Source organism: Pseudomonas sp. UTLPPB19802 (genome assembly GCF_059730225.1).
In genome coordinates this window covers 623,019-665,000 of sequence record NZ_AP048545.1, presented here as the reverse complement: position 1 = coordinate 665,000, position 41,982 = coordinate 623,019, and the positions used below count along the sequence as shown (strand labels likewise).

Annotated in this window: 28 protein-coding genes and 3 rRNA genes (2 of these 31 running past the window's edge); 19 read left to right on the top strand and 12 right to left on the bottom strand. The window is 63.4% G+C overall.

All coding sequences use genetic code 11. The features are described from left to right. The 3 genes from AC6I6U_RS02920 to rrf (AC6I6U_RS02910) all read left to right on the top strand — a co-directional run. Positions 1–2,391: ribosomal RNA gene (locus AC6I6U_RS02920) — 23S ribosomal RNA — on the top strand (it extends 500 nt beyond the left edge of the window). A gap of 149 nt (positions 2,392–2,540) precedes the next feature. Then, positions 2,541–2,656, top strand: a 5S ribosomal RNA gene (rrf, locus tag AC6I6U_RS02915). Positions 2,657–2,767: 111 nt separating this feature from the next. Next, a 5S ribosomal RNA gene (gene rrf / locus AC6I6U_RS02910) occupies positions 2,768–2,883 on the top strand. Between the two features lie 64 nt (positions 2,884–2,947). Here rrf (AC6I6U_RS02910) and AC6I6U_RS02905 read toward each other — a convergent pair. The 4 genes from AC6I6U_RS02905 to AC6I6U_RS02890 form a co-directional block, all read right to left on the bottom strand. Next, complete coding sequence (locus AC6I6U_RS02905) at positions 2,948–4,126, bottom strand: PepSY-associated TM helix domain-containing protein (protein WP_497880573.1); 1,179 nt, start codon at positions 4,124–4,126, stop codon at positions 2,948–2,950. Between the two features lie 71 nt (positions 4,127–4,197). Then, positions 4,198–6,684, bottom strand: a complete 2,487-nt coding sequence (locus AC6I6U_RS02900) for a TonB-dependent siderophore receptor (RefSeq protein WP_497880572.1) — start codon at positions 6,682–6,684, stop codon at positions 4,198–4,200. A 92-nt stretch (positions 6,685–6,776) separates the two neighbouring features. Then, a complete protein-coding gene (locus AC6I6U_RS02895; protein WP_497880571.1) occupies positions 6,777–7,778 on the bottom strand; it encodes a FecR domain-containing protein in 1,002 nt (333 codons plus the stop codon). A gap of 4 nt (positions 7,779–7,782) precedes the next feature. Continuing rightward, positions 7,783–8,283, bottom strand: coding sequence for a sigma-70 family RNA polymerase sigma factor (locus tag AC6I6U_RS02890; RefSeq protein WP_497880570.1), 501 nt, complete (start codon positions 8,281–8,283; stop codon positions 7,783–7,785). Positions 8,284–8,552: 269 nt separating this feature from the next. Here AC6I6U_RS02890 and AC6I6U_RS02885 point away from each other — a divergent pair, with 269 nt between their 5' ends. Further along, entirely contained in the window at positions 8,553–10,433 is a 1,881-nt protein-coding gene (locus tag AC6I6U_RS02885) for a methyl-accepting chemotaxis protein (RefSeq protein WP_497880569.1), read from the top strand. 50 nt (positions 10,434–10,483) lie between these two features. On the opposite strand, the gene AC6I6U_RS02880 is transcribed toward AC6I6U_RS02885, so the two are convergent. The 4 genes from AC6I6U_RS02880 to AC6I6U_RS02865 all read right to left on the bottom strand — a co-directional run bounded on the left by AC6I6U_RS02880 (position 10,484) and on the right by AC6I6U_RS02865 (position 16,192). Beyond that, complete coding sequence (locus AC6I6U_RS02880; protein WP_497880568.1) at positions 10,484–10,951, bottom strand: SRPBCC family protein; 468 nt, start codon at positions 10,949–10,951, stop codon at positions 10,484–10,486. 26 nt (positions 10,952–10,977) lie between these two features. Then, on the bottom strand, positions 10,978–14,385 hold the full coding sequence (locus AC6I6U_RS02875) for an amino acid adenylation domain-containing protein (protein ID WP_497880567.1): 3,408 nt from the start codon (positions 14,383–14,385) through the stop codon (positions 10,978–10,980). Continuing rightward, a complete protein-coding gene (locus AC6I6U_RS02870; protein WP_497880566.1) occupies positions 14,382–15,329 on the bottom strand; it encodes a diiron oxygenase in 948 nt (315 codons plus the stop codon). The genes AC6I6U_RS02875 and AC6I6U_RS02870 overlap by 4 nt, the downstream gene beginning before the upstream one ends. Positions 15,330–15,508: 179 nt before the next feature. Further along, positions 15,509–16,192 carry a GntR family transcriptional regulator gene (locus AC6I6U_RS02865; RefSeq protein WP_497880565.1) on the bottom strand — a complete coding sequence of 228 codons (684 nt, stop codon included), beginning with the start codon at positions 16,190–16,192 and terminating at the stop codon, positions 15,509–15,511. Positions 16,193–16,618: 426 nt separating this feature from the next. On the opposite strand from AC6I6U_RS02865, the gene AC6I6U_RS02860 reads away from it, so the two are divergent. The 4 genes from AC6I6U_RS02860 to AC6I6U_RS02845 are packed head-to-tail and all read left to right on the top strand — an operon-like array spanning position 16,619 to position 20,324. After that, positions 16,619–17,515, top strand: coding sequence for a TauD/TfdA dioxygenase family protein (locus AC6I6U_RS02860; protein WP_497880564.1), 897 nt, complete (start codon positions 16,619–16,621; stop codon positions 17,513–17,515). A 26-nt stretch (positions 17,516–17,541) separates the two neighbouring features. Beyond that, a complete protein-coding gene (locus AC6I6U_RS02855) occupies positions 17,542–18,579 on the top strand; it encodes an ABC transporter substrate-binding protein (RefSeq protein WP_497880563.1) in 1,038 nt (345 codons plus the stop codon). 5 nt (positions 18,580–18,584) lie between these two features. Continuing rightward, a complete protein-coding gene (locus AC6I6U_RS02850) occupies positions 18,585–19,439 on the top strand; it encodes an ABC transporter ATP-binding protein (RefSeq protein WP_497880562.1) in 855 nt (284 codons plus the stop codon). A gap of 18 nt (positions 19,440–19,457) precedes the next feature. Beyond that, positions 19,458–20,324 carry an ABC transporter permease gene (locus AC6I6U_RS02845; RefSeq protein WP_497880561.1) on the top strand — a complete coding sequence of 289 codons (867 nt, stop codon included), beginning with the start codon at positions 19,458–19,460 and terminating at the stop codon, positions 20,322–20,324. 109 nt (positions 20,325–20,433) lie between these two features. Here the strand turns inward: AC6I6U_RS02845 and AC6I6U_RS02840 are convergent, their stop codons facing one another. Beyond that, a complete protein-coding gene (locus tag AC6I6U_RS02840) occupies positions 20,434–21,138 on the bottom strand; it encodes a DUF3142 domain-containing protein (protein WP_497880560.1) in 705 nt (234 codons plus the stop codon). A 6-nt stretch (positions 21,139–21,144) separates the two neighbouring features. Further along, entirely contained in the window at positions 21,145–23,319 is a 2,175-nt protein-coding gene (locus tag AC6I6U_RS02835; protein ID WP_497880559.1) for a PA5441 family protein, read from the bottom strand. A 212-nt stretch (positions 23,320–23,531) separates the two neighbouring features. Between AC6I6U_RS02835 and AC6I6U_RS02830 the strand changes: the two genes are divergently transcribed. Genes AC6I6U_RS02830 through AC6I6U_RS02815 form a run of 4 tightly spaced genes read left to right on the top strand, consistent with a single transcriptional unit; the run spans position 23,532 to position 28,249 of the window. Next, on the top strand, positions 23,532–24,311 hold the full coding sequence (locus AC6I6U_RS02830) for an efflux RND transporter periplasmic adaptor subunit (protein WP_497880558.1): 780 nt from the start codon (positions 23,532–23,534) through the stop codon (positions 24,309–24,311). Further along, positions 24,308–25,630 carry an efflux RND transporter periplasmic adaptor subunit gene (locus AC6I6U_RS02825; protein WP_497880557.1) on the top strand — a complete coding sequence of 441 codons (1,323 nt, stop codon included), beginning with the start codon at positions 24,308–24,310 and terminating at the stop codon, positions 25,628–25,630. The genes AC6I6U_RS02830 and AC6I6U_RS02825 overlap by 4 nt, the downstream gene beginning before the upstream one ends. Then, positions 25,630–27,726, top strand: a complete 2,097-nt coding sequence (locus AC6I6U_RS02820; RefSeq protein ID WP_497880556.1) for an efflux RND transporter periplasmic adaptor subunit — start codon at positions 25,630–25,632, stop codon at positions 27,724–27,726. The genes AC6I6U_RS02825 and AC6I6U_RS02820 overlap by 1 nt, the downstream gene beginning before the upstream one ends. Positions 27,727–27,754: 28 nt before the next feature. Continuing rightward, the gene (locus AC6I6U_RS02815; protein WP_497880555.1) at positions 27,755–28,249 is read left to right on the top strand and encodes a GNAT family N-acetyltransferase; all 495 of its coding nucleotides are present in this window, start codon (positions 27,755–27,757) and stop codon (positions 28,247–28,249) included. On the opposite strand, the gene AC6I6U_RS02810 is transcribed toward AC6I6U_RS02815, so the two are convergent. Together AC6I6U_RS02810 and AC6I6U_RS02805 are read right to left on the bottom strand one after the other, a co-directional pair. Continuing rightward, complete coding sequence (locus AC6I6U_RS02810) at positions 28,242–28,553, bottom strand: DUF6916 family protein (protein ID WP_497880554.1); 312 nt, start codon at positions 28,551–28,553, stop codon at positions 28,242–28,244. The two genes, AC6I6U_RS02815 and AC6I6U_RS02810, sit on opposite strands and share 8 nt — an antisense overlap. Positions 28,554–28,604: 51 nt before the next feature. Further along, entirely contained in the window at positions 28,605–29,192 is a 588-nt protein-coding gene (locus AC6I6U_RS02805; protein WP_497880553.1) for a phage tail protein, read from the bottom strand. A 213-nt stretch (positions 29,193–29,405) separates the two neighbouring features. Here AC6I6U_RS02805 and AC6I6U_RS02800 point away from each other — a divergent pair, with 213 nt between their 5' ends. The 7 genes from AC6I6U_RS02800 to AC6I6U_RS02770 form a co-directional block, all read left to right on the top strand. After that, on the top strand, positions 29,406–30,995 hold the full coding sequence (locus AC6I6U_RS02800) for a glycosyltransferase family 39 protein (RefSeq protein ID WP_497880552.1): 1,590 nt from the start codon (positions 29,406–29,408) through the stop codon (positions 30,993–30,995). Between the two features lie 168 nt (positions 30,996–31,163). Beyond that, entirely contained in the window at positions 31,164–32,018 is an 855-nt protein-coding gene (locus AC6I6U_RS02795; RefSeq protein WP_497880551.1) for a sulfotransferase family protein, read from the top strand. Positions 32,019–32,140: 122 nt separating this feature from the next. Beyond that, entirely contained in the window at positions 32,141–38,137 is a 5,997-nt protein-coding gene (locus AC6I6U_RS02790; protein WP_497880550.1) for an Ig-like domain-containing protein, read from the top strand. Positions 38,138–38,212: 75 nt separating this feature from the next. Continuing rightward, a complete protein-coding gene (locus tag AC6I6U_RS02785) occupies positions 38,213–39,730 on the top strand; it encodes a TolC family protein (protein ID WP_497880549.1) in 1,518 nt (505 codons plus the stop codon). A gap of 120 nt (positions 39,731–39,850) precedes the next feature. Then, a complete protein-coding gene (locus AC6I6U_RS02780; RefSeq protein ID WP_497880548.1) occupies positions 39,851–40,597 on the top strand; it encodes an aspartyl/asparaginyl beta-hydroxylase domain-containing protein in 747 nt (248 codons plus the stop codon). Next, positions 40,585–41,532 (top strand): sulfotransferase family protein, encoded by a 948-nt coding sequence (locus tag AC6I6U_RS02775; protein WP_497880547.1) that lies wholly within the window; start codon positions 40,585–40,587, stop codon positions 41,530–41,532. Before AC6I6U_RS02780 ends, AC6I6U_RS02775 begins: the two co-directional genes overlap by 13 nt. Before the next feature lie 396 nt (positions 41,533–41,928). Then, a protein-coding gene (locus AC6I6U_RS02770; RefSeq protein ID WP_497880546.1) for a DUF2789 domain-containing protein crosses the window boundary here: on the top strand, positions 41,929–41,982 show its start. 192 nt of this gene lie beyond the right edge of the window; the window shows 54 of its 246 coding nt (coding positions 1–54); its start codon is at positions 41,929–41,931; the stop codon falls past the right edge of the window.

The window sequence follows — 41,982 nt, the reverse complement described above, 5'->3', positions numbered from 1 at the left end:
CTGAAACCGTATGCGTACAAGCAGTGGGAGCAGACTTTGTTCTGTGACTGCGTACCTTTTGTATAATGGGTCAGCGACTTATATTCAGTGGCGAGCTTAACCGAATAGGGGAGGCGTAGCGAAAGCGAGTCTTAATAGGGCGTTTAGTCGCTGGGTATAGACCCGAAACCGGGCGATCTATCCATGGGCAGGTTGAAGGTTAGGTAACACTGACTGGAGGACCGAACCGACTACCGTTGAAAAGTTAGCGGATGACCTGTGGATCGGAGTGAAAGGCTAATCAAGCTCGGAGATAGCTGGTTCTCCTCGAAAGCTATTTAGGTAGCGCCTCACGTATCACTCCAGGGGGTAGAGCACTGTTTCGGCTAGGGGGTCATCCCGACTTACCAAACCGATGCAAACTCCGAATACCTGGAAGTGCCGAGCGTGGGAGACACACGGCGGGTGCTAACGTCCGTCGTGAAAAGGGAAACAACCCAGACCGTCAGCTAAGGTCCCAAAGTCATGGTTAAGTGGGAAACGATGTGGGAAGGCTTAGACAGCTAGGAGGTTGGCTTAGAAGCAGCCACCCTTTAAAGAAAGCGTAATAGCTCACTAGTCGAGTCGGCCTGCGCGGAAGATGTAACGGGGCTCAAACCATGCACCGAAGCTACGGGTATCGCGTAAGCGATGCGGTAGAGGAGCGTTCTGTAAGCCTGTGAAGGTGAGTTGAGAAGCTTGCTGGAGGTATCAGAAGTGCGAATGCTGACATGAGTAACGACAATGGGTGTGAAAAACACCCACGCCGAAAGACCAAGGTTTCCTGCGCAACGTTAATCGACGCAGGGTTAGTCGGTCCCTAAGGCGAGGCTGAAAAGCGTAGTCGATGGAAAACAGGTTAATATTCCTGTACTTCTGGTTATTGCGATGGAGGGACGGAGAAGGCTAGGCCAGCTTGGCGTTGGTTGTCCAAGTTTAAGGTGGTAGGCTGAGATCTTAGGTAAATCCGGGATCTTAAGGCCGAGAGCTGATGACGAGTGTCCTTTAGGACGCGAAGTGGTTGATGCCATGCTTCCAAGAAAAGCTTCTAAGCTTCAGATAACCAGGAACCGTACCCCAAACCGACACAGGTGGTTAGGTAGAGAATACCAAGGCGCTTGAGAGAACTCGGGTGAAGGAACTAGGCAAAATGGCACCGTAACTTCGGGAGAAGGTGCGCCGGTGAGGGTGAAGGACTTGCTCCGTAAGCCCATGCCGGTCGAAGATACCAGGCCGCTGCGACTGTTTATTAAAAACACAGCACTCTGCAAACACGAAAGTGGACGTATAGGGTGTGACGCCTGCCCGGTGCCGGAAGGTTAATTGATGGGGTTAGCTAACGCGAAGCTCTTGATCGAAGCCCCGGTAAACGGCGGCCGTAACTATAACGGTCCTAAGGTAGCGAAATTCCTTGTCGGGTAAGTTCCGACCTGCACGAATGGCGTAACGATGGCGGCGCTGTCTCCACCCGAGACTCAGTGAAATTGAAATCGCTGTGAAGATGCAGTGTATCCGCGGCTAGACGGAAAGACCCCGTGAACCTTTACTATAGCTTTGCACTGGACTTTGAATTTGCTTGTGTAGGATAGGTGGGAGGCTTTGAAGCGTGAACGCCAGTTTGCGTGGAGCCATTCTTGAAATACCACCCTGGCAACTTTGAGGTTCTAACTCAGGTCCGTTATCCGGATCGAGGACAGTGTATGGTGGGTAGTTTGACTGGGGCGGTCTCCTCCTAAAGAGTAACGGAGGAGTACGAAGGTGCGCTCAGACCGGTCGGAAATCGGTCGCAGAGTATAAAGGCAAAAGCGCGCTTGACTGCGAGACAGACACGTCGAGCAGGTACGAAAGTAGGTCTTAGTGATCCGGTGGTTCTGTATGGAAGGGCCATCGCTCAACGGATAAAAGGTACTCCGGGGATAACAGGCTGATACCGCCCAAGAGTTCATATCGACGGCGGTGTTTGGCACCTCGATGTCGGCTCATCACATCCTGGGGCTGAAGCCGGTCCCAAGGGTATGGCTGTTCGCCATTTAAAGTGGTACGCGAGCTGGGTTTAGAACGTCGTGAGACAGTTCGGTCCCTATCTGCCGTGGACGTTTGAGATTTGAGAGGGGCTGCTCCTAGTACGAGAGGACCGGAGTGGACGAACCTCTGGTGTTCCGGTTGTCACGCCAGTGGCATTGCCGGGTAGCTATGTTCGGAAAAGATAACCGCTGAAAGCATCTAAGCGGGAAACTTGCCTCAAGATGAGATCTCACTGGAACCTTGAGTTCCCTGAAGGGCCGTCGAAGACTACGACGTTGATAGGTGGGGTGTGTAAGCGCTGTGAGGCGTTGAGCTAACCCATACTAATTGCCCGTGAGGCTTGACCATATAACACCCAAGCAATTTGCGTCGAATGAGCAGATTGCGGTGTATGAAGACGAAGTGAACCGAAAGTTTGCAACGCACAAATACCTGAATCACATACCCGAATTTGCTGGAGCGTGACCCGCAAGGGCTACGAGCTGGCTACCGAATTTCTTGACGACCATAGAGCATTGGAACCACCTGATCCCATCCCGAACTCAGAAGTGAAACGATGCATCGCCGATGGTAGTGTGGGGTTTCCCCATGTGAGAGTAGGTCATCGTCAAGATTAAATTCCAAAACCCCAATTGCGAAAGCAGTTGGGGTTTTGTTTTTCTATAGATAGAAGTTCCTCATTTTGCTGGTACGTCGCACGAGCGACGGACTGGCCACAGAATTTCTTGACGACCATAGAGCATTGGAACCACCTGATCCCATCCCGAACTCAGAAGTGAAACGATGCATCGCCGATGGTAGTGTGGGGTTTCCCCATGTGAGAGTAGGTCATCGTCAAGATTGAATTCCGAAACCCCATCTGCGCAAGCGGATGGGGTTTTGTTTTTGCGCGGCAAGCCGGCTGCTACGCACCCGCCCGTCCACGGCCCTTGCGCCGAGCTTCCAGCTTGCGCCACCAGATATAGATCCCGGTGGCCGACAATCCGGCAATCAGAAGCCCCAGCACCGCGATAATCGATTGCCCTACCACCCCAATGATCCTGCCGCCATGTATCGGTAGCTGCAGGCGATAGAAGCGCTCTCCCAACGTCCCCTGCCCGGCGATCTCCTGACCCAGCAAGCGGCCATCGGTACCATGGAAGAACAACCAGGACTTTCCATGAGCCTCGGTATCGTGCTGGCCGAATCCCGCACCATAGAAATTGTATTCAAAGCTGTAGTACAGCTCGCCGATAGCAGCTGTCAGCCCCAGGCGTTGACCTTCCTGCAAGGCCCGCTCATAGGCCTGCCGGTAGTCCAGGCGAGTCTCGCCCAACTGCTCCGCCGGCATCCTGCCACGGGCCTCGTAGACGCTCGGCTCGACCGTGGAAAACCACGAAACCACCGGCTTGAATACCTGGCTGGGCAGGTTCATCGCCACACTGCTGACGGCGATCGGCAATAACAACAGCCAGAGCCACAGTCCGCCGGCGCGGTGCAGGTCCATGTTCAATCGATACACATGCCCGCCCTTGATCGTCCAGGCCTTGGCCCACTTGCGCCAGAACGGCCGGCCCCGGGGAAAGGTCAGCCACAGGCCGAAGAAGCAGTCCACCACCCAGAACACCGCAACCAGCCCCATCAGCCATAACCCCCAGTTGCCCGGCAGCGTAAGGTTGTAGTGAAACTCCAGCAGGAAGGGGATCAGGTTCTCCCGCTGGAAACAGCACTCACCCCAATACCGCTGGCCCATGGATGCACCGCTGACCGGATCGACATAGAACACCTGGCTCTTCTCGGCAAAGGGCTTGCCGGTCGCTGGGTCCTTGCGCGGTACTGTTGCCAGCATCGCGTTGTGCCCGGGTTCCTGCGGATACTCCAGGTACCAGACCTGCAGCTTCGGATGCTCGCCTTGTAAACGCTCCACCAGGCTTGCGGGAGGCAGTCGCGGCCCTTCTGCCTGGGCCTGGTAGAACCGCGGGTTGAGCCATTCGTCCAGCTCGTGGTTGAACGCCAGGATGCTGCCGGTCAGTCCGGCCAGCAGCAAGAAAAGAGCTGTTGCCAGCCCGATATAACGATGCAGGATGACCACAATCGGTCGCATGGAAGTTTCCCCTGGAAACGACGAAGCCAGCACCCGTCCGGGTGCTGGCTTCAAGAAGACGTTGCATTGATTCAGAACTGGTAGCTGACCGTTGCGCTGACGTTGCGCTCCTCGCCCAGGTAGCAGAAGCTCAGGCTGGCACAGGAAGCCACATAGGATTCGTTGGTCAGGTTATTGGCATTGAGGCGCACATCGACGCCCTTGAGGCCGAGCTTGCCCAGGTCATAACCCATGGATGCATCGAACAGCGTGTAGGCCGGCACCTTCAGGGTGTTTTCCGCATCGGCCCAGCTGTAGCCGACGTAACGCACGCCGCCGCCCAGGCGCAGGCCGTCCAGGGCGCCACCGGCAAACCTGTAGTCGGCCCACAGCGAAGCCATGTGGCGCGGGGCCTGGGTTGGCGAATTGCCTTGGTTCTCGATCAGGTTGCTCGGGGTGCTGAGGGTGCTGACCATCGACTTGGAGTATTTGATGTCGGTGAAGGTGTAGCTGCCCAGCACCTTCAATTGCTCAGTCAGTTGCAGGTGGCCTTCAAGCTCCAGGCCCTGGGAACGTACCGCGCCGACGGCACGATAGAAGTTCTCCTGTGGCAGCTTGGAAGCCAGGTTCTCCTGGTCGATGCGGAACACCGACGCGGTGAACAGATTGTCCGTGCCCGGCGGCTGGTACTTGAGCCCCGCTTCCCACTGCGTGCCATCGGTCGGTGGCAATGGATTGCCCGCGGCGTCGGAATACGAGTTCGGGTTGAACGACTCGGAGTAGCTGATGTACGGCGCGATGCCGCTATCGAACAGATACAGCGCACCGGCCCGCCCGGTCAGCTTGGTGCGGCGGTCGCTGATTTGCGTGCCCAGCGGCCGGGCGGCCTCGGCGATGCGGTTCTCGTCGGACGTCTCGACCCAGTCCTGGCGCAGGCCCAGGGAGAAGCGCCACTTGTCCATTTCCACCAGGTCCTGCAGGTAGACGCCGGTCTGTTCCAGGCGACGCAGGTAGCTGGTCGGGCTGTAGTAGCTGATGGCCGAGTTGCCGTAGACCGGGTTGAAGGCATTGATCGGCGCCAGCGAACCCTGGCTCCAGTCCACCACGGTTTTGCGCCGTTGGTAGTCGGTGCCCATCAACACGGTATGCCGGGTTTCGCCGAGCTGGAGGTCGGCCTGCAGCATGTTATCGATGATAAAGGCATGCAGCTGTTCATTGCCGCCGGAGTAGTAGCGGTTGAGTTCGTTGCTGGTCGGGCTGGTCCAGCCATAGGCATAGACCTGGTCGAGCTTCACCTTCGAATCCAGGTAGCGGAAGTTCTGCCGGGCGGTGAAGACATCGTTGAAGCGGTGCTCGAACTGATAGCCGAACGACTGCTGGTTGCGGCTGTAGCCGTCGATGCCGGGTTCGCCTTCGAAGAAATGTTCGGAGATACGCTGGCCATTGCGCTGGTGCAAGGTGCCGTCGGCCGGCATGCCGCCGTGATAGCCGCCATCGGGATCGTTCTGCAGATAGGCCTGCAGGGTCAGCGAGGTGTCCTCGCTGAAGTCGATGCTCAGGCTCGGTGCCAGGGCGTAGCGTTTTTCCCGGGTGTGATCGAACTGGGTGTCCGACTGGTCCGTCAGGCCCGTCAGGCGATAGGCAATGTGCTTGTCATCATCGAGCGGGCCGCTGAAATCGAAACCTACCCCACGCTTGTTCTGGCTGCCCACCGTCGCCTGGATCTCGTGATAGGGCGTGAACAGCGGCTTCTTGCTGGTCAGGGCCACCAGGCCGCCTGGCGAGCTGCGGCCATAGAGCACCGAGGACGGCCCCTTGAGAATATCCACGCGTTCGAGGAAGTACGGGTCTACCTGCATGGTGCTGTAGGTACCGCTGTCGCCCATGGACTTGAGGCCGTCGAGGTAGATATTGTCCACCGAGCCGTCGTTGAAACCACGCATGGCCACGTAGTCATAGCGGTGGGTCGCGCCATAGGGGTTGGTCAGCACGCCGGGGGTGTAGCGCATCGCCTGGGCGACCGTCTGAGAGCCCTGGTCGTCCATCTGTTCGCGGGTGACCACCGAGACCGTCTGCGAGGTTTCCAGCAGCGCGGTGCTGGTCTTGGTGGCGATCTGGCTGTGGGTCGCGTTGTAGCCGTCCATGCTCCCCAGCGCGTTGCCCAGGGCGAAGCCCTTGACCTCGGTGCTCGGCAACGCCAGGGCAGCGCCCTCGGCGGTACGTTGCAGGACGTAGCTGCGACCATCCTCGCTGGTCGCCTGCAGACCGGTGCCGTCCAGCAGCCTGCGCAGCCCTTGCTCGGTGCCGTAGTCGCCCTGCAGTCCTGGCGACTGTTTGCCCTGGGTCTGTTCCGGGGTCGTCGCGAGACTGATCCCGGCCTGACGGGCGAACTGGTTGAGGACGTCGCCCAGGGACCCCGGCGCGATCTGGTACACCGTGACCGGCTCGGCGGCCATGCTCGGCAGCGGTAGGGTACTGATGCCCAGGGCGGTGGATAACAGGGTGATGCGCGCGGCCTGGCCAAGGGTGGCTCGGGCCGTGGCGGCAGGAGAGGCTGGAAGCAGGGTTCGCCGGGTCATTGCGGGTTTCCGTAAGGGTCGAGTGAGGCTGATTGAAGGGCTTACTGACTAAGCCGGACCCGAACGCAAAACCCGCCAGAAATAATTTCGAATCAGGCCTGGCGCTCCAGCGTGACCCACCAGCCGGTGCGATAACGCACCCGTACCGGCAGGGTGCGCGGCAACAGCGCCAGCAGCTTGTCGGTGTCTTCCAGGCGAAAGACTCCGGACAGGCGCAGGTCGGCGATGTCCGCCGCGCAGCCCAGGTAGCCGCGGCGATAACGCCCGACCTCATCGAGAAAGTCGGCCAGGCGCATATTGCGCGTGACGATCAGGCCATCGGCCCAGGCACCGATATCCATGTCCGGTGGCGCGATACGCTGCGCGCCCTTGGCGCTGACCCGATAGCTCTGGCCGGCCGGGACCTGGATCGTGCCCCCACTGGCCGGCGAGAGGATCAGCACATTGCCGGTGACCACGCTCAGGCGCGTGCAGCCGGGCTCTTCACGCAGCACGAACCGCGCCTCCTGGCCCTCGAACAGGCCATGGCGAGTCTCGACCCGCAACGGTCGCGACACCGGGACTGCGTGATCGGCGCCGCACGTGACCATGATCTCGCCGCGATTGAGGCTGATCAGCCGCTGCCCGGCGTTGAAGTGCAGGTCGGCGGCACTGTCGGTATCGAGTTGCAGGCGGGTGCCGTCGGGCAGGTGGAAGCTGCGGCGCTCGCCCGTGGCGGTGGCGAAATCGGCGGTCCACTGCTGCCAGGCCAGGCTATCCCTGGCCAGCCACGCGGCCGAGCCCAGCATCAACACGCCGGACAACAGCTTGAGGGCCTGGCGGCGACCCAGTTGGCGACTGCTGTTCTCCAGGGTTTCGAACGCCACCCCGGCACCGGGCACCCGGCTCAACTGGCTGCTCAGTTCCCGTTGCAGGCCATGCACCCGCTGCCAGGCCAGTTCATGGTCCTGGTGGGCCGCGCGCCAATGCCGGCATTGTTGCTGCAGGCGCGGGCTGGGCGCTTCGTTACGCAATCGCAACATCCATTGGATAGCCTGCTTGACGACCTGCGGTTGCGGCGCGGGGCGAGTGTCCAGGTTGAGCGGGCTGTCCACGGGTTCAGGCCTCATAACGCAGGAGGTAGCAGTGGTAGAGCGCTTCGGCGACATAACGCTCGACGGTACGCAGCGACAGCCCCATGCGTTCGGCAATCTGCTTGTGGGTCAGGCCTTCGCACTGGGCCAGCAGGAACGCCTTGCGCACCTTGGGCTTGAGACCTTCGAGCAGGCGCGCGATGCTTTCCAGCAATTCGAGGATCAGTGCCCGGGACTCTTCGCTGGGGGCTTCGGCTTCCGGCAGCAGGGCGAGGGTGTCGCGGTAGGCGCGTTCGATTTCCTCGCGGCGCCAGTGATCGATCACCAGCCCGCGGGCCACCGTGCGCAGGAATGCCCGGGGCGCCTTGAGTTCCAGGCGCTCGGTGCGCTGTAACAGGCGGACGAAGGTGTCCTGGGCCAGGTCGGCGGCATCGGCGGCATTGCCCAGGCGTGCACGCAACCAGCCATGCAGCCAGCCGTGATGATTGCTATAGAGGGTATGCAGCGCAGCGTCGGGAGAGGACATGAGGCCTGATGGCGCGTAAATGATAATAAGTCGCATTGTCTTGAAGCGAGATTGTTTTTGCAACCACGAATCAGCACGTGACGACGCTCTTTTCATCGGGTAATCAGGACATTTCCGATAACTCGCTAAGCTTTCCTTGCGTGGTGCCGACAAGAAGATGAATAGTGCGTGCTCCAAAGTAGGGCATCCATGGAACGCTGCCTGCGCCGCTACAAGGAATGTTGTCTCCCGTACGCACCCCCATTTCCGGCATAAAGAAGTCCTATGATATGAATCTTAAATTCAGCCATAAAATCCTTTTGGCCGCCTCCGGTGTCGTGGTTCTGGCGTTTGCGTTGTTCACTCTCTACAACGACTACCTGCAACGCAGCACCATCCGGCAGAACCTCGAATCATCGGTCGAACAATCTGGCGACCTCACCGCCAGCAGTGTGCAGAACTGGTTGAGCGGGCGCATCCTGGTGCTGGAGAACCTCGCCCAGAACATCGCTCACCAAGGTAGCAAGGCCGATTACCCCGGCCTGGTGGAGCAACCTGCATTCACCTCGAACTTCCAGTTCACCTACGTCGGCCAGACCGATGGCACCTTCACCCAGCGCCCCGACGCAAAGATGCCGGATGGCTACGACCCGCGCCAGCGCCCCTGGTACAAGGCTGCCGTCACGGCTGACAAGACCATGCTCACCCCACCTTATCTCGCCTCGGTTGGCGGGCTGGTGGTGACCATCGCCATGCCCGTGAAAAGCAACGGGCAACTGCTGGGTGTGGTGGGTGGCGACCTGAGCCTGGAAACCCTGGTGAAGATCATCAACTCGGTGGACTTCGGCGGTATCGGCCAGGCCTTCCTGGTCAGCGGGGACGGTCAGGTGATCGTCAGTCCCGACAAGGACCAGGTGATGAAGAACCTCAAGGACATCTATCCAGGTTCGGCACCGCGCATTGCCAAGGGCATCCAGGAAGTCACCCTGAACGGCCAGGAGCGCATCCTCTCGTTCACCCCGGTGGTCGGCCTGCCCTCGGCTGACTGGTACATTGGCCTGTCCATCGACAAGGACAAGGCCTATGCGCCACTGAGCAAGTTCCGCACCTCGGCGCTGATCGCGATGTTCATTGCCGTTGCCGCCATTGCGGTGCTGCTGACCCTGTTGATCCAGGTGCTGATGCGTCCGCTGACCACCATGGGCCGTGCCATGCAGGATATCGCCCAGGGCGAGGGTGACCTGACTCGCCGCCTGCACATCGTCCACAAGGACGAGTTCGGCGAACTGGCCAGCTCCTTCAACCAGTTCGTCGAGCGGATTCATGCCTCGATCGCCGAAGTGTCCTCGGCCACCCGCCAGGTGCACGACCTGTCCCAACGGGTGATGAACTCGTCGAACGCCTCGATCATCGGTTCCGACGAGCAGAGTGCGCGAACCAACAGCGTCGCTGCCGCGATCAACGAGCTGGGCGCCGCGACTCAGGAAATCGCCCGCAATGCCGCCGATGCCTCGGAACACGCCAGCGGTGCGAGCGAGCAGGCCGATGATGGCCGCCAGGTGGTGGAGCGCACCATCCAGTCGATGACCGAACTGTCGCAGAAGATCAGCCTGTCCTGCACCCAGATCGAAACCCTGAACGCCAGCACCGACAACATCGGGCACATCCTCGATGTGATCAAGGGCATCTCCCAGCAGACCAACCTGCTGGCCCTCAACGCTGCCATCGAGGCGGCCCGTGCTGGTGAAGCCGGGCGTGGTTTTGCCGTGGTGGCCGACGAAGTCCGCAACCTGGCCCACCGTACCCAGGAATCGGCGGAAGAGATCCACAAGATGATCACCTCGCTGCAGGTCGGCTCCCGCGAGGCGGTGACGACCATGAATGCCAGCCAGGTCTCCAGCGAGGAGAGCGTCGAAGTCGCCAACCAGGCCGGTGCCCGACTGGTCAGTGTGACCCAGCGCATTGGCGAGATCGATGGCATGAACCAGTCGGTCGCGGCCGCCACCGAAGAGCAGACGGCGGTGGTCGAAGCCCTCAACATGGACATCAGCCAGATCAACCTGCTGAACCAGCAGGGCGTTGCCAACCTCAACGAAACGCTGAAGGATTGCGATGCGCTGTCGCAGCAGGCGGGTCGTCTGAAACAGTTGGTCGACAGCTTCAAGATCTGATCCCTGCCGACGCGCCCGCTCCTGCGAACTCGTGGGAGCGGGCATTGCCCTCAGCTCAGCAATGTCCGCACATTACCCATCGCCTCATCGGCGAATTCCTGGATAAACCGCCGGAACCCCGGCGTATCCTCGGCGCTGGCCGCCGCCGGTTCGGCGATGATGGTCCAGGTCGCCCGACAGCGGTCCTGCGCCAACGCCTCGACGCTCATCATCGCCCATAGCTGGCCGACGCCCAGCGTGTTGTAGAGCGTGGTCCAGGTCATGCGCATCGTCTGCTCGTCACGGCTATTGAGTTGTTCGACTACTAGATGGCCATCCTTGAACGACTTCCTGCGCAACGCACCCACGCCTTCACCGATCATCTCGATATGTGAAAGCGCCGGGACAAACGCGGCAAAGCCGGCAAAGTCGCCGACCATGGCCCAGGTACTGGCGGCATCCCTGGGGATCTCGACCGTGGACACCACGGGTTGGCCTTGGGGGTTGCGGATCAGGGTATCGGGTTGCAGGGTCTTCATATCGTGCTCCAGGGGGTTGTGGTCAATCAGATGAAGCGGACCTGTCGGAGGTAATCGCAGCCTTTGCGCAGCAACGCCGCGTCCTTGTCCGGATAGGTTTCGCCCATGCGCTGCAGGGCGACCTCGGCCTGGCGGTAGTCGATCGCCGAGACATCGCCGATGTCCTCCTCGAAACCGTTGAGATAGAAGCCCAGGACTTCGAACAGCGCGTTATTGCGCTCTACCCGCTGCAGCGACTGTTGCCAGTCAGCTACGCTGACCAGCTCAAAATCATGGCCGGCCTCATGGAACGCCGCGACATAGTCGGTCCAGCTCAGCGGCCGGGGGTTATGCAGATTGAATACTCCGCCTGCATTCGGTAGGCCGCGGCTCTGCGTGGCGATGAAGCGGGCGAGGAAGTCCACGGGCATCAGGTCGAAGTTGAGCGCCAGGTCCGGCACCTGGCCCAGTTGCAGCGAGCCCTTGAGCATCAGCAGCAGGCGATTGCGCCAGGGCTGGCAGACGCCGCTGCGACTGTTGAAGGCGATATTCCCGGGACGGTGGATATTGACCCAGGCGCCCCGTTCGCGCGCCCGTTGCACAATTCGTTCGCCGACCCACTTGGACAGGTTGTAGCCGTTGCGCAGGTAGATCGGTGGCGTCGCGGCCGGCGGCTGCTCCAGTACCCGGCCCTGGTCACTGACCCGGCTGCAGGCGGACAGGCTGGAGATGAAATTGAAGACCTTCTTGCTGCGTCCCTCGCACAGCCGCAGGCATTCGAACAACGGGGCGACGTTGTCGGGTGCCAGCGCCTCGTAGTCGAGTACGTGATTGACCTGGGCGGCGTTGTGGATAAGTACACCGAACTCGCGGTCGATCCGCTCGTAGACCGCGCTGTCCAGCCCGAGGCGTGGCTGCCGGATATCCGCCGGATAAACCCGTACCCGGCCAAGGTCCAGGTGTTCCAGGCGATTTTCGCGCAATGCCTGGGCAAAGCGTTCGGCAGCCGGACCATCAGCGCTGTCGCGGACCAGGCAGGCGATCTCGCTGACACCGTTGGCCAACAATGCCTCGACGATATGCACGCCGACGAAGCTGTTGGCGCCCGTAAGCAGCACCTTGCCCAGGTCGCCGGCACGCTGGGCCGGCAGGGCCTGCCAATACAGCTCGCGTTCGGCATCGATGAGTATCTGCGGGCTCAATGCGCCATGGGCGGCCTCACCCCTGACCAGTACTGCGAGCCGGCATAGGGTCGGCTCCTCGATGAAACGGTTGATGGCGATGCCATGCCCGCAGCGGGCGCGAATCCCCAGCAGCATTTTCGACAGCAGAATCGAATGCCCGCCCAGGTTGAAGAAGCTCTCGTCGGTGGCGATGCCGTCGACCGGCAGCTCCAGTAACTCGGCCCAGAGCTCCCGTAACCAGGCTTCATCGGCGTCGGCGGGCCGCCGAAGGTCCCGATTGCCGCCCAAGGGGACTGGCAGTTCCAGAAGTGCCCGGCGGTCGACCTTGCCATTGTCGGCCGCTGGCAGCCCTTGCAGCTCGACGTAGGCGGTTGGGTGCATGTAGTCCGGCAAGGCGCGCTCGACGTGCTGCCGCAGGGCTTCGCGGCTGCTGTCGGTGCCGACCGGCGGCGCCAGGTAGGCGAGGATCTGCCGTCGACTGTCGATGACCACGGCCACCTGTCGATACAGCTGGCTATCGCGCAGGCAATGCTCGATTTCCTCCGGCTCGACCCGAAAGCCGCGGATCTTTACCTGCTGATCCCGCCGCCCGCAGAACTCGATACCCTCGGATGTCCACCTGGCCAGGTCGCCGGTACGGTAGGCGCGCAGCACCGGGCCGTCACCACGCTGCAACTCGACAAAACACTCGGCGGTCCTGCCGGGGTCGTTCAGATACCCCAGGCTCACGCCCGGACCGACGATATGCAGCTCGCCGACGGTCTGCTCGACCACCGGTTGGCCCTGTTCATCGAGAATGAACACCTGGCTGTTGGCGATCGGCCCACCCAGGCTGCGATTGCCGGTGTCGGCGCGAAACTGCCGAGCGGTGCTCAGCACGGTCGCCTCGGTGGGGCCATAGAGGTTGTGGAAGTTCGTCTGCCGCGCCAGTTGCTCGATGAGCCAGGGCTCGCAGACATCGCCACCGGTCAGCAGATGGCTCAGGCCCAGCGGCGGCTGCAGCGGCAGGATGCCAAGCAGCGTCGGTGGAATGAAGGCATGGCTGATCCGTTGGTCGCGGATCAGCAGCGCCAGTTGCGAAGGGTCGCGCCGCTGGTCTTCGCTGGCGACCACCAGCTCGGCACCCTGGATCAGGCTGGGAAAGATGTCGATCAGTGCCGCATCGAAACTCGCAATCGAGAACTGCAGGACCCGATGCCCTTCGTCGAGCCCTACGTAATCGGCATGCCAGGCGCTGAAATGGGCCAGGTTGGCCTGGCTCAGCAGGACGCCCTTGGGCTGGCCGGTGCTGCCCGAGGTGTACAGCGCCAGGCACGGCCTCTCTGCGTGCAAGGGGCGGCGGATCAATGAGGCGCCTGGTGTGGCGTCTGCGTGCGGCACGGCGGTGACATCCAGCGAGGGCCATTGCTCGCCCAGGGGATGTCGGCCATCGTGCAGCAGCAGCGTAGCCCTGGCGTCCGCCAGGATGAACTGTTGGCGGGCCAGTGGCTGGCTCGGGTCGAGGGGCAGGTAAATCGCACCGCAGCCGAGGATGGCCAACAGACTTGCATAGAACGCTGGGGTTTTTGCCAGGCACAGGCCGATCACCGGCGGCTCTTCGCGGTCTTCCAAATGGGCAAGGGTTGCCAGCAGGCAATGCTGGATCGCCAGGCTGTGGGCGTGCAACTGGCGATAACGGATGCTGCTGCCGGCGATATTCAGGGCTCGGCGATTGGCGTAACGGCGCAGGCTGTCCTCGATCCGCTGGATCACCGGCACGGCCGCCAGGGCCAGCAGGTCGGGCCGGGCAGTACGGTTGAAACCGTGTTCGAAAGCCAAGGCTTCCAGGGCCGATAGCGGCTGCTCGACGCCCGGTGGTGTCGGGGTAATCGCCGGAACCTCGAGAAAATACCCGGCGTCACGGGAAAAGCGGCTGACCAGCAGCGCGGCCCGTTCCACCAGGGCCGCGCCTGCCGCCCGCCTCAGTGCCTGGCCATTGCCGAAGCCGTCCTGGGCGACCCATTGGTGCAGGATCAGCCGCCCGTCCTGCCAGCCGCGCAATGCCAGCTCCGGCAAGTCGCTGCTGGTCGGCGGGCCGTATGCCACGCGCAAGCCCAGTCGTGGCGTACCAAGGGCCTCGACAGGCATCGGCTGGCTGCCATCCTCGATCAGCAGATCCGCCACTGGTTGTCGCTCATTATCGTGGATCCGATGACCCTGCTGCTCCAGCTCCCGGCCCAGTTCAGCCAATGCCTGGCTGAAACCGACCAGGTGGATATCGAGACGCCTCATGCCGGTCTCTCCGGCGGGAGCAGGTAGTCGCCCAAAGCCTTCTGCACGCAGGGTGAATCCAGCAGCGAGCTGTTGCGCAGGAACCGTGCGATATTGACCAAGAGCGGGTGATGGCGATTGACTGGATAGGCCAGGCTTGCGGCTTCACTCTTGAGAACCTGGCGGATCGCAGCGTCGACCGACAGTTGTTCGATCACGCTGGCGTCGAAGGCTTTCTGGATGTCGTTGGTCAGGTAGTGAGCGAGGAACACCGGCAGTATTACGGCGATCGCCTCGCGATCGGTCTCGCTGGCGCCCTGCCAATAGAACCGAACCAGGCCGGTCCAGAAACCGGCGTGGCGGCCCTCATCGAGCAGATGGTCGGCCATCAGCCCCTTGATCGAGGCCTTGACCGTATCGTCCTGGGCGAACGCCGCGACATCCTGGGTCACGGTGTTTTCCGCGATGGCTACGCAGAGCAGCTCGACGGCGCCCCTTAGATGCGCTGGTGCCATGCCCAGGGCAACGGGGATGGCGCGGCTCAGCTCGATCTCGTCGGGCATGGGCAGTGGTTGGATGCCGGTCAGGGCGATGGTCTGCTGCATGAAGTCCATCGCGACCAGGGCGTGATAATCCTCGTCCACCACCACGGTCATGGCGGCGTAGCGGCATGCCAGCGGGAAGCCGATCGGAAAGCGGCCCTTGGCGATGCGGCGGGCGGTACGGTCGACGATATCGGTCTCGAAAATCACCACGTCGTTGATGAACTTGTACAGGCTCTGGATCAGCACGAAGTCGCGCTGGTCCGGGCAGTGGGCGAGCAGGGTGCCGCTGTTGGCCAATGGTTGGCGGCTGAGGGGGTAGATCAGCCGGTCATCGTCTTCCAGCCGTCGCCGCGGACGGGTGCGGATGCTGGCGCGGTCCTCCCAGGTGTCGGCGAAGGTATCGTGGTCGAAGGTGTTCATTGGCCACCTTTGGTGGTTGATTGAGTCGGATATCGGTCAGTACCGGTATTGGTTGATGTGCTTCGTATAGCTGGGTAACAGGCGAGCGCAGTCCTCCATCGATTATTGAAAATCGAGTAGCGGGAAACCTCGTCGTCGGTGTCAGTGCGGCGTCTAAAAAAGGCCGGCTTTCAGGTTGTTCAAGTCTTGCCGAGATAACGCTGGATGACTTCGATGCCGCGCTGCAGGTGCTGGCGCAATTGCGCCATGCAGGCATCGACCTGGCCGGCACGGGCGGCTTGGAGCAGCGCCCGGTGATCGTCCTGGGAGAGTTTGCCCAGGCCCATGGCCGACAGGTTGAAGCGCAGGAAACGTTCCTCCTCCACCAGGCCCTGCTCGATCAGCGCCAGCAGCTTGTGGTTGGGCGCCTTGCAGTACAGGCTCATGTGGAACAGCCGGTTGAGCCGTCCGACCTCGGTGTAGTCGGCCTGCGCTTCCAGTTCGTCGATGTAGGCGGCGCTACGGTCCAGGTCGGCCTCGGTGAGCAGCGGTACCGACAGGCGTAGGGCTTCCGACTCCAGCAGAATGCGCAGGTTGTAGTTTTCCATGGAGGTATCGTCGATCAGCGGCGCGACCACCGCCCCCTTGTGCTGTACGACTTGCAGCAGCGACTGCGCCTCGAGTTGGCGCAACGCTTCGCGGACCGGCATGCGACTGACGCCGAACAGCGTGGCCAGTTCCTGTTGGCGCAATGCCATGCCGCAGGGCAGTCGTCCGTCGAGAATCGCGCCGCGCAAGGTCTCCTCGATCACCGCCCGGGCGAGGTGGGCGGGAATCGGGCCACTGACGAGGATGCTGCTCAAGGGGTTGATTTTTTTTGCCACGTTGGGACTCACCTGCTGCTCGATAGGCAGCTCAAATCGGGCTCGACGCACTGCCTTCCATCGTCTGGACGCTCGTCAAACCGCTGTCGACCGCGATAGTTGCAAGGTGCCATTTTCTTCCAGTAGGCCCCGCTCAACTATCAAACATTTCTCTAATCAGTGTAGGTCTCCGTCATTTTGTAAGTACGTTTTACTTTGCAACAGCAGGTTATTTTGCACAGCCCATGGGGCATGGAAGACCGACGTTGCCGGGGTCCTATAGATATTCCTAAATGATATTTAAAATATTTCCCTTATGACTATATTGTCTCCCCACTGCGTACCCACCGACCAATCGGTGCGCCGCACGAACTGAACCAACACGGGACCACCGTGAGTTTCTGATCGAGGCGCGCTATCGGGCGTGCTCTGCGTGGGAGTGAATACATGTCTTTGGTTTCTGCGGTTTCCCCGGCGCCCGTGGCGGCGTCCCAATCCTTCGAGATCCGCCCTTTCGTCGGCGCGACAGGTGCCGAAATCATCGGCCTGGACCTGCGCCAGCCGGTCAACGAGCAGGACTTCGCCCGTATCCATCGCGCGCACCTGGACCACCATGTGCTGGTGTTTCGCGATCAGCGCATCAGCCCCGAACAACAGATCGCCTTCAGCCGTCGTTTCGGCGTGTTGCAGATTCATGTACTCAAGCAATTTCTCCTGGCCGGGCACCCGGAAATCCTGATCGTTTCCAACATCGTCGAGAATGGCCAGAACATCGGCCTGGGTGATGCCGGCAAGTTCTGGCATTCGGACCTTTCCTATAAGGAACTGCCAAGCCTCGGTTCGATGCTGCATGCCCAGGAACTGCCGGCCGAAGGCGGCGACACCCTGTTCGCCGACCAGCACAAGGCCTGGGACAACCTGCCCGAAAGGCTGCGCAAGGCGGTCGAAGGCCGTTCGGCGGCGCATTCCTACACCGCGCGTTACAGCGAAACCAAATTCGAAGGCAACTGGCGCCCGACCCTGACCGCCGAACAACTGGCCCAGGTCGCCGAGGTGGTGCACCCGATCGTCCGTACCCATCCGGAGACTGGCCGCAAGGGGCTGTTCGTCAGTGAAGGCTTCACCACCCGCATCGTCGGCCTGCCGGAAGACGAAAGCCGGCAGCTCCTCAGCGAGCTGTACGCCCACAGCGTGCTCCCGGACAACGTCTACCGCCATCAGTGGCAACCCCACGACCTGGTGTTCTGGGACAACCGCTCGCTGATCCATCTGGCTGCCGGCTGCCCGAACCATTTGCGTCGCAAGCTCTACCGCACCACCATCCAGGGCGATGCCCCGTTCTGACCCGATCGCTTTCAAGGAGCATCCCCATGCCTGCACCCTTTGCGCTGCTGCCGAAACTCGGCCGCCTCACCACGACCCTCGGCCTGAGCTTGAGCCTGCTGGCCGGCAGCCTGCTGGCACCGGCCACGGCCCATGCCGAGGGCGAAATCCGTATCGCCGAACAGTTCGGCATCGTCTACCTGCTGCTCAATGTGGTTCGCGACCAGCACCTGATCGAGAAGCACGGCAAGGCCGAAGGCATCGACATCAAGGTCGACTGGACCCAACTGTCGGGTGGCTCGGCGATCAACGACGCGCTGCTCTCCGGCTCGGTGGACATCGCCGGCGCCGGCGTCGGCCCGCTGCTGACCATCTGGGACCGCACCCACGGCCGGCAGAACGTCAAGGCCGTGGCCTCGCTGGGCAACTTCCCCTACTACCTGGTGAGCAACAACCCGAAGGTCAAGACCATTGCCGACCTCACCGAGCAGGACCGCATCGCCCTGCCGGCGGTGGGTGTCTCGGTCCAGTCGCGCTACCTGCAATACGCCGCGGCCAAGCTGTGGGGCGACAAGGAATTCAATCGCCTGGACAAGTACACCGTCGCCATCCCGCACCCGGACGCCACCGCGGCACTGGTCGCCGGCGGCACCGAACTGACCGGGCACTTCTCCAACCCGCCGTTCCAGGAACAGGCGCTGGAAAATCCCAACGTCCATGTGGTGCTCAACAGCTACGACCTGTTCGGGCCGAACTCGCCGACCGTGCTGTTCGCCACCGAAAAATTCCGCAATGACAATCCCAAGACCTACAAGGCCTTCGTCGAAGCCCTGGCCGAAGCGGCCGATTTCGCCCAGAAGGACAAGGGTGCGGCGGCGGACACCTACCTGCGGGTAACCAAGGCCAAGATCGACCGGGCGGCGTTGCTGAAGATCATCGACAACCCGCAGTTCGAATTCACCGTGACGCCGAAGAACACCTACCCGCTGGCCGAGTTCCTCTATCGCGTGGGCGCCATCAAGCACAAACCCGAATCGTGGAAGGACTACTTCTTCCAGGACGCCAAGCCGCTGCAGGGGAGCTGATCGTCATGAATGCCCCCTTGCAAGGCCACGCGGCCAGCAAACCGATCGCCACGGCCCCGGCGCTGCTGGCGGTCGACCAGGTCAGCTTGGAATACCGCACTCCCGAGCGGGTGGTGCGAGCGACGCACCGGGTCAGTTTCGAAGTCGACCAGCAGGACCGTTTTGTCCTGCTCGGGCCCTCGGGTTGCGGCAAGTCGACCCTGCTCAAGGCGGCGGCCGGGTTCATCCGGCCCTGTGAGGGCGAGATCCGCCTGCAGGGCCGAGTGGTCAGCGAGCCGGGGCCGGACCGCATCGTGGTGTTCCAGGAGTTCGACCAACTGCCACCGTGGAAGACGGTCAAGCAGAACGTCATGTTCCCGCTGCTCGCCTCCGGCACCCTCAAGCGTCGGGAGGCCGAGGAACGGGCGCTGCACTACCTGGATAAGGTCGGCCTGGCGGCGTTTGCCGATGCCTATCCGCACACCTTGTCCGGCGGCATGAAGGCCCGGGTATCGATCGCCCGCGCCCTGGCCATGCAACCGAAGATCCTGCTGATGGACGAGCCCTTCGCCGCCCTCGATGCGCTGACCCGGCGCAAGATGCAGGAAGAGCTGCTGCAGCTCTGGGAGGAAGTGCGCTTCACTCTGCTGTTCGTCACCCACTCGATCGAAGAGGCGCTGGTGGTGGGCAATCGTATCCTGTTGCTTTCACCCCATCCGGGGCGGGTGCGGGCGGAGATCCACAGCCATCAGTACGACCTGCACAGCCTGGGCGGCGCAGCCTTCCAGGAATCGGCGCGGCGTATCCACCGGCTGCTGTTCGACGAAACCCCGCAGGCCGAAACCGAACTGGATTTCGCCGATATCCGCATTGCCTATTGAGCGGTTGGAGAATTCCCGATGAGTCTTTCATCCCCCGTGCGTGAAGAATATGAAGTCACCCTCGAGCCGGTACTCGAAGTGCCGCTGGAGCGCGAACTGTCCCTGGCACAACGGCTTTGGCAACAGGGTTGGCTGCGCAAGAGCCTGATCCTGGTGTTGCTGGCGCTGCTCTGGGAAGCGGTGGCCCGCTACCAGAACAACGACCTGCTGCTGCCGAGCTTTCTGCAGACCGCCAGTGCCTTTTATGACGGCCTGCTCAGTGGCGAATTGCTGGGCAAGGTGTGGATTTCCCTGGTGGTGCTGCTCAAGGGCTATGTGGTCGGTGTGGTGTTGGCCTTTGCCTTGACCACGCTGGCGGTGTCGAGCCGTTTCGGTCGCGACCTGCTCGCCACCCTGACCTCGATGTTCAACCCGCTGCCGGCCATCGCGCTGTTGCCATTGGCGCTGCTGTGGTTCGGGTTGGGGCAGAACAGCCTGATCTTCGTGCTGGTGCATTCGGTGCTGTGGGCGCTGGCGCTCAATACCTATGCCGGTTTTCTCGGGGTCTCGGAAACCCTGCGCATGGCCGGGCGCAACTACGGCCTGAAGGGCTTGCGCTTCGTGCTGTTCATCCTGATCCCGGCAGCGTTGCCGTCGATTCTCGCCGGGTTGAAGATCGGCTGGGCGTTCGCCTGGCGCACCCTGATCGCGGCGGAACTGGTGTTCGGTGCCACCAGCGGCAAGGGCGGGCTGGGCTGGTACATCTTCCAGAACCGCAACGAGCTGTACACCGACAAGGTGTTCGCCGGCTTGGCGGTGGTGATCCTGATCGGCCTGCTGGTGGAGAACCTGGTGTTCGACAGCCTGGAGCGGGTGACGGTGAAGCGTTGGGGCATGCAGCGGTAGTTTGTGTTGTCCGGGCTGGCGTCTTCGCGGGCAAGCCCGGCTCCTACAATGTCGGTCACTGTAGGAGCCGGGCTTGCCCGCGAAAGCGTCGGCCCAGACACCGCCCGACTCAGGGGTTCTGCAAAAACACCACGTAGCCGCGAAACCACTCGCTGTCCTTGAGATACGAGGGTTCCTGCCACTCCCCGCCCTGGATCAGCCCGATCTTGAATGGCAGTCCCAGGCGGTTCATCCGCGGCAGGTACGCGGCATAATCGGGTATGCTGTGGCGCCCCTGGTAGGTCTGTACCACCACCTCATCCACTACCCCTTTCAACTGGGCGATGGCCGCCGGGTCGGCGTTGCTGCTCCAGTCCATCAGCCCGGTGATGCTCAGGCGCAGGTCCACCGGTAGCCGCCTTCTCAGATCGCGCAGGAAGTCGGCGTATTCGTTGAGGTAGCGGGTGCGGGCATCGAAGTCGATCTGGATGCCCACCACCGGATTGCCCGCCTGTTGCCAGCGCCTGACCTGGCCGAGCAACTGCCGATAGACCGACTCCGGCCAGTGCAGGGTATGGGCGCGATAGACCACCCAGACCTCACCCCGGCTCAGGCGTGGAATCGCGATGCCCTGGGCGATGAAGCTGATACCGCCGCGGCGTGGCTGGCTGATCTGGCCCTGCAGCACGTACAGGCTGCGCGCCTGGGCCAGCACCGGCTGTGGCGCGACGCCGCTCCACAGCCAGAATGCGTCATGCTCGCGGGCATCGACCGCCGCCAGCGCGCTGCCAGCGCCCAGCCAACTGGCCAGCAATAGCCAGCGCCAACGAGCCATCGGCGTTTACCAGTAGTACTGCAGCGACTCACCCCACTGGGTGTCGGCGTACTTGCCCTTCAACTGCTTGAACCAGGCCTTGCGTTGCGCCGGCTCGACTTCCTGGCCACCGCAGCTGTTGTAGCCGGCCGGGGCGTAGCAGTTGATCGCCCGGAACAGCGCGTAAGCCTTGTCCGTGCGCGTGGCCTTGGGGTCGGCGATCACCTGTTGATAGCCATCGAGACGCGAGTACAGCGGGCCCTTGAACAGCGACGGCGTGCCGCCCAGTTCATCCTTGCTGCGCTGGCGGTCCAGCGGCATGCCATCGAGGCCGTTGCGCAGGATGAACTCGCCCAGGCAGTTTAGCGCCGCCGGCGCCTTGGCATCGGCCTGCAGGCTGGCGACGGTCTCGGCGATGGCCGGGCACGCGTAGCCGGATTCGGCCTTGGCGCCAGTCCAGCGGAACAGCTTGAGCGACTGGCCGTCGTTGTAGACGTAACCCAGGCTGGTGCCCAGCCTGGTGTCGGCCGGGTCGGCCGGCAACTGCTTCAAGTCTTCGCTGAAGTCCTGGTAGTGACCCAGGCGCAGGTCCTTGTAGAGCAGCACGAACAGGGCGCTGTCGCGTTCGGTGGCATCCGGGCCCTGCTTGACCTGCTGGCGCAGCAGCTCGGCATCGGCGACATGGCGCAGCAGGATGGCGCGCACCTGTGCCGTCTTGATCGGCGAGTTGGCGGCGAACACCTTGTTCACCTGCTGGCTGCGCTCGTAGTGGTTGGCCAGCGCCAGTTCCACTTGTTCGCGTTGCAATGGCTGCCTGGCCTGGGCCAGCAGTTGCAGCCACAGCGTTTGCGCAGCTGGCCAGTCCTGCCTGGCTTCCAGGGCCAGGCCACGCAGCATCTGCTGGCTGAAGGCGAAGTAGTCCAGTTTCGACGGGATCTCGGAGGGCAGGCTCTTGAGCGCCAACTCCGGGTTCTTCTCCACGTACAGATGGAACGCCGCCAGCAGGTAGTCGTGCAGTGCCGGCTGGGCGGCGAAGATCGATTTTTGGGCCTGCAGGGTTTCCAGGGTCAGTTGTTTCCTGGACTCATAGTCGCCGGTCGTGCGCATGGCCATCAGGTCGTTGACCAGTTGGAACAGTGGCTGGTTGATCTCGCCCACGCCGAATACCAGCTTGCTGTCGATTTCCTGCACCAGGCTGTCCGAGGAAACATTGCGTGGGGCGTCTTCGGGCAGGTCGAATTGCCAGAGGTATTCGGCGGCCTGCTTGTCGGCGTCACCCGCCAGCCAGTAGACCCGGCGCAGCAGGCCGCGGGCGGACGGCGCGTAGGCCCCCTGTGGATAAGCCTTGAGATAGGCGTTGAAACCGTCCTCGGCCTGCTTCAACTGGGCCGGGTCGGCGTCCTTTTCGGTGGGCATGCCTTCGGCGTCGAAGATGCCCTGCTGGGCCATGTTCAGGGCGGTACGCGCCTGCATGTACAGCGCGGTTTCCTTCAGCCAGGGCTGGCTGCCCTGGCCCAGGTTGGCGAAACCGCTGGCGGCCTCGCTGAAGCGGCCGCTGTAGAAGTCGCTGGCCGCCCGCAGGTAGCTGACGAACGCCTGGCCGGGCGCGGATTGCACGTCGGTGGGCAGCAACGCTGCCTGTTGTGCCGGGTCCCAGTTGCAGGCGGTCAGCATCTGGACCCGCGCGCTGGCCAGGGCCTGGCGCTCGGCTGCCGACAGCTCGCCGGTGCCGACCAGGGCCTCGACGAAGGCGCGGGTGCTTTCTTGCGAGTTGCTGCGGCAGCGGCTGCCCTCGCCGGAGAGGAAGGCATCACCGGCCGGGGCTTCTTCGCCGCGCTTGATCCCGAGCTTCTCCAGGGTTTCGTCCAGCTCGACGCTCTCGGTGTTACTCACTTCATCGCTGTCATCGGGCATGCTCGATTGTACGCGGGTATTGGCGAAGGGCACCGGGCCGTAGCCCTCGGCGAGTTCCTCTTCGTTCACCGCATCGGGAGCCAGGGGCAGCTTGCCCTGGTCCGCCAGCAGCAGGCGCAGATTGACCCGGCTATCGTTGCCCGGACTGAGGAAGGCCAGGTTGCTGCAGCGGTCCAGGCCGTACTGCATCATCGACCAGCGCGGGTAGCAGAAATCATCGGAACTGGCCTGGGCCTGTGACGAGAAGGCAACGCCCAGCGCCAGGGATGTCAGAAGAGCGATACGCATGAATTGTCCCTAATCCTTAAACGTGCGGCGCCGGGGCCGGGAGGGAGGCCATCATACCGAAGCCCTGGATATACACCTATGCTTGTATCGGGTGAGGCGACGCAGGCTGTGATGTGCCGCACATCGGCGAGCCGGTGTTCAATACTGGCAATTTGCTTGACGCTCACCCTGGCTACCGTAGACTCGCGCTTGTCCGACAAGGAGTCACTGTTATGCAGCATTTGTGGGGTTTGGTTTTCGGGTTGTCCTGTGTAGTGCACGTGGCTCAGAGCCAGGCTGCCGAGACCGATCCGCTGTTGGACACGGCCGCACCGGCGGCCCATGCGACCACGGCCAGCGAGGCCCGTGGCGTGTTGCGCGCGCGCGACCAGGCACTGCTCGCCAGCGAGTTGTCGGGGCGGATCGTCGAGCTGCCTTTCAGTGAGGGCGAGACCTTCAAGCAGGGGGAAACCCTGGCGCGTTTCGACTGCTCGGCCTATCAGGCCCAGCTCAATGCCGCCCAGGCCGCCAGTCGCGGCGCCAATGAGGAACTGGCGCATAACCGCCAGTTGGCTTCGCTCAATTCGGTTGGCCGCTTCGAGGTCGCCCGGGCCGAGGCCAAGGTCGCCGAGAGCCAGGCCCAGGCCCAGGTCTACCAGGTCCAGGTCAAGCGTTGCAGCGTGATCGCGCCTTATGACGGGCAGGTCGTGCAGCGCAAGGTCCAGCGCTACGAAAGCGTCTCGGTCGGCTCGCCGATGCTGGAAATCGTCGACAACCGCACCCTGGAAATCCACCTGCTGGTGCCCTCGCGCTGGATGGGCAAGCTCAAGCCTGGGCAAACCTTCAGTTTCGTTCCGGATGAAACCGGCCAGCCGCTGACCGCCACCATCAAGCGCCTGGGTGCCCGCATCGACGAGGGCAGCCAAACCCTGCTGCTGGTTGCCAGCCTGCCCAAGGCCGAAGGCCTGCTGGCGGGCATGAGCGGTACGGCGCATTTCGCGGAGCTGAAATGAACGCACCCGTAGCGGGAGCGGCGGAGCGGGTCTTTGCCCAGTTCCTCGACCTGGAACGTCTGACCCGCGCAGCGCGCACCACCGAGCAACTGGCCTACAGCCTAGTCAACGACGGCCAGGCGCTGTTCGGCTTCCGCCATGCCGCGTTGCTGATTGCCGGCAAGGTGCGGGCAGTGACCGGCGTCAGCGCGGTGGAGCCGAATGCGCCGTTCGTGGCCTTCGTCGAACACGCCGTGGCGCAGTTGTTCAAGCTGGAGCGGGCCAAGCCCGCCACCGTGGTGCCGATGGAGGCCTTCAGTGCCTCGATTGTCGAGGACTGGCAGAGCCTGTCGGCACCGCAGGTGTTCTGGTTGCCGCTGCTCGACCACAAGGGCGAAGTGTTCGGCGGCCTGTGGCTGGCCCGCGACAACCCCTGGAGTCCATCCGAACAGGTCTTGCTGGCGCAATTGGGCGATACCTACAGCCACGCCTGGCTGGCCCTGCAGCCGCGCCGGCCGTGGCGACTGCGCCTGACCCGCAAGCGCCAGGCGCTGTTGCTCGGGCTGGTGCTGCTGAGCCTGCTGGTTCCGGTGCGCCAGTCGGTGCTGGCGCCGGCCGAGGTCGTGCCGCTGGCTGGCCGGGTGGTGGCGGCGCCGCTCGACGGCGTGATTGCCGAGTTCCTGGTCAAGCCCAACCAGACGGTGAAGACCGGCGACCTGCTGGTACGCTTCGAAAGCACCACCCTCAAGGCCCAGGCCGATGTCGCCCAGCGCGCCCTCGGCGTGGCCGAGGCCGAATTGAAGGCCAATTCCCAACGGGCATTCGCCGATGCCGAGTCGAGTTCGAAACTTGATTTGCTCGCTGCCCGTGTCGAGCAGAAACGCGCCGAGCGTGATTACGCCGCCGAACTGCTCAAGCGCAGCGAAGTACGCGCCGAGCGCGACGGCATCGCGGTGTTCGCCGACGCCGAACGCTGGACCGGCAAGCCGGTGCAGACGGGTGAGCGGTTGATGGAGCTGGCCGACCCGAGCCAGGCCGAACTGCGTATCGAGTTGGCGGTGGGCGACGCGATTGCCCTGGAGCCGGACGCCGAAGTGGCGTTGTTCCTCGACAGCGACCCGTTGCAACGCCACTCGGCCAGGCTCGAGCGGGTGGCCTATGAGGCGCAGGCCACGCCGGCCGGGCAATTGGCCTATCGGCTGGATGCCGGCTTCAGTGACTCGCCGCCACCGCGTATCGGCCTGCGTGGCACCGCGAAAATCTTTGGCCAGCGTGCACCGCTGGCCCTGTACCTGCTGCGCCGGCCACTGGCCGGATTGCGCCAGAGCGTCGGCCTGTAATGAACCTGCCCAGCCTGCGCGCGGACCTGCAACTCACGCCCGCCTCGGCGGCCCTGGACGGCTCGCCGCGCTGGACCCTGGCCGACCCGGTGCGCGGTCGCTACTTCAAGCTGGGTGCCCAGGCCATCCGCCTGCTGCGGCACTGGTCGCTGGGTGATCCGGCGCGGGTGTTGCGGGCGGCGAACGATGAACCGGGCCTGCCACTGGGCGAGCCTGAGTTGGAGCAGATGCTGGCGTTCCTGCGCAACCATGACCTGATCGCCGCCCTTGATCCGCAGCAGCGCGCCAGCTATGCCTGGAAGGCCGCCACCTCACGCCAGAGCCTGTGGCAAATGGCGCTGCACCAATACTTGTTCTTTCGGATTCCGCTGTGGCGGCCGGACGCCTTTCTCAATCGGGCCTGGCCGTGGATGGCACGCTTCGGTCCACGGCTGTTGCGCTACGGCCTGCCACTCACCCTGGGCCTGGGCGTGTTCCTGGTTTCGCGGGACTGGGAACGCTTTCTGGCGACCTTCCCGCACCTGTTCAGCCTCGGCGGGGCGATGGCCTTTGGCGTGGCGCTGTTCTTCGCCAAGCTCTGCCACGAATTCGGCCATGCTTTCATGGCCAAGCGCGCCGGCTGCCGGGTGCAGAGCATGGGCGTGGCGTTCATGGTCCTGTTGCCATTGTTCTATACCGACGTCAGCGATGCCTGGCGGGTCAACGACCGCAAGGCACGGCTGCTGATCGGTGCCGGCGGGGTACTGGCGGAAATGCTGCTGGCCTGCCTCGCCCTGCTGGCCTGGTCGCTGCTGCCGGACGGCGCGGCGCGCACGGTGGCGTTCATGCTCGCCAGTGCCACCTGGCTCACGGCCCTGGCGATCAACCTCAACCCGTTCATGCGTTTCGATGGCTATTTTCTGCTCAGCGATTTCTGGGAGGTCGACAACCTCCAGGGGCGGGCCTTCGCCCTGTGCCGCTGGCGCCTGCGCGAGGCGCTGTTCGGCTATGGCGAACCGGCTCCCGAGCCTTGGTCGGCGAGTATGCGCCGGCGGCTGCTGGGTTGGGGCTTTATGTCCTGGCTGTGGCGGGCGGCATTGTTTTTCGGGATCGCCCTGGCGGTCTATCACCTGTTCTTCAAGTTGCTGGGTATCTTCCTGATGCTGGTCGAACTGGGCTGGTTCATCTTCCTGCCGATCTTCAAGGAGGCCCGCGAATGGTGGGCGCGCCGCGAGCAGGCGCACACCCCTCGGATGCTGCTCAGCGGCCTGGGCTTGCTGGGCCTGCTGTTGCTGGTGGCGGTGCCCTGGCGCAGCAGCGTGGAAGTGCCGGCGATGCTGGAGGCCGGGCGGGTCACGGCCTTGCATGCACCGGTCGCGGCGCGGGTGCGCCAGGTCAACGTGCAGGATGGCCAACGCGTCGAACAGGGCGCGGTGTTGGTGGAACTGGAATCGCCGGATATCGAATCGCGCTCGGTCATCGTTCGTCGGGAAATCGATATCCTGCAATTGCAGTTGCGCCGCCAGGCCGGCCGCAGCGAAACCGCCGCGGACGTGGGTATTCTCGAACAGCGCCTGGCCGAGTCGGTGGCCGAATACCGTGGCCTGCAGGCCCGGCGCGAACGCCTGCTGCTGCGCGCGCCCCAGGCCGGCCAGGTGCGCGACCTGCTGCCGAACCTGCGCGCCGGACGCTGGGTTTCAACCCGCGAACCGCTGGCGCGGATCGTCGAGGAGGGCACGCGCCTGCGGGGTTACCTGGCCGAGGAAGACCTGTGGCGGGTCGCCCCTGGCGCGAGCGGTCGCTTCGTCGCCGATGATCCGATGCGCCCCGCCTGGTCGGTGGAACTGCTCGATATCGATGCCAACGGTGTGTCCGTTATCGACCAGGAAGCGCTGACCTCCGATCACCACGGGCCGATTGCCGTGCGCCGTGGCGAGAATCACCGCCCGGAGCCGGTGCAGGCGCAATATGGCGCCCGGCTCAAGTTGCTCGACGAGGTACCGACACCGAGCCATCCTCTGCGTGGGGTGGCCGTGTTGCAGGGCCGTAGCGAGTCGCTGCTGGGTATCGCCTGGCGTCGGATGGCGGCGCTGGGCGTGCGTGAAAGCGGTTTTTGATCATTCACCAGGTACAGGGAATACACCGATGTTGAACAGTTCGTCGGCCGCCGGCTTGTCCATGCGGCCCTCGCGGCCTACCGACGCGCCCTTTCTGCAGAGCGTCTACCTGTCGGCCCGTCCGGAATTGCAACTGATCGATGCCGAGCCGGAGCTGATCGAGCAGGTAATCGCCCAGCAATTCCAGGTGCAGGAACAGGGGATCGGCGAGCATTTTCCCAATGCCATGCACTACGTGGTGGAGAAGCTCGATACCCCGATTGGTGTGCTCAGTGCCGACTTCGGGCCCAATGAAATCCGCGTGCTGTACCTGGCGTTCATTCCGGCGGCACGGGGCAAGGGTTTTGGCCGGATGGTGCTGCAGGACGTGCAGAAGGCCGCGACGCAGGTGCGCTGCCCGGTCGCCACCACGGTCTGGGCGAGTAACCCCCAGGCGCGCCAGCATTACCTGGCGCTGGGGTTTCAGGTCGAGCAGAGCACACCGGGCGCCGAACGGCTGGTGTGGTACCCGGGCGTCAGTTGAAGACGATGTTGAAGTAGCCCAGGGCCGGATCACGGCCCAATCCCGGCTCCCGCGAGACGAAAATCCCTTCCAGCAGTCCGATCCCCGGCAGCTCCAGGTTGCACAGTCCATCGACGAAATCCGTCGGCTGCAGGCTGTGCAGTTGGACGCTGAACGGCACACGGCTCATTTCCGGCAACTGCGCCTGCGGGCGCAGGGCGATCGCCTCGATCCGGATCTGCAACTGGCTGCCATCGGGCAGTTGGAGTGGGCAGGGCTGGTCCAGCAGGGGTTGGAAGTGTTCGCTTGAAACATGTTGCAGCATCGATGCTCTCCGTCGGTGTGGGGGCCGGCCAGCCGGCCCCCACGGGCTCGATCAGTTACGCGAAGGATATAGCCCTTCCAGGGCGATACTGAAGTTCACCGCCAGGTAGGGGTTGAGTACCGCGACCGGTATGTTGCTGCCAGGTGTGACCAGCGTGCCGCCGATGGTGCTGCCTACACCCTTGAGCGGTATGGCCGTGCCCAACTGGTCGGAGAAGATACCGGCCGAGGGTGGACCGGACGGCGCGGAGGCACCGATATAGCAGTTGGTGGCGGTGGGGGCGGTGGCCGCATTGCTCGGTGCGCTTGCCAGGCCAACGGTAGTGTTGACGGTGAGGTTGGCGGTCGAGATCTGCTGGGGCGGCAGGTTGCTGCTCAGCAGCGTGACGTTCTCGACGCCAGCACTCTGGCCGATGACGCGCTGGCTCAGGCCCGGCCCGGTGCCCTGGCCAACAGGCAGGCGACTCTGCAGGTTGGGCAGGGCGAAGTTGGTGGTGCCGTTGCCGCCGTAGTAGGTGCCGATCAAGGCGAACAGTACCTGTTGTTGCGAGAGTGGCATCAACTGCCCCTGGCAGAGCGCCCAGCCACGCGGGGCATAGTTGAAGCCGAACATCTGGATGGTACCGACAAATACTTCCATGGATCCCTTTCCTTCAGCTGTGTTGAGTGAGGTGCCTGGCCTGGTTGTCCCAAGTCTGTTGTGCACCGGATGACAGAGTAGCCTTTGTCTTTGACAATCAGGTGTTTTTTTGTCGGACAAAAGTCGCGAAGGCAAGCTCATGCCGTTCTGGCCTACAATCAGCGCGTCGTGCCGCCCGAGTGTGGGGCATTGGTTGATTTCCCGAGGGTGGTGATGGGCGTTCCGAGCAGTAACGAGGCGATAAAGCGGCTTTACGATCAGCCTGTCATACCCCTGCCATCCCTTGTGCAATTGCTTCGCGAACCCTGGTTGCTGCCGATCCTGGCCGTGGCCGTGGCCTTGCGCCTCTATCAGTTGACCGCCGCGGCCATCTGGGGCGACGAAGGCTCCAGCCTGTTGCTGGCGCACTATCCGCTGGCGGAACTGTGGACCCATGCGGCTCGTGACGTTCATCCACCGCTGTACTTCGCGCTGCTGCGTGGCTGGATCGGCCTGTTCGGCGACTCGATTTTCTCGATCCGCCTGGCCAGTGCCGCCCCCGGCATGGTGGTGGTGTTCCTCGGCATCTGGCTGACGCACCTGGTTGGCGTCGGGCGCCGGGTGACACTCCTGGCCGGCCTGATGCTCGCGCTGCTGCCCACGGCGGTGCGCTACAGCCAGGAAATCCGCATGTATTCGCTGATGGGCGTGTGGCTGCTGGGTGCAACCCTGGCCCTGGTCCATTGGGTCCACCATCCGCAACGCAAGCGCTACCTGTTGGGCTACGTGCTGCTGATGGCCGCCGGGTTCTACACCCACTACTTCACCGCATTCTGCGTGTTGTCGCATTGGTGCTGGTTGCTGTTGCTGCGCCGCCATCCCGACAGCGGGCGACGTCCTGTCGCCTGCCGGGACTGGTGGCTGGCCAACGTGGCGATCGTGGTGCTGTTCCTGCCCTGGCTGCCGGGCCTGATCGACCTGGTGCTGCACATGGATGAACTCAAGGTCGGCGGCGATGTTGGCTGGGAACCACCGGTGACGCTGCATTCGCTGCCGTCGATGATCTGGCAGGTGCTGGCCCAGGACGACGGCGACGGCATGCCGTGGTGGTTGTTCGCCAGCCTGCCGAGCGTCGTCGCGCTGGTGATGGTGTTCATCGTCTGGAGCGACCGCAGCCGCTTCCATCTGGAAACACTGTGGGTGATCTACAGCGCCTTGCCGCTGTTGCTGGTGTTCGCGGTGTCATTCATCTCGCCGGTTTTCATCGAGCGCTACCTGACCGTGCCGATGCTGGGACTGCCGATCATCCTGGCCCTGGCCGTCGACCGCCTGGCGCGGCAACGCAAGGTACTGGCCGGGCTGTTGCTGGCGTCGGTACTGACCGCAGAGGGGGTGGGGTTGAAGAACAACTACACGGTGGACGCCGGTGACCAGTTCAACAATCTGGTCGAGTACATGAACCGACACGGCCAGGCTGGCGACCAGGTGGTACTGGGCGACATGTTCTGGTACCTGACCTGGGGCTACTACGACCGGAGCGCCATCGCGCCCCGCCTGTATACGCCGCCTACCGCCAAGGGTGTGTCGACCCGCCCCAACAACTACGGTTTCGGTACCCTGATCGATGAAACGGCTGGGGTCTACCTGGATCACCTGGACGACTTGCCGGCCGGCAATGGTCGGGTCTGGCTGGTGATGAGCCGGGAGGCACCGGATGAGTTCCCGTCGATTCCGACCGGCTGGCGGAAAGTCGACCAGCATGCGGGGGGCGATACCCAGGCGGTTTTATATGAGACCTGCCATCTTTCATGTAGTGGACACTAACCACCAAAGGCCCGAGATAGAAGGATGAGATCGTTCGCAAGGTTGATGGCCGTCGGAAAAGGCCCGCTTCCATGGGCCTTTTCCGACTTAAAGTTGTGAGAATTGATATCAAAACACTACTAGTCTGAAATACTTCCTTACGCTACGCTCTGTCCTACAAAAGGACTGATGTCTAGGGTGAAGGGATTGCGCAGTTTCCATTTTATCTCCGGTTTGCCGCGCTCAGGCTCGACCCTGTTGTCCGCCATTCTGCTGCAGAACCCGCGTTTTCATGCCGGCATGAGCAGCCCGGTCGGCACGTTGTTCAACGGTGTATTGGACAACTGCAGCGCCGGCAGCGAGTTCGGCGCGGTGATCGACACCGACACCCGCCGCCGCCTGTTGCGAGGCTTGTTCGACGCCTATTACGCCGACAAGACCAGCCAGTCCGTCATCTTCGACACCAACCGGCAGTGGTCCGCGCGCCTGCCGGCCCTGAAAGACCTGTTTCCCCAGTCCAAGGTCATCGTCTGCGTGCGTAACGTCGCCTGGGTCATGGACAGCCTGGAGCGGCTGTATCGCGCCAACCCCTTCGAGAACACCAAGCTGTTCAACGACGACGTCGAGCGCAACACGGTCTACAGCCGCTGCGAAACCCTGGCCCAGCGCAATCGCCTGGTGGGCTACGCCTGGACCGCGCTGAAGGAAGCCTATTACGGCGAACACGCCGACTCCCTGCTGCTGGTCGACTACGATCTGCTGTCCCAGGCACCCGAGCGGGTGTTGCGGCTGGTCTACGAGTTCATTGATGAACCGTGGTTCGAGCACGATTTCGACAACCTGGCGTACGACGCGCCGGCGTTCGACCAGGCCCTTGGCGTTGCCGGCCTGCACAAGGTCAAGCCCAAGGTGACGCTGGAGTCGCGGCGCACCATTCTGCCGCCGGATCTGTTCGAAAAATATGCGGAGCTGTCGTTCTGGAACGATGGAACCAGCAGCGCCGCGAATGTCATTCGCATGAAAACCAACACCGCGGTCAGTTGATCGCGGTTTTTTAATCCCAATAGAAAAATTCTTTGAGCGTATGAACGCTCAAGTGCAGGTGAAGCATGTGGTGGAGCAAACCGAAAGCGCGGAATGAAGGCGTGAAAACCCTGGTTTCACCCATGATCATCCCTCTTGAACCCCGCATGCTGTTCGACGGTGCCGTGGCGGCGACCGTGGCCGAGGCCGCGCAACCGACCGATCACGCCACTGCCACCACCGACGCGGCGAAGGCACCGACCAGCGACCATGCGCCGGCCAGCAGCGATACCCACGCACAGTCCGATGCCACCCCGGCCGCCTCGCCAACGGCGGTGCCCGGCCAGTCGGTGGTGTTCGTCGACTCGCGGGTCAAGGACTTCGACAGCCTGCTCAAGGGCGTCGCCCCCGGCACCCAGGTTGTAATGCTCGACGCCAGCAAGGATGGCCTGCAGCAGATCGCCGACTACCTGGATACCCACCAGGGCATCAGCACCGTGGAAATCATTGCCCACGGCAACGCCGGCGACCTGTGGCTGGGCAACACCTACCTGTCGGCCGACAACGTTTCGGCGCGGGCCGACGTGCTGGCGCGCATCGGCAGCGACATGAACGTCGGCGGCGACATCCTGATCTACGCCTGCAACACGGCCGCCGGCGACAAGGGCATCAGCTTCGTCGACTCCCTGGCGCAATACACCGGGCGCGATATCGCCGCGTCCACCAATCGCACCGGCCTGGGTGGCGACTGGACCCTGGAAATCGCCACCGGCAGCATCGAAAGCCACAACGTGCTCTCGGCCGATGCCATGGCCGCCTACCAGTACGGCCTGGCGACCATCACCGTGACCAACAGCAACGACACGGGCGCCGGCTCACTGCGCCAGGCGCTGAGCGATGCGGTGGCCGGCGATATCGTCACCTTCAACTCCGGCATGACCGTCAACCTGAACACCCAACTGGTGATCACCAAGAATCTTACGGTTGATGGCGACTTGAACAACGACGGTGTCGCCGATGTGACCATCAGCGGCCAGTACAAGACCCAGGTGCTCAAGGTCAATGGCGGGGTCACCGCGACCCTCGACGGCCTGGTCATCACCAAGGGCCTGGCCGTCGGCCAGGGCGCCAACGCCGGCTCGGACGCCTCCGCGTCTCTGGGGGGCGGCATCGTCAACCTTGGCAACCTGACCCTCAACAACGTCACGGTGACTGCCAACGCCGCTTCCGGCGGCGGTGGCGGCGGCGGTGTCAGGGGCGGCACCGTGGGCGGTGGTGGCGGCGGTGGCGGGGCTCTTGGCGGGCAGGTCGGTGGCCGTGGCGGTGACGCCGGCAACGGCCAGGGCTATTACGCCGGTAAAAACGGCACGGCCAACACCGGCGGCAACGGCGGTGGCTACAACCTGACCGTCATGGGTGGTCGTGGCGGCAGCAGCACCGGTGGTGCAGGAGCCCAGGGCGCCTTTGGCTACAGCAATGGTGGCGGTGGTGGCACGGCGAGCAGCGGCGGCCTGTCCATCGGTGGCGGTGGTGGCGGTTCCGGTTGGGACAGCACCGGACGTGCCGGGGCCGCAGCCAGCGGCGGCATCTATAACGGCACCACGGGTACCCTGACCATCGTCGGTAACTCGGTCATCTCCAGCAACATTGCAGCGGGCGGCGGCGGCGGTGGCGGTGGCGGCAGTGGTGCGGGCGCTTCTTCCGATCCGGGTGGCGCGGGCGGCAAGGGCGTCGGGGCGATCTGGAACCGGGGTACCCTGCTGATCACCGCGGCCAACTTCACCGCGCTGGGCAATGGCGGCAACGTTGGGGCCAGCGGTGTCGGGGGCAAGGGACCGGGGGGCGTTACGGCGAGCAGCCCTTCGTCGGTGGACGGTATCTACAACGACGGTGGTTTCCTGAACACCGCCTACAACCCGGCACCGACCGCAACCATCGTGGTCAGCAACACGACCCAACGCATCGGCAGCACTTCGCTGGTGACCATCACCTTCAACCAGGCGGTGACCAACTTCAGCAACGCCGACCTGACGGTCGCCAACGGTACCCTGAGCGCCGTGAGTACCAGTGATGGTGGCACCACCTGGACCGCGACCTTCACGCCGAATTCAAGCATCACCAGCGCCAGCAACGTCATCACCCTGGACAATACCGGCGTCAACAGCGCTTCGAGCGGCGCGGCGGGGACGGGTACCACCATGTCCAACAGTTACTCGGTCGATACCGTACGGCCAACCGCGACGATCACGGTCGCCAGCGCCACGCTGACCACCAACAACACCTCGACGGTGAACATCACCTTCAGCGAGGCGGTGAGCGGTTTCAGCCTGGCCGACATGACGGCGTCCGGTGGCACCCTGAGCAACCTGACCACCAGTGACAACATCCACTGGACCGCCACGCTGACGCCGACCGCCGGTATTACCAGCAACAGCAACGTCATCGTCCTGGACAACAGCCTCTACACCGATGCCTCGGGGAACACCGGCGCCGGTGTGGCCTTGTCCAACACCTACTTCGTCGATACCCAGCGGCCGACCGCGAGCATCGTGGTCAGCAACAACGCCCTGAACATTGGCGGCACTTCCCTGGTGACCATCACCTTCAGCGAGGCAGTGACCAATTTCACCCTGGCCGACATGAATGCCCAGGACGGCACCCTGAGCAACCTGACCACCAGCGACAACATCACCTGGACCGCGACCCTGACCCCGACCAACGGTGTCACCCACAGCGGCGATTTGGTCACCCTGACCAATGCCGGGGTCACCGACCTGGTGGGCAACGCCGGCACCGGCACCACCAACTCCAATGCCTACTCGGTCGACACCCAACGGCCGACCGCGACCATCGTGTTCGCCAACCCGAACATCGGCATCGGCCAGACTTCGCAGGTGACCATCACCTTCAGCGAAGCGGTGAGCGGCTTCACCAACGATGACCTGACGGTAAGCAACGGCACCCTGAGCGCGGTGAGCAGCAGCGACGGTGGCGTCACCTGGACTGCCACCTTCACCCCGACCGCGGGCATCGACAGCGCCAGCAACCACGTCATTCTCGACAACACGGGCGTGTCGGACGGGGCAGGCAACGCCGGCAGCGGCACCACCACGTCCAACAACTATGGCATCGATGGCGTGCGGCCCACCGCGACCGTGGCCATCGACAAGAGTTCGCTGATCATCGGCCAGACCGCGCAGGTGACCATCACCTTCAGCGAGGCGGTGACCGGTTTCAGCAACGCCGACCTGACGGTGGGCGGCGGTTCCTTGAGCGCAGTGAGCAGCAGCGACGGCGGTCTCACCTGGACGGCGACCTTCACCCCGACTTCGAACATCACCAACGCCAGCAACGTCATCACCCTGGACAATACCGGCTACACCGACACGGCGGGCAATGCCGGGACCGGCACCAGCGTGTCGAACAACTACGCCATCGACACCCAGCGTCCGACCGCCACCATCGTCATGTCGGACTCGACCCTGAGCGCCGGCGAGACCTCGCAGGTGACCATCACCTTCAGCGAAGCGGTGACCGGTTTCACCCTGGGCGACTTGAATGCCGGCAACGGCACCTTGAGCAACCTGAGCAGCAGCGACGGCGGCATCACCTGGACCGCGACCTTCACCCCGAACGCCAACACCAGCAGCGGGACCAACGTCATCACCCTGGCCAATACCGGGGTCTTCGACATCGCCGGCAACAGCGGTGCCGGTACCACCGGTTCGGTAAACTACACCATCGACACCGTTCGCCCCACCGCGACCATCGTGGTGGCCAACCCGGCGCTGAAGATCGGCGACACCTCGCAGGTGACCATCACCTTCAGCCAGGCGGTGTCCGGCTTTACCAACGCCGACCTGACGGTGGTGGGCGGTACCCTCAGTGCGGTGAGCAGCGCCGACGGCGGGATCACCTGGACGGCGACCTTCACCCCGGCCGGCAACATCAGCAACGCGGCCAACCACATCACCCTGGACAACAGCGGTGTCAACGCGACCTCGTCGGGCAACGCCGGCACGGGCCTCACTACGTCCAACAACTACGTGATCGACACCCAGCGCCCGACCGCGACCGTGGTGGTGGCGAACGGTCACCTGGGTGTCGGTGGCTCGTCCCTGGTCACCATCACCTTCAGTGAGGCGGTGACCGGTTTCAGCCTGGCCGACCTGACCGCCGGCAATGGGACCCTGAGCAACCTGACCACCAGCGACAACATTACCTGGACCGCCACCCTGACACCTGCGGCGGGTATCAACCAGGCCAATAACCACATCGTCCTGGACAATACTGGCGTGACCGACGTCGCCGGCAACGCCGGCACCGGTACCACCGACTCGAACGCCTATGCCGTCGACAGCCAGCGGCCGACCGCGACCATCGTGATGGCCTCCACGACCCTGGCCGCCGGCCAGACCACCACCGTGACCATCACTTTCAGCGAGGCAGTCACCGGCTTCGACAACAGTGACCTGAGCGTGCCCAACGGTACCTTGAGCGCGGTGAGCAGCAGCGATGGTGGCGTGACCTGGACCGCGACCTTCACCCCGAACAGCAATGTTCACGACACCAGCAACCTGATCAGCCTGAACAACACCGGTTACACCGACCTGGCGGGCAATACCGGCACTGGTGTGACCAATTCGGGCAACTTCACCATCGACACCGTGCGTCCGACTGCGACCATCGTGGTGGCCAGCCCGGCGCTGAATGTCGGGGCTACCTCGCAGGTGACCATCACCTTCAGTGAGGCGGTGAGCGGCTTCAGCAATGCCGATCTGAGCATCGCCAACGGTACCCTGAGCGCAGTGAGCAGCAGCGACGGCGGTATCACCTGGACCGCGACCTTCACGCCGACCAGCAACATCACCGATACCAGCAACGTGATCGTGCTGGATAACACCGGTGTGCAGAATGCCTCGGGCAACACGGGCAGCGGTACTACCACGTCCAACAACTACAGTATCGATACGCAGCGTCCGGGCGCGACCATTTCTGTGGCGAACCCCAACCTGGGTATCGGCCAGACCACCACGGTCACCATCACCTTCAGCGAGGCGGTCACTGGCTTCGATCTGTCGGATCTGAGCGTGGCCAATGGCACCCTGTCCAACCTGGCCAGCAGCGACGGTGGCAAGACCTGGACCGCGACCCTGACGCCCACCGCGGCGATCACCGACCCCACCAACCTGATCGTGCTCGATACCAGCCTGGTCACCGACAGTGCCGGCAACTCCGGCGCGGGGATCGCCATCTCCAACAACTATGGCGTTGACGCCGACCGGCCGACCGCGACCATCGTGGTCGCCAACCCGAACCTGACCGCCGGCCAGAGCACCACCGTGACCTTCACCTTCAGCGAGAAGGTCACCGGCTTCAACCTGGACGACCTCAGCGTCGCCAACGGTACGCTGTCCAACCTGTCCAGCAGCGATGGCGGCAAGACCTGGACCGCGACCCTGACGCCGACGGCAAATATCACCGATCCGAGCAACTTCATCACCCTCGATACCAGCCTGGTCACCGACCTGGCCGGTAACGCCGGCGTCGGTTTCGCCAATTCGAACAACTACGCGATTACCACGGTATCGCTGGGCGGCGATCCGGAGTTCCGCGTCAGCGGCCCGACCGGCCCGCTCATCAGCCTGCCGAACCAACCGTTGCAGCCGAATGTCTTCGGGCCTCCCACCGGCAACCTCGGTTCGCCACTGGGCTTCCCGCCGCTGTTCGAGCAGAGAGACATGGGCGGCGGGCTGCCGCCGACTGGAAGCATCTTCATCAACAACGGTGCACTGGCCCCGAGCTTCATCGCTCAGGTCTTCAGCTCCAGCGATAGCGGTGGCAACGGCACTGGCAACGGCTTCCTCGGCTTCGGCGGTGGCGATGGCGGGGTCTTCGGCAGCAGCACCCTGTCGGGTCTGTTCAATCGCGAGTCGTCGACTGGCGACGCCAGTGGTGCCAAGGCTTTCGAGCGCCAGGGCAGCAAGAGTCTGGGCGATCCCTCCAAGGGCCTGCAGGGGATATTCGGTGCGCCGACCCTCGGCCAGCAGTTGCAGCAACTCAAGGACAGCGAGCAGAAACAACTGCATGAGCTGGCCTGGGCGTTTAAAGAAGTCGGTGTCAGCGAAATACCGGCCTGAACGATATCGGCAATCCGCGCCGACATGAGTCGGCGCCTATAAAGAAAAAAACAGCAGTCAGGGGCGATGCTAGGGATGAGAAGAAGTCAGAAGTTGTTCAGCGTCAGCCTGCTGGCGCTGGTAGTCAGCGGTTGTGCCGTCACCAGCCAACCGATCGATCGCAGCGTCAGCGAGCAGCGCGCCAAAACCGATCTGCAGAACATGTACAAGGATCAGGAGCCGCTCAACGGCCCGCTGACCCTGCACGAAGCCATGGCTCGCGCGGTGAAGTACAACCTCGAAGGCCGCCTGAAGATCATGGAGGAGGCCCTGGCCAAGCGCCAGTTGGACCTCGCCAGTTTCGACATGCTGCCGCGCATGGCGCTGTCGGCTGGTTATGCCGGGCGTAACAACGTCAGCGCGTCCAGTAGCCGTAATGTGAACACAGGTGAGACCTCCCTGTTGCCATCGACCTCACAGGACCGTGACCGTAACGTCGCCGACCTGACCATGGTCTGGAACGTGCTCGACTTCGGCGTCAGCTACATCAACGCCAAGCAGCAGGGTGACCAGCGCCTGATCGTCCAGGAGCGTCGGCGCAAGGTGATCAACACCATCGTCCAGGACGTGCGTTCGGCCTATTGGCGGGCGGTGGCGGCCGAGCGCCTGCTCAAGCAGATCGACAGCCTGATGGCGCGTGTCGAGGCGGCGCAGAACAACAGCCAGCAGATGAGCGACCAGCGCATCGGCGACCCGATCCAGGCCCTGGGCTACCAGCGCGCGTTGATCGAGGCGACCCGCCAGTTGGAAGAGCAGCGCAGGGCGCTGACCCTGGCCAAGACTGAACTGGCTACCCTGATCAACCTGCCGCTGGGCACCAACCTGACCCTGGCGACCACCGACGACTATCCGATTCCCGAACTCAAGGTCGACATGGCCAAGCTCGAGCAGGAAGCCCTGGCCAGTCGTCCCGAGTTGCGCGAGCAGGACTACCAGACCCGCATCAGCGCCAACGAAACCCGCAAGGCCATGCTGCGCCTGCTGCCAGGCCTGGAGTTCTCGGCCGGCGGGCACTACGACAGCAACTCGTTCCTGGTCAACGACAAGTGGGCCGACTATGGCGTCAAGGTCACCTGGAACCTGTTCAACGTGATCTCCGCCCCGGCCGCCATCGACGTGGCCAAGGCCGGCGAGGAAGTGGCCGGTGCCCGGCGCCAGGCGATGTCCATCGCCGTGCTGGCCCAGCTCTACGTAGCCAACGCCAACTACCGCGAGGCACTGCGCCAGTTCAAGACCAGCCAGAAACTGTCCAGCATCGACGGGCAGATCGTCGGCCAACTGCGTAACCGTCACCAGGCGGCCGGCATCGGCGAGCTGGAGCTGATCCAGGGCGAGCTGAACAACCTGCAGGCCGACCTGCGTCGCGACCTGGCCTACGCCGACCTGCGCAACGCCTACGGCCAGATCTTCGCCAGTGCCGGCCTGGACCCGCTGCCAGCGGAGGTGTCCTCGACCAAGGTCCAGGCGATCGCCGGGGCCCTGGCCACGCGGGAATCGCAGTGGGCGGCAGGGAATATCAGCACGCCTGTGTCCAATGCCAAACCGCAGCAGTAACGTGCCAGCGGTGATCCTGGCGGGCATCCGTCGTCTCCTGTGCGAGGGCCACCATGGTCATCGCGCTGGAGGCGTTTCCTGAGCCTGCCGGTCTTTTCCCGTCTGCCGGTCAAAGTGGCCATGCCACTGTTGCTGCAGGCGCTTTCGCGTATTCCCGAACACGCCTGGAAGGCCCACTTCAATACCGCCTACTACGACGGTGACTGGAGTGGCGTGGCACTGATTTCGCCGGCCGATGCGCTGGGCGAACTGGTCCACGGGACGGGGGCCGCCGTCGAACGCGATCCCTGGTTGCGGGATGCGGCCTGGGCGAGTGCCCTCGACCTGCCGTTGTCGATTCGCTCGGCGCGGTTGCTGCGCCTGGGGCCGGGAGGGCGGATTCACGAGCATCGCGACTACGACCTGGGTGTGCCGGAGGCGGACCTGCGCCTGCACATTCCGCTGCTCAGCCCGCCTGGCGTGGACTTCATGCTCGATGGACAACGTATTCCGATGCAGGCCGGTGAGTTCTGGTTTCTCGACCTGGCCCGGCCCCATAGCGTCGACAACTGGGGCGAGAGTGAACGCATTCACCTGGTGCTCGATTGTCGGCCCGGGGCCTGGCTACTGGAGCAGATCACTGCCGGCGTATCGATCACTCCGCCAGCGGGCGTGGGGCGGGCGGCGGAAAATCTGGCCCGGTTTCGCCGCCTGCTGGAGAGCGAGCCGGCGCTGTGTGAAATCCTGCAGGGCCTGGACGACAGCGAAGCCTTCATTGCCCGTACCCTGGCAGTGGCGGCCGAGCGTGGCCTGCACTTCGCGCGCGAGGATCTGCGGGCGGCAATGCGCCAGGGCCGCAATGCCTGGAGCCAGCAATGGCACTTCTGAACGACTGGTTGCCGATCCGTCTCTGGCAGCAGCAGACCGACGACTGGCGGGTGGACTGGTGCTGGTTTGGCCAGCGCCGGCTGGTGCAGTCGTTCTTTCGCGATGCGGTGGACGAAGCCTTGCGGCTGCCGTTCAACCAGGCGTTTCGTCGGGAAACCCCGCTGGCAACGCTCAGCGAATGGCGCTTGCCGGCGGTCGCGCCGACGGCCTTCATCTACCATGCCTCGCGCTGCGGCTCGACCTTGCTCAGTCAGATGCTGGCGCAGCTTGACGATCACATCGTCATCAGCGAACCGCCGCCACTGGACAGCCTGTTGCGCAGTGGGCTCGAACCCGAGGAGTGCCGGGCGGCTTTACGTGGCCTGCTGGCGGCCTATGGCCAACGCCGGCGGGGTGACGAGCGGGCGCTGGTGATCAAGCTCGATGCCTGGAACATCGGCGAGTTGCCGCTGCTGCGCGAATGCTTCCCCGAGACGCCCTGGTTGTTCGTGTACCGCGACCCGTTGGAAATCGCCGTTTCCCACTGGCGCCGGGCGGGCATGCACATGGTGCCGGGGATGATTGGCGAAAGCTGCCTGGACACACCCGGCCAGGATGACTCACGCGAGGACTACATCGCCGCGCGCCTGGGGCGGCTGTTCGAATTGGCGGCGCAGCACTGCCAGGTGTTTGGCGGGCTGCCGGTCAACTACCGGGAACTGCCGCTGGCCCTGGAAGGACGCCTCGGTGAGTTCTTCGGGCTCGACGCCCAGGAGCGCCGCCAGGCGTTCGCTGCGACCGGGCGACATGCCAAGCAACCCGATCAGGCTTTCGTGCCCGACAGCCAGGACAAGCACCGGGAAGCCTCCGAGCGGCTCAAGGAGCGCGTCTGCTTCTGGGCCGACGCCCCGTACCAGGCCCTGGAGCGCCTGCGCCAGGCCAGTTCTCCCCGGTAGCGACTACACGGCCTGCCTGTGGCGAGCGGGCTTGCCCGCGCTCGGCTGCATGGCAGCCGTAAACCCTTCTGATGCCATCTTCCTGGCAGAACGCGTCGCCTTCAGGGCCGCTACGCGCCCCAGCGTGGCGGTGCGGCGTCCCGACAAGCCCACTCGCCACCCTCCTGTCACTGAACAGCCGTGAAAAGTCCGCTCAAGGACACAAGCGCACGGACTCCCACCTGGTTTCAGATGCACCCGGCGCCGGACAGCCTAGACTCATATTCATGGCTGGCCGCAGAGCCATCCCCGGCTGCTCGAACATGCCGCTGAACCTTTGCGTTCCTCCTCCCATCCATTGGTGGGGGCGGGCATGTCGCATGTCGTGCCCCGATCTTTCACCGACTGGAGATTTCCATGGATTCCCCGACCCACAGCCTTACCTCCCTGTTCGAGCAACTGGGCCTGCCC

Excerpts from the sequence above, each read along its gene's own strand:
- AC6I6U_RS02790 (WP_497880550.1), top strand. The coding sequence starts at position 32,141 with ATGATCATCCCTCTTGAACCCCGCATGCTGTTCGACGGTGCCGTGGCG.
- AC6I6U_RS02800 (WP_497880552.1), top strand. The coding sequence starts at position 29,406 with ATGGGCGTTCCGAGCAGTAACGAGGCGATAAAGCGGCTTTACGATCAG.
- AC6I6U_RS02830 (WP_497880558.1), top strand. The coding sequence starts at position 23,532 with ATGCAGCATTTGTGGGGTTTGGTTTTCGGGTTGTCCTGTGTAGTGCAC.
- AC6I6U_RS02890 (WP_497880570.1), bottom strand. The coding sequence starts at position 8,283 with ATGTCCTCTCCCGACGCTGCGCTGCATACCCTCTATAGCAATCATCAC.
- AC6I6U_RS02810 (WP_497880554.1), bottom strand. The coding sequence starts at position 28,553 with ATGCTGCAACATGTTTCAAGCGAACACTTCCAACCCCTGCTGGACCAG.
- AC6I6U_RS02835 (WP_497880559.1), bottom strand. The coding sequence starts at position 23,319 with ATGCGTATCGCTCTTCTGACATCCCTGGCGCTGGGCGTTGCCTTCTCG.
- AC6I6U_RS02900 (WP_497880572.1), bottom strand. The coding sequence starts at position 6,684 with ATGACCCGGCGAACCCTGCTTCCAGCCTCTCCTGCCGCCACGGCCCGA.
- AC6I6U_RS02820 (WP_497880556.1), top strand. The coding sequence starts at position 25,630 with ATGAACCTGCCCAGCCTGCGCGCGGACCTGCAACTCACGCCCGCCTCG.
- AC6I6U_RS02785 (WP_497880549.1), top strand. The coding sequence starts at position 38,213 with ATGAGAAGAAGTCAGAAGTTGTTCAGCGTCAGCCTGCTGGCGCTGGTA.
- AC6I6U_RS02775 (WP_497880547.1), top strand. The coding sequence starts at position 40,585 with ATGGCACTTCTGAACGACTGGTTGCCGATCCGTCTCTGGCAGCAGCAG.
- AC6I6U_RS02885 (WP_497880569.1), top strand. The coding sequence starts at position 8,553 with ATGAATCTTAAATTCAGCCATAAAATCCTTTTGGCCGCCTCCGGTGTC.
- AC6I6U_RS02815 (WP_497880555.1), top strand. The coding sequence starts at position 27,755 with ATGTTGAACAGTTCGTCGGCCGCCGGCTTGTCCATGCGGCCCTCGCGG.
- AC6I6U_RS02855 (WP_497880563.1), top strand. The coding sequence starts at position 17,542 with ATGCCTGCACCCTTTGCGCTGCTGCCGAAACTCGGCCGCCTCACCACG.
- AC6I6U_RS02880 (WP_497880568.1), bottom strand. The coding sequence starts at position 10,951 with ATGAAGACCCTGCAACCCGATACCCTGATCCGCAACCCCCAAGGCCAA.
- AC6I6U_RS02825 (WP_497880557.1), top strand. The coding sequence starts at position 24,308 with ATGAACGCACCCGTAGCGGGAGCGGCGGAGCGGGTCTTTGCCCAGTTC.
- AC6I6U_RS02870 (WP_497880566.1), bottom strand. The coding sequence starts at position 15,329 with ATGAACACCTTCGACCACGATACCTTCGCCGACACCTGGGAGGACCGC.
- AC6I6U_RS02905 (WP_497880573.1), bottom strand. The coding sequence starts at position 4,126 with ATGCGACCGATTGTGGTCATCCTGCATCGTTATATCGGGCTGGCAACA.
- AC6I6U_RS02780 (WP_497880548.1), top strand. The coding sequence starts at position 39,851 with ATGCCACTGTTGCTGCAGGCGCTTTCGCGTATTCCCGAACACGCCTGG.
- AC6I6U_RS02805 (WP_497880553.1), bottom strand. The coding sequence starts at position 29,192 with ATGGAAGTATTTGTCGGTACCATCCAGATGTTCGGCTTCAACTATGCC.
- AC6I6U_RS02860 (WP_497880564.1), top strand. The coding sequence starts at position 16,619 with ATGTCTTTGGTTTCTGCGGTTTCCCCGGCGCCCGTGGCGGCGTCCCAA.
- AC6I6U_RS02850 (WP_497880562.1), top strand. The coding sequence starts at position 18,585 with ATGAATGCCCCCTTGCAAGGCCACGCGGCCAGCAAACCGATCGCCACG.
- AC6I6U_RS02875 (WP_497880567.1), bottom strand. The coding sequence starts at position 14,385 with ATGAGGCGTCTCGATATCCACCTGGTCGGTTTCAGCCAGGCATTGGCT.
- AC6I6U_RS02795 (WP_497880551.1), top strand. The coding sequence starts at position 31,164 with ATGTCTAGGGTGAAGGGATTGCGCAGTTTCCATTTTATCTCCGGTTTG.
- AC6I6U_RS02840 (WP_497880560.1), bottom strand. The coding sequence starts at position 21,138 with ATGGCTCGTTGGCGCTGGCTATTGCTGGCCAGTTGGCTGGGCGCTGGC.
- AC6I6U_RS02845 (WP_497880561.1), top strand. The coding sequence starts at position 19,458 with ATGAGTCTTTCATCCCCCGTGCGTGAAGAATATGAAGTCACCCTCGAG.